This window comes from Flavobacterium branchiicola, from assembly GCF_018383905.1.
GTDB lineage: Bacteria > Bacteroidota > Bacteroidia > Flavobacteriales > Flavobacteriaceae > Flavobacterium > Flavobacterium branchiicola.
The window spans coordinates 57672-115342 of record NZ_JAGYWA010000011.1; the positions used below are offsets into that span (position 1 = coordinate 57672).

Genomic DNA, 57671 nt, shown 5'->3' on the forward strand with positions numbered 1-57671 from the left:
GCAAAGTTTTTTTTAAGTTCTTTTCTTTGTGACTTTGTGTCTTTGCGAGAAATTTATTTAGGGAGTTTAACCACAAAGATTTGTCCTTCTGAGCGAAGTCGAAGGATCCGCAAAGTGAGACGTACTGTATGGATTCAGCATGCGATCCTTCGACTTCGCTCAGGAAGACAGAAAATGAGGATAAAAGCTTTACGGTTATTGTAAGAGTCCTTCTTCCTAAGTTTCGGGACGCTTAGGAGGACATAAAACGAGAATAAAATCCGTATACATCCGCGCTTTCGCAAGGCGAATCAGTGTCATCCGCGTACCAAAGACAACAAAAAAGCAAAAAACGCCATGAAACTAAAAGTCTCACAGCGTTTTCATCTCAAAAAATAAATAATTAACGGGTACGGGTATTATCTCCAGCCGCCTCCAAGAGCACGGTACAACTCGGTATTGGCTGTTAATTGTTGTCTTTTTATATCTGCAAGTTCAAGTTCGCTTTGCAATAAATTTGCCTGAGCAGTTAAAACTTCAAGATATTCTGCCATTCCGTTTTTGAAAAGCAAATTGGCATTTTTAATAGCTTGTTGCAATGTTTTTACTTTTTCCTGTAAAAAAGATTCCTGTTGTTGTAATTTTTCTGCTACAACCAAAGCACTAGAAACTTCGCTTACGGCAATTAAAACCGATTGTCTGAAATTTAAAACTGCTTTTTCTCTTTCTACAACAGCAATATTATATTGTGTTCTTACTTTTTTATTGTTCAGTAAAGGTTGTGTTAAACCTCCGGCAACAGTACCAAATAAGGAAGCCGGAATATTAAACCAGCTACTGGTTTCAAAAGAGTTTACACCGCCTTGTGCTGTTATTCTAAGCGCTGGATATAAATCGGCTTTTGTGATTCCGACATTTGCATTGGCAATTTTCAATTCAAGTTCGGCACTTTTTACATCAGGTCTTCTGCTTACTAATGAAGATGGAATTCCTATCGTATTATTGTTTTTAATTGCGATTGCGTTCAAAACTGTTGTTCTTTGTTTTGAAGTCGGGAAAGAACCTGTCAAAACGCTTAACGCATTTTCCTGAATTGCAATGTTTTGCTCTAATAACGGAATTAATTGTGCAGAGTTTAATTTCTGCGCTTCAGATTGCTGAATTGCCAATGAAGTTGCTTGTCCGGCGTCATATTTTAGTTTGATAATATTTGTTGTGCTATCATTTAACTGAAGGTTTTGTTTGGCAATATCCAACTGGGCATCCAGCATCAAAAGGTTGTAATAACCGCTTGAAACGTTGGCTACAATATTGGTTTGTAAAGCCTTTTTAACTTCAGCAGACTGCAGATATTCCGCATACGCCCCTTTTTTCTGATTTTTGATTTTTCCCCAGATATCAGCTTCCCACGAAAGTGTTGCTCCGGCTGAATAATCATCAATGTGTTTTTGACCCAAAGCCTGATTAAGATTCATTCCCGTAAAACTATTGTCTGACGGATTGCTGCTGCTTGCATTAACAAAAAGATTAACCTGTGGTATATTTCCCCATTTTGATTGTGTAAATCGGTACTGCGCAATCTCGATGTTTTTGGCAGCAATCTGTAAATCATTATTGCGGGCAATGGCACTGTCTATTAACTGTACAACACCTTTTTCGGTATAATAATTTTTCCATTCCAGATCGCCAATACTGGTTGTGTCTTTTGAAAGAGCTGCATTCCTGAAATTCTCAGGAAATGCATCTTTTGGTGTTTCAATATCCTTTGATACCTTACAGGATATTAAGGTCGTGATCAAAATGGCGATCATCACGATTTTGGTTATATAATTTTTCATTGTCTTTTTATTAGATTTCTTTATCCGTTGGGTTTGATTTTTTTAACACATAGGAACATAGTTTTTACAAGCCTTAAAGAAGACATAGCTATGTGTTGAAACTAGTTTCTTTTATTCTCTTTTTTTAAGCTAAAATCTATGTTTCTATGTGTTTAAATATTTTTTTAATCTCTCCAAAAGATTATATCTCTGTACAAATATCTTTTTTGGTTTCAAGATCTTTTGAGATTCTGTATGATATATATCCGATGCCAAATAGGATGGCAACAAGAATTGTCGTTATATAATTTTCCATATTTTTATTTTTCTTCGTTATGAACTGCAGCGATTGGTTTACCGCTGACTTTTTCCTGTAAATATTGAAATACGACGAATAAAACCGGAATAATGAATAATCCTAAAATTACTCCCGAGATCATTCCGCCCGCCGCTCCAATACTAATAGAGTGATTTCCCTGAGCCGATGGTCCTTTAGCGCTCATCATTGGTACAAGACCAACAATAAAAGCAAGTGACGTCATGATAATTGGTCTTAGACGTAATTTTGCAGCATCGATAGAAGCTCTTACTAACGCCATACCAGATTTTCGTTTTTGAACAGCAAACTCGACAATCAAAATGGCATTTTTGGCCAGAAGTCCTATCAGCATGACAAGTGCAACCTGAACATAAATGTTGTTTTCAATTCCTGTTAAGCCAATGGCAACAAATACTCCAAAAATACCTGCAGGGATTGATAAGATTACAGCCAAAGGAAGGATATAACTCTCATACTGTGCAGCAAGTAGGAAATAAACGAATATCAAACACAGTAAGAAAATTGTAGCCGATTGCCCTCCGGAAGAAATCTCCTCACGAGTCTGGCCCGAGAATTCAAACCCGTAACCTGCAGGTAATTGTTGTGCTGCTACTTCTTCAATTGCTTTAATGGCATCTCCGGAACTAAATCCTGGTTTCGGAATTGCATTAATCGAAATTGAGTTAAACAAATTATATCTTGAAGCGGTTTCAGAACCATAAATACGGGTTAGTTTTACTAAAGTATTTATTGGCACCATTTCGCCTGTTTTGTTTTTTACGAATACACGATCAATAGCTGTTGGATCTGCTCTGTCGGCAATATCAGCCTGAACAACCACACGGTAATATTTACCAAATCGGTTAAAGTCTGATGCCTGCGCACTACCAAAATAAGCCTGCATAGTCTGTAAAATGTCTTTTACATTTACACCTAACTGATTTGCTTTTTCGTCGTTGATATCCAATTGTAATTGAGGATAATCGGCTTTGAAACTGGTAAAGGCAACCGCAATTTCCGGACGTTTCATTAATTCGCCAATGAAATTTTGAGAAATACCACTAAACTTATCCAGTTTTCCTCCGGTTTTATCCTGAAGTACTAAATCTAAAGCCTCAACATTACTAAATCCAGGAACAGTTGGGAAACTGAAGACGAAGAAACTTCCGCCAGAAATAGCGCCCAGTTTACCACGAACCTGATTCATAATTTCGTCGATATTCTTAATATCGCCACGTTCTTCGTTTGGTTTCAACAATACGAAAACAACCGCAGAAGATGGACTCGTAGAATTCGTCAATAAGTTGAAACCTGAAATCGCTGTTACAAATCTTGAAGCGTCTAATGCTTTTAAAGTATTTTCAGCCTCAGTCATTACTTTTTGAGTTCCGTCTAATGATGTTCCGGACGGAGTATTAACTGCAATTGCAATAAACCCTTGATCTTCTGTTGGAATAAATCCTGCAGGAGTAGTTTTTACTAATAAAATAGTTGCTACTGTAATTAAAGCCAATCCGCCTAAACTCAACCATTTTCTTCTGATTAAGAATTTCAATCCGCCTACATAACGATTGGTTAGCGATTCGAAACTGCTGTTAAAAGCGGTAAAGAATTTTTCTTTAAATCCTTTTTTCTCATGAGGCGCATTTGCATCATGTGCTCCATGATTATCTTTTAAGAATAATGCTGCAAGAGCTGGACTCAATGTTAAGGCATTTACTGCCGAAATTACAATTGCAATTGCCATCGTGAAGGCAAACTGACGATAGAAAACTCCTGTTGAGCCTTCCATAAAACCAACCGGCAGGAATACAGCAGCCATTACCAGCGTAATCGAGATAATAGCACCCGTTATTTCGTGCATTGCTTCATGTGTGGCGATTTTTGGAGACAAGCGTTTGTGCTCCATTTTCGCATGAACGGCTTCTACGACGACAATCGCGTCATCGACCACAATACCAATCGCCAGAATTAATGCGAAAAGCGTAAGTAGGTTAATCGAGAATCCGAATAACTGCATGAAGAAGAACGTTCCTAAAATTGCTACAGGTACAGCAATAGCCGGGATTAATGTTGATCTGAAATCCTGTAAGAAGATAAACACCACAATAAATACCAATATAAATGCCTCTAGTAAAGTGTGTTCAACCTGTTCGATAGATTGATCCAGAGAAACTTTTGTACTGTAGAAAATATTATGTTTTATCCCTTTTGGGAAATCTTTAGAAGCTTTTTCCATCATTTTATTGATGGCAATCTGAATATCATTAGAATTGGATCCTGCTAACTGAATAACCCCGATTACAACTCCTTTTTTACCATTTAAACGTGTTAAACTGTTATAAGAATAAGCACCAAGTTCTACTCTTGCAACATCTTTAAGATGAAGTACAGAACCATCAGGATTAGAGCGAATTGCAATGTTTTGATAATCTTCTGGTTTGGTAAGTTTACCTTTGTATTTAATTACGTATTCAAAAACCTCTTTACTTCTTTCACCAAATTTACCTGGCGCAGCTTCCAGACTTTTGTCCTGAATTGCCGCCATAACTTCATTGGGAGTTACTTTATAAGTAGACATTTGTGTTGGGTTTAACCAAACACGCATAGAGTAATCTTTTACACCACCAAAAATGCTGGCAGAACCCACACCCGGAATACGTTTAAGCTCCGGAATAATATTAATTTGAGCATAATTGGCAACAAAAGTCTGATCGTATTTCGATTCATCATCGGTGTACATACCAATTGCCATGATGAAACTGTTTTGTTGTTTCGCCGTAGTAATACCTTGTTGTACAACCTCTGCTGGTAATTGACTTGTTGCCTGAGCAACTCTGTTTTGTACGTTTACTGCAGCCTGATCAGCGTTTGTTCCTAATTTAAAGAAAACGGTAATCGCCAAACTACCATCGTTACTGGCCGTAGAACTCATGTAAGTCATGTTTTCTACACCATTTATAGACTCTTCGATAGAAGGTGCAACAGAACGTAAAACCGTTTCTGCATTTGCTCCCGGATATACCGCCGTTACCAAAACCGATGGAGGCGCAATATCAGGAAACTGTTGTAAAGGCAGTTTCGTTAAACCAAGTACACCCAGGATCACCAATAAAATGGAGATTACAGTTGCCAGTACTGGTCTTTGTATAAATATTTTGAACATTTTTTGTAGAATTATTTTTTATTAGTTACTTCGACAACGTTAGCTGATTTTTGAGGCTGAATTGCTTGTCCATCCTGAAGTTTATCAATACCGCTTATTACGATTTGGTCACCAGATTTTACACCTTCTTTTATTAAATAATTTGTACCGCTTTTACCCACAATTGTAATAGGCATTTTGGTTACTTTGTTGTCTTTACCTACGGTGAAAACAAATACTTTGTCCTGCATTTCAACTGTCGCAGCCTGCGGAACCAGAATCGCATCGTCGTGGTTTAATCCTAAGCGAATTTTTCCCGTGTTTCCAGAACGTAAAGTTCCGTTTGCATTTGGGAAAGTCGCTCTAATCGTGATTGCTCCGGTTGTTTTATCAAACTGTCCGTCAACCATATCGATTTTTCCGGTTTGAGGATAAGCATTATTATCTGCAAGGATTAAAGTAACAGGAGGTAATTTTTTGATTTTATCACCAAGAGAACTTCCTGCGTATTGTGCTTTAAAGTTGATGAAATCAGTTTCACCCAAAGAGAAATAAGCAAATACTTCATGAACATCAGATAAAGTCGTTAAAGCCTCAACATCAGTAGCCGAAACTAAACTTCCTTGTTTTTTAGGTAATCTTCCGATATAACCACTCACCGGAGCCGTTACATTTGTATATCCTAAATTAATTTTGGCAGAACCTACCATTGCTTTTGCCTGCTCGATATTGGCAGCAGCAATTTTTTGAGAAGCTTTAGCCGTTTTTAGCTGATAATCAGAAACTACTTTGTTTTGTACTAAAGGAGTCAATTTATCCACTTCTAATTGAGCGTTGATTAAAGCTGCTTCGGCAGCGTGAAGATTAGCCAAAGCATTGTTTAATTGCTCACGAAACGGACGCTCATTGATTTTAAATAACGTTTGTCCTTTGCTTACATAAGCACCTTCGTCTACATAAACTCTTTCAAGGTTTCCACTTACTTGCGGACGAATTTCAACGTCTACAGTTCCTTGTATTGCAGCAGGATATTCAGCGTCTGTGGTTGTATTTGCACTTGTTATTGCCAACACTGGTAAAACCGGTGGAGCAGGAGCAGCAGGCGCCTGATTTTTATCGGCACAGCTGCTTAATACTAATGCCAGAATAAAACTGGTTATAATTACATTTTTCATTTTCATTATGGTTTTAATTGGTTGAACATTCTCTCGGGTTAAATTTTGTGGTATTCTGGAATTCTCGGGATTCATATTTAATTAAATTAAATTATCTAACGTTGTTAAGTAAAAGTGCACAAATCTTCAAAGTTTAATCATTTTCAATTCTGTTCTTAAGCAGTATTAAATTATCTAACGTCGTTAAGTAAAAGTCTAAAAAAAGAGCTTTTATTACTCTATTAAATTTTCTAACAGTGTTAAGTGAATGTTATAAAAAAAAGGATTTTACATTATCCAATTAAATTATTTTACACTGTTAAGTAAAAAATGAAAAAAATATTATTGTATTGATTTGATGATACCTCCAATGGCATCCTTCAAAATTTGGGCATTTATAGTTTCTAAAATATCACTTTTGTTAATGATGTTGATGGCGATTAAACCATGAATAACAGAAAAGAAAGTGAAATACTTTTGTTTAATGATATCCTGACTCGGATTGCTGTTTTTCATTACTTCAGCAATTACCTGAGTAAATAATTTGTAAGGTCCCTCCTGAGCCGAACATCGCTGTGCGCAGCACGTCATTTGAACACCAAACATCAGCTGATACAATTCGGTACTAGTAAAAGCGAAGTCCCAATACGTCATCCACATGGCTTCCAATTGGTCTTCGGGTTTTTCAAACTTGTCTATTGCAGTTTGCAATTGTTTAGTCAGTTTGACAAAACCTTTGCCGGTTAACTCTTCCAATATTGCTTCCTTATTCGAGAAATATTCATAAATAATAGGAGCAGTATATTCGATTCTATCGGCAATTTTACGCATACTCAAACCATTCCAGCCTTCTTCTTTTACGATATCATAAGCAGCGGCAAGAATGTTATTTCTTGTCTCTTCTTTTTGTCTTAAAATTCGATCTTTGCTAGCCATTTTATTCGAGTATTAAATCGTTTAACACTGTTAGGCAAATGTATGGCGGTTTTTCGAATTACAAAATGTTTTTATCATAATATTTTCTTATCGTACAATAAGCGGTTTCGAAAAAACGTGTTAAGTATTGAATTAATTGATGTTTAAAGTTTTTAAATATTTTTTTGAAGCAGATAATTTTAGATTTTTCAAGACGTTTTGTCCCGCTCTACACTATATCTTTTTTATCTCGTTAGAAAAAAATCGAGACAAAAAAGGATACCGTTGCGATCGGGGCTAGACTAGAAGGTATTATTTTCATAATTTTTAATTTATATTGATATGCTCCGCTGGACTGAAGTCCAGCTCTACAATATTGGTAGAGCCGTTGGCTCTTTTTGATGTTAGGTAGCGATAAGAATTCCGAAGGAATACCAATTTTGTAGGGCTGGACTTCAGTCCAGTCTACAATATTGGTAAAGCTGTTGGCTCATTTTTTTATTTCAAAATCACAACTTCCTCCGGCACGACAAACAAAAGCGTGCAGCCATTTTTTGAAAAAACAGAATGTGTACTTTCAGGTGGCATGTATAAATAATCGCCAGCTTTCAGTTCGTCTTTTGCAGATCGGACTTCCCCTTCTAAAACAAAGATTTCTTCTCCGCCCGGGTGAATATGGTTGGGATACGAAGCACCAGCTTCAAATTTTAATAAAAAAGTTTTAGGTCTGTTGGCGGTTTCGTCAAAGCGTAATACTTTATAAAAAATGCCGTCTGTATTTACACCTTCTTCAATAAGAGGTTTCCAGTTTACTTCGCTTGTTTTTGTGATTTGTTTTTCCATTATAATTGATTTTAAATTGTTTAATTTTTAGAAAGAATTTCGTCCAGACTCCATTGGTATTTTTCAACAGTTGATAAAAGAAATGCGCTCATCGAAAAAACAAATACCGAATAATCTAAAGGATCTTTTACACCAAAAGAATAGGTCATTGCTAAGGCAAAAAATAAGGTTAAAACAGATGCGGCAATTGATGCAAATCTTGTTTTGTAGCCAAAGAGAAGGAGCAAACCCAAAAGTGATTCGGTTATTGTGGCTGTAATGGCAATTGCGGGAATACAACTTTTTGGCGCGAAGGAATTTACTTTTTCGGCGTAAGCCAAGAAATTTTCCCAACCTGAAGACTGCGCTCCCCAAAATCTCAACCGACTTGAAACAGCAGAAATGAATCCGCTGGCTAATGCAATACGTAAAAGAAAAATGGCAAAATCCTGATATCTTTTCATGACTAAATTGTTAGTAATTATTATGATACAAAGATGCGTCGATAGAGGTTTTTAAAGAATAGAGAATTCCGGAAAAAGCATGTAATTACTTTTTTTATAGACCACAGATAATACGGATCGAACAGATTTACATAGATAAGTTTTTACGGTAACATAAAATAAAAAATCTGTGATAACCCGTTTAATCCGCGTCATCCGTGTGTAATATTTCTAGATGTTCTATTTAAAAAAATAAGATTTCTGGAGAAAGCATGTAATTATGTGAGCGTATTTTTTATAGACCACAGATAATACGGATCGAACGGATTTACGCGGATAAGTTTTTACGGTAGGATTAAAAAAAAATCTGTGATAATCTGCCTAATCCGCGTCATCCGCGTGCCATATTTCTAGATGTTCTATTTAAAAAAATAAGATTTCTGGAAAAAGCATGTAATTATATGAGCGTATTTTTAATAGGTCACAGATAATACAGATTGAACGGATTTACGCGGATAAGTTTTTACGGTAGGATTAAAAAAAATCTGTGATAATCTGTGATAATCTGCCTAATCCGCGGGCCATATTTCTAGATGCTCTCTTTAAAGAATTTAGAATTCTGTAAAAGGATGTAAATATGTTAGAATATTTTTAATAGACAACAGATAATGCGGATTAAACGGATTTTACGCGGATAATTTGCAATAGCACATGATAAAAAAAACAGTGATAACCCGTTTAATCCGTATCATCAGTGTGCCATTTTTCTATCCTTTTAATTATTGACTAACTAATTTTTCCTTAAAAGATTTTGGTGAAACCTGAGCGTGTTTTTTGAAGAAGTTTGAAAAATAGAAAGGATCATTAAAACCTAAAGCATAAGCCACTTCTTTTACAGAAAGTTTTTCATAAGTAAGCAATCGTTTGGCCTCAGAAACTATCAAACCGAAAATAACATTTTGTGCTGTTTTACTCGTGTGCAATCTCGAAAGTTCGTTGAGTTTAGCTTCGGTTGTGCCAATCAAACCAGCTATTTCATTTACCGAAAGATTTTTATCGAAGTTTTTTATAACTGTTTCCAGAAATTGAAGAAATAAAGCATCTGGTTTGTAGATTTCGTCTCCACGATTTATTTTGGTTCGGTTGATTTCGATTAATATCAATTCAATTCGGCTGTGAATCGAAATTAGATATTGATACGGTTTTAGGTTTATTTCGTTTGTAATTTCTTCAAGTTGACGAACTACAATTTCGGGCTGATCTACCGTAATCATTTCGTTCATTGCAAAATGGCAAAACAAACCATTGTGGAAAATAAGTTCCATGTCGCTATCGTCTTTACAGAAAAAAGCATAGGTAAATTCGAGAATAAAACCGGAAGCATTTTCAATGCCTTTAAAATATTGAATTTGCCCGGAAGTAATCGTGAGAACAGAATTTTCTGTTAATGTAAATTCATTTTCATCAACAGAAATCGTAGTTTCTCCCGAAGTACAAAACACCAAAACATATTTTAGAACACGTCTGGGAGTTTTTAATTCTGTTGCCTGTTTAAATGTTTTTATTTCAACCATTTTTATGAATTTGTTTTATCAAAAATAAGATTAATTTCTTGAACCATATAAGTTATATAAGTTGTTGAAAGTTTTTTATGAATTGCCTCCTGCTTTAGCTGGAGGAATTAAATAGGATGTAAAGGCAAGGCTTTAGCCAAATGCGCAATTTAGGCTAAAGCCATTTGTACCTTTATTTTTCGAACCTCCATCTAAAGACGGAGGCAATTGATTTTTTCATAATCAAAAAAAACACCTCCAAACCATAACAGTTCAAAGGTGCTTTCAGAATAAATAATTACAATTACAAACTACGAATCGATACTCGTATCTTTTTTGCGGTAAACCAGATAGAAAACCTGTGGTAAAACCGTTAACGATAAAATCATACAAGTTATTAATCCGCCTACGATCATGATGGCAAGAGGTTTTTGAACTTCAGAACCCATTCCTGTAGATAAAGCAGCAGGCAATAAACCTAAAGAACCCATTAAGGCAATCATAACAATTGGACGAATACGACTGTGAATTCCGTGTGAAATGGCATCTTTTAAATGCATTCCGGCGCGCATGTTTTCGCGAATCATTCCAATGAGGACAATACTATCAATTGCGCTGACACCAAATAGAATGATAAATCCAATTCCTGCCGAGATTCCGAAAACGGTTCCTGTTACCCAAAGCGATAAGAATCCACCAATAAAGGCATACGGCATGGCACTTATCGCTACCAAAGTATCTTTGAAATTACCAAAGTTGAAATACAACAGACATAAAATCAGGATCAAAACCACGGGTACAATCATCGCTAATTGTTTGGATGCTCTTTCTTTACTTTCAAATTCTCCTGCCCATTTCATGACATTTTCTTTAGGAAGTTTTACTTCGGCTGCCACTTTTTTCTGTGCTTCTTCAATTGTACTTCCCAAGTCACGTCCTTCAATACTGAATCCTACGGCAATATAACGGCTGTTTCCTTCGCGGTAAATAAACGTTGGCCCGGTTTTGTATTCTACAGTTGCAATTTCTTTTAAAGGCACTTTTTTGCCATTCATGGTCGGAATCAGAATGTCTTCAATCTTTTCTTTAGAATCACGGTATTCTTTTTCAAAACGCAACGTAATGTCAAATATCTTTTCATCGTCATAGAATTTTGTTGCAGCTTGTCCGCCAATTGTCATTCGAATCACGGCTTGCGCATCGGCAGTGGTTACGGCATAACGCGCCATTTTTTCGTCGTCAAGCTGAATTCTTAATTCTGGTAAACCAATGTTTTTATAAACGTTGATGTCTTCAATTCCTTTTACATCTTTGATCGAATTAGCCACTTTTGCTGCCATTTCTTCCATCTGGAAAAGATCGCTTCCGAAAATCTTAATCGCCAGCGGACTTTTTACTCCCGCCACATATTCTTCGACATTATCCTGAATAGGCTGACTAAAACCAAACGCAACTCCAGGATATACATCGAGTATTTTTTTAATTTCGGCGATCAGTTCTTCTTTGCTGATATCGTGTTTCCATTCGTCTTTATGTTTTAATTCGATATGGAATTCAATATTGAAAAATCCTGTTGGGTCGGTTCCGTCATTTGGTCTTCCGGTTTGCGAAAGCACAAATTTCACCTCTTCAAACTTCCTGATTTTGGCTTTCATTTCCTTAGTCAGTCGAACCGATTCATCCAAATTAATACTATTCGGAAGCGTTGCTCTCACATAAATCGCGCCTTCGTTCAGCTTCGGAATAAATTCTGATCCATAAAAAGCAAATCGTACGCAACAAACCGCCAATAAAGCTAAGAAAGCATAAATTGTAGTTTTTCTATGTTTTGTACTCCATTGAAAAAGCTTAAAAAGATTCTCTCTAAAGAAACGTGAAATCCTATTTTCTTTCTCCACAATGTTTTTCGTTAGCATCACTTTACACATGGCGGGCACGTAAGTAAGCGATAAAATCAGCGAACCTAATAAAGCGTAACCTAAAGTAAAGGCTAGGGGAGAGAACATTTTTCCTTCCACTTTCGTGAAAGAGAAAATTGGCATTAAGGCGACGATCAAAATAATCAGGGCGAAGAAAATATAGGTGGCCACGCTTCCTACGCTTTTCTTGATTAATCCCATTTTGCTCATGCTGTTAAAGCGTTCCATTCCTACTTTATGAGCTTTCTTTTCGAGAGAAACAAACACATTTTCTACGATAACCAATGTTCCTTCGAGCAGTAATCCGAAATCGAGTGCTCCCATAGAAATCAAGTTCGCAGGAAGTCCTTGAATTCGTAACATTACGATTGCAAACAAAAAAGAAAGGGGAATCACAGACGCCACAATCAACGAAGTACGCCAATTGTATAGGAAAATAAACACGATCAATGAAACTAGTAAAACGCCTTCAATTAAGTTTTTAGTAACCGTTTTTACGGTTGTATTGACCAATTCTGTACGATCAATAAACGGAACGATTTTTACATTGTCTGGTAAAACTCTATCGTTTAATTCTGCCAAACGCTCTTTTAATCTGCCAATTACTTCGCCCGGATTTTCACCACGAAGCATAATTACGATTCCTTCAACCACATCATCATCACCATCTAAACCAACTTGTCCTAATCTTGGTTTTGCCGAAATAGAAACTTCTGCAACGTGTTTTACTAGAACTGGCGCTCCGCCTTTGGTTTCAATTAAAATATTCCCTATATCTTCAACTTTGTTAACCAAACCAACACCGCGAACCACATAAGCCTGATCGCCACGCTGAATAACGTCTCCGCCCACATTGATATTACTTTTTGAAACAGCTTCATAAACATCTAATGCCGATAAATTATAATTTTCAAGTTCGGTCGGATTAATTTTGATTTCGAACATTTTTTCTTCTCCACCAAAACTTACCACGTCGGCAACTCCGGGAACGGCAACCAATTCTCTTTCGATAACCCAATCCTGAATTGCCTGAACTTCTTTAATAGGTAAATCACTTTTAATAACATATCTAAAGATTTCGCCCGTTGCCCCAGACGGCGGATCGATTTCAACATCGGCACCTTCAGGAAGATCCAAGCCGTTTAATCGGTTTGAAGCATATTGCTGTGCGTAAAAATCTTCTACACCGTCATCAAACAAAACCGTTACTACCGATAATCCGAAAAGGGAAATAGAACGAACTTCTGCCTTTTTCGGGATGGTATTCATTTGTTTCGAAATCGGAAGTGTGATGAATTTCTCGACTTCTTCGGCACTTCGTCCTGGCCATTGTGTAATAATTCTGGCCCTTGTATTGGTTACATCGGGAAATGCTTCTATGGGAGTATGAATGTAACTCACGATTCCGGCCACCAGTAAAACGGCAGTCAGGAAAAACACGATGAGTGAGTTTTTCAAGGAGAAAGCCACCAGACCTTGTACAAATTTTTTCATGTCTTGTATTTTTTATCCGTTTTTAAGGATCTTAGTTTTTTAATCTTTCGTGAATCAGCAATTGGTTTTTGGTAATCACTTTTTCGCCTTCGTTAACGCCTTTGTCAAAATAAAGCCAGCTGTTGTTTTTCAGTTTCGGATTTATTTCTCTGGTTTCAATCGTGCAATCGTCTTTGTAGATTAAGATATAATCGCGGTTATTGTCAAAAATGGCTGCTTTTGCAGGAACAGAAACCAATTCTTCGCCGCCTATGCTTTTATCGATTGTAATGTCTGCCGTCATTCCTGGTTTTAGTTTCAGGTTTCGGTTATCCATTACAATTCTAGCTTTTAAAACGTGTTCTTCGGCATCAAAAACTTTCGACATCATATTGATTTTTCCTTTAAAGATTTCTCCCGGATAAGCTGGAGTTGTTACATCAACAGCCATATTTTCGCTAATGTTTTTTAAGTTACTGGTATACACATTGACCAAAACCCAGATTTCTTTTAAATCAGAAATCGTAAATAAGGAACCGCTTTCATCTGTAATCTGCGTTCCTGTACTGATGTTTTTGTCTACAATATAACCTTCAGTTGGCGCTTTAATTTGAAAAACAGATCGATCATTGCTCGCGCTAAACATGGCCAAATTAGCTCTGACATTTTCTAATGAAGATTTTAAAACATCCAGTTCGCTTTGCGCTTGCAGCAAATCTTTTTGAGATGAAATTCCGTCCTCAAACATTGATTTTGTTGCCTGCAATTGTCTTTGAGCAACTGTAATTTGAGATTGCAATGATCTGCTTTCAGATTGCATACTGTTTAATTCTGTACTTTTAATTTCTGCCAGAATTTGTCCTTTTTTTACATAATCGCCCAGTGAGAAAGTCGTTTTGGTAATAATACCTTCAACAAGACTATTAAACTGAACTACGTGATCGCCATTGTAAGTAATATTTCCCGTAAGGTTGATCGATTCGCTTACGGCACGTTTTTGCGCTGCTTCAATCGTGATTTTTTCTTTTAAATCTTTATCAATACAGAATTTTTCATTCTCCACTTTTTTAACTTCTTCTTTCTTGCCGCATCCGTAAGCGAGCAATAACCCAAGCATTGGGACTACAATAAGTTTCTTCATTATCTTTTTATATTTTAAGTAAGTAATGTATTATTTGATTTCCTGACCTGTGATGTAGCGCAGTTCTTCCAGGTTTTTATTCAGGTCTTTTTTAGAATTCAGCAGTATTGATTTATTGTCTAAATACGCATCTACAAAATCCAGATATTCCAGCATACTGGTATTTTTTTGCAGGAAGTTTTTACGATAGGCTTCCAGAAGTTTGTCCAAATCGGCTTCATAATTAGCATCGGCACTTTCGTATAATTTTTTGGTGGTGATAAAATCCTGATACGTTTGTAAAACTTCCGATTGAATGCTTAATGTTTTTTCTTCGGTTAAAAGTTTACCTTGATCGATGGCAATTTTAGCCGCTTTTACATTTCCTTGATTTCGATTGAAGAACGGAAGATCAAGCGAAAATCCAATTCCCACAAAATCATTCATTAAACTCGCTCCACGGTCATAACTTACACCAAGCGTAACGTCTGGCGTGCGCATGGCTCTTTCGTATTTGTATTTGTTGTCGTTGTATTCGTTTCCAAGTTTCAGGACTTTCATATCAGGACGGTTCTCAATTGCCGAATCCATAAGATTAGCCAGATTGATGTCTTCGATATTTTTATTCTCTGGAACAAAACCTTCATCGGTCAGTTTGATAAAACTTGTCGCTGGCAGATTCATTAAAACTTTAAGTTCTTTCTGCAAAGAATTGTTCTCTTTCTCGAGATCATTTATTTCTTTTAAAAACTGCAATTCAGAAGCTTTTAAGCGCATGTATTCGCCTTTGCCCACATTGCCTTGCGCAACCTGATTTTTGTACGCTTTTAATAAAGTCTGCATAGCAGAAAGCTGTTTTTGGTAAACCGCAACTTGCGCCTGATTGTATTGCAAATCGGTAAGATTGTCTCTGAATTCGATTTTTAAACCGCGTAAAAAAGTCTTGAAGTATTCTTTGGCGATTTCGGCGCTTACTTTTTCCATTGCAATCAGTTTTTTACGCTTTCCGGCAGTTTGAACCAATTGTTCCAGTTCGGCAGTAACCTGAGAAGTTGTTCCGAAATTTCCCCAAAGCGGAGGCAATTGCTGAGCAGTAGCGTTGTTCCAAAGATTGATTTCGCCAATCGAAAGTGTAGGATTTGGCCACAATTTTGCCTGAATCACCTGCGCGTCGGCAATGTCGATATTCAGTTTTTCTGAAATTATAGAAATATTCTTTTCCAGAAACAGCGCTTCGGCCTGATTTCTAGAAAGAACAATTGTATCTGTAATGGCAATTTGTGCCATACTTTTGAGTGATACAATTAAAAACAGGGTAATAAATAAACGTTTCAAATTAGATAGATTTAATAAGATGCAAAGCTATTTGCGGGATATTAAACCGTAATTTGAGGTCTGTTAGAAACTGTTAAGAGTTAGATTAGAAAACGATTAGAGTTTTGGGAATGTCAGTGTTACCGTGGTTCCAACGCCTTTTTTGGACGTAATGGTAAACTCAATATTATTTTGTTTAAAGATCACATTGGCCAAAGTCAGACCAATGCCGCTGCCTTTGATATCGCTCACATTTTTACCTCTGTAAAAGGTGTGTCGTATAAATTGCAAATCTTCTTGGCTAATGCCTTTTCCGTTATCTTCAACACAAATTTTGAGCTGATTTTCTTCTTCCAAAAGACTAATTTTTATCGGATTTCCGTCTGAATATTTAACAGCATTTTCGATAATATTAAATAAAGCGATTTTGATTTCGTTAGAGTTTCCTTGTATCGAAAGCAGTTTATCATTGCCAACTTCCAATGCAATTTGAATTTGTCCTTTTAACTGATAACTGGCAGACAATTGATCGTTAATGTCCCAAACCAATTCGTCGACCCTAAAAATTTCGTTCATTTCCATATTTGTGCGAAGGCCGGAAAGCATCATCAAAGTATTCATCGTGTCCTCAATTTGATAGACATTTTCTAATACTTTCTCCGACATTTGTTTGTATTCGGAGCTGGTTCTGTCTTTTTGGGCAAAAACTTCAAGATTTCCAGAAATGGCAGTTAAAGGCGTTTTGAATTCATGCGAAACATAATTAATGAAGTTTTTCTGAATGATAAAAGTATCCGAAAGGCGTTTGAGCAGATTATTGTAGGTTTCTATCAATTCCTGAATATCGTCTTTGGTGTTTGGAGAAACAATTTGTTTGTCCAGAGAAGTAGCCTGAATTTCGTTAACCTGATCGATAATGTTTTTAATAGGCGCATAAGCCAGATTAGAAAGCACGCGGCTCACAATATAAATACTAATTAAGCCCGAGATTAAAACCAAAATCATAATCACTAATAATTGGTCGGTCATGCTTTTAAATTCGGTGTCATTTTTTTTAACGAATACAACAAAATCTCCTTGATTGTCATGGTAAAAACTCCCAAAATAGAAATGATGTTTGGACTTAAAGTTTAGTTTTCTGTTTTTTCTAATATAATCCAGCCGTTCGGGATTAATGTTGGCATCTAACGTTTTATCGCCATAAACAATTTGATTCTTTTTGTTGTAAACGCGCGTCACAATCTCCAATGAATTTTCACGGAATTGCTGTCCAATAATTAAATGCTGATTTTCTGGTAATTCATCTTTTTCCAAGTAGAAAATCCCCGTTAATAAACAGGTTTTCTGCAACTCATTGTAAACGATTTTTTCTGAATAACGGTAGAAAGAAAAATACGTGATCAGCGAAGCAATGACAAACACGACGCTGAATGTCAAAGAAGAAATTAAGGTAAAGCGATTACGGATTTTCATATTTATTCTTTTAGCATATAGCCAATTCCTTTTATGGTGTGAATGAACTTATGATTGTTCTCGATTTTGTTTCTTAAATACGAAATATACACATCGACAACATTGGTGTTATTGTCGTAATTGATTCCCCAAACCGCAGTAAGAATCTGAGTTCTTGACATGACTTTATTTCTGTTTTCTAATAAATATAAAAGCAGTTTGTATTCTCTCGGAGAAAGATCGATCAATTCGTTGTTTTCGGTTACTTTATGCTCGTCGGGATTAATGGTTAAAGTGCCACAGGTATATAAAGTTTCGGTATTGTCGTAATTGAATTTGGTTCTTCGCGTAAGCGCGTTTACTCTCGAAATCAATTCTTTAAAATGAAAAGGTTTTACCAGATAATCATCGGCACCAGAATCTAATGCGTTGACTTTATCATCGGTATCACTCAAAGCGCTCAGCATTAAAATAGGAGTATGAATCTTTTTAAAGCGCATTAATTTGGTTAGCTGAATTCCGTCAATTCCCGGAAGCATGATATCCATCAAGATAATATCCCAAGCATTTTCCTGAACAAGGTCGCGCGCCATTTCGCCTGTTTCGGCAAGATGCACGGTAAAGTTATTTTCTTCTAAACCTTTTATAATAAATTCGCTAATGCGTTTATCATCTTCAATGAGTAAAACATTCATAAATGGTATGTTAAGTGTTGCTTTTTGATTAAAATGGGGTGTTTTTAATCACGAGACGTTTTAAAAAGAGTAACAAAAATAGCATTTATTTTTTGAAAGACATCTAAATATATAGTTTGTCATTTCGACCGAAGGGAGAAATCACACTCGCATTTCGATAAAGATTGGCGATATACTTTACGGAGTTTCTAGTGTGATTTCTCCCTTCGGTCGAAATGACAAACTGGAAGCTTTCACGCAATATTGTCATTTCGACGTGAGGAGAAATCACACGCGTTAATCGACAAAGATTTGAAAAAAACTCATTCAAAATGAAAATTAAGAAATTCAAAAGTTTCATTAAAACCTCTTATCAATTCAATCTTTTTATCTCTTCGCCATTTCTTCAATTCCTTTTCTCGTGCGATTGCTTCCTGTATCCATGTAAATTTTTCGTAATAAATTAAAAACTGAATATTATATTTTGCAGCAAAACTGCTAATATTTAAATCTATATTTTCTTTATGCTTAGCAAGTCTTTTCCTTAAGTTACTAGTAACTCCAATATAAAAAGAGGTGCGATGTTCATTTGTTAGAATATAAACGTAATAAGTATGATAGCCAAGTTGAGGATTTAGCATTGTTTTTTTTGTACGAATATACATATTTTAAATCTAATTTGTCATTTCGACCAAAGGGAGAAATCACACTTGTTAATCGACAAAGATTGGTGATATACTTTACGGAGTTTCTAGTGTGATTTCTCGTTCCTCGAAATGACAAACTGAACGCATTCACACAATCTTGTCATTTCGAGGAACGAGAAATCACACTCGCAAATCGACAAAGATTGGCGACATACTGTGCGGAGTTTCTAGTGTGATTTCTCCTTACGTCGAAATGACAAGATTGTGTGATTTAGTTTGTCATTTCGAGGAACGAGAAATCACACACGTTAATCGACAAAGATTGGAAGACATACTTTGCGGAGGTTCTAGTGTGATTTCTCCTCCGTCGAAATGACAAAAAATGCAATAAATGTTCACCGAAATATAGATTTAGTATATTTTTTAAAGAACATAAAGTAGTTGTAAGAAAAAGAATATAAATAAAGAATTTTCCTATATTTGCATTTCCTAAAATCTACGACATTAAATAAGCAGTTTTATACTTAATTAAGTATCTAACAGCCGTAATTATTATTAGTACTAAAAAACAACTAGTTATAAATGTCGAATTATAGAATTTTAGGATTATGAGTACAAACACCCTTTCCAAAGAAGCCGAAACAAGGCTGATTGATTTTTTTAACCATATCATAGCTCCCGAAGATATGGCTAAAGTATTAAGACAAGTAAATTGCATTTTAGCGCTCGGCGTAATGCGACAACAAGAAACCCTCCAACTCGGACTAACAAATTTTGAAGATAATTATTATTGGCTCAATGAATTGGCGGAGATTTTGAATCCTTATTTGAGTGAGGAGTAAGGTTTGTAAAATGGAAAAACCTCGATTTTTTTAGGATCGAGGTTTTTTTATTTTATATAATCTGGTCATTACTTTGCGGGCACGGATTGCAAATCCGCGCTATCGTTGCGGTGATATATCTGCGCGATCGGTTCTTCCAAATGACAAGATTGCGTGAATGCGTCCAGTTTGTCATTTCGACCGAAGGGAGAAATCACACTCGCAAATCGACAAAGATTGGCGACATACTGTGCGGAGTTTCTAGTGTGATTTCTCCTCCGTCGAAATGACAAAAAATGCAATAAACGTTTACCGAAATATAGATTTAGTATATTTGTTAAAGAACATAAAGTAGTTGTAAGAAAAAGAATATAAATTAAAGATTTTTCCTATATTTGAAGTTCTTAAATCTTCACATTTAAATAAAGTAAAATTTGCCTTTGTTTTGGTATTTAGCTTTTTAGCAAAACATCAATTCATTATAGGCTTTTAATTCTCTAAAAAATGGAAGACAAAAACACCCTTTCCAAAGAAGCCGAAACAAGGCTGATTGATTTTTTTAACCATATCATAGCTCCCGAAGATATGGCTAAAGTATTAAGACAAGTAAATTGCATTTTAGCGCTCGGCGTAATGCGACAACAAGAAACCCTCCAACTCGGACTAACCAATTTTGAAGACAATTATTATTGGCTCAATGAATTGGCGGAGATTTTGAATCCTTATTTGAGTAGGGAGTAAGATTTATAAAATGGAAAAACCTCGATTTTTTATGGTCGAGGTTTTTATTTAATTCTCATTAACGAGATTTTCATTAGCAAGAGAATCTACTTTTTAACAACTATCGGAAATAGTTTTATTCAAATCTTTTTTTTAAGAAAGTAACTATTCTTTGAATTTGAGTATCTTTATTTTCAATTAAATAATCAACAATAAGTTCTACAATTTCATTTCTACTTTTATTTCTAGCTCTCAATTCATTATCAATTCTGATGTATAATTTTTTTCCATTATTATCATTAACATTCGCTCCATCATTTTTATATTTTTCAATTATTTCCGTTAAGCTTACTTGATGAAATACAAAATCATTAAGTAAACGAAAAAGTTTATGGTCAACTGTATCAAACAAATTAGTTTTTAAATATTTTTCTAGGCTTTCTATAGGTAAATAATTTAATGGTATATTATTACTAATTGAGTTTTTAGATAGATAAGCTTCAGCATCCGATTTAATATCGGCATCCAATATTATTGAAATATTAGATATTTTACCAACTAAATTACTATTTATTACTTCTCGTGCTAATTCAATAACATTTGTATAACCACCACAAGGAAGTACATGAACAAGTTTATTTCCTAACAATGAATACTTTCTTAATATTCTAGTGACAATTTCTTTAGCAAGATCATCCTCTACGAGAATAATGTAGTCATAACCAGAATGATCATAAAGCATTCTGGTAGCATAAGCTGGATAACAAGGATTTATGACTTCTAAAGTGTTGTCGGAGTATCTATTAAGGAAAAATATGTTTATAGGATCTATTGAACTAATTAGCTCAATAGAGTGTGTTGAAAAATATATAGCATAATTAAACTGATTTGAGATTTCTTTTAAAAATGTCACTAGACGTTTTAAAGATGATGGATGCAATGCTAATTCAATTTCATCTAAAAATAACAAACATGGTTTATTTAAACTAGCTCTATCAATATTTCTTATATTTATCGAATTCAGTACACTTACTAATAAGTTTTCACCTGTAGACATGTGAAATTGGCTAACACGATTATCTCCTTTTTGATAATAAAAAATGTCTCCCGTAAATTTTACATTCTGTCCAGAATCTTTTGCATTCAAGAAAAACAATTTTTCATAGAAATTCTTATTGTTGTGTAAAATGATACCTAAATTTTCTCTAATAAAATCAGGTGCTGGTTTAAGAACACTATCAGTAATTCTATCGAGTTTCTTTAACAATTCGTAACTTGTATTCTTAAACCTATTTCCATAAATTATGCTTCCTTCATAGAAACCTTTTATCTCCATATTTCCAGAATAATCGGCTCTCCATTTTCCTTCAATTTTTTTCCAAGACCTTGTTGCTCCGTTCAAAGTGAAATCAATACTAGCATCATCTGAAGTTTTTCCGAAGTAATCATGCATTGGAAGTCGAAAAAAGACACTAGATGCACAAGTAACCACAGTACTTTTTCCAGAGCCATTTTGACCAGTTATTGCGTAAAGTCCTTTTTTTATTGGTAAATCAATCTCTAAAGTTTCGATAGACTTTATTTTTTTGATTTTCATGTTTAGTTTCATATTGTCGGAATATTGTTTTGAAATTACATAATATCTTTGTCGCTGTGTCAGCTTGGAAATCCTTTAACAGAATTTTTAATTAGATAAATTCTTGTAAAATGTAAATTTAAAATGTTTAATCTATTAGTTTTTAATAGCGTTTGGCTAATAAATATATCTTGAATTAATTAATTTTACATAAGGTAGATTTAATTTTTTTCGTCAAAAATATCATTTTAACTATATAAATAACCACGTACTTTTACCTGATTTATTAAACAAAAAAAAACAGTCCCTCCAAAAAAGAGGAACTGTCCTAATACAAATTTTCTAATTTGCATTCCTAAAGAATGCGTACAGTACTATTGGTAATCTACTAAAAAGAAGACTTAAACGCAGGTTATTCGTTTATTGTATCGCCTTCTTTAGTTTCTTCGCTGGCAATTTTTACCAGTTTATCTTGTGGGTTTAAATCTCCGAAAATTTCGATTTTATCGTCAATTTCTCTTCCTTTTTTAATGTCAACTCTTGTTGCTTTGTGGTTTACCACTTTTACCACATAAATTCCTTCTGCAGAACTTACTACTGCCGATTTTGGAACTACATACGTGCTGTCTTTCGCGTTAAGCGGTAAAAGAACTTCGGCAACCATTCCAGGCAATAAATTTCCTTTGGTGTTGTGTACGTCCATTTCTACACGCTCAGAACGCAGTTTTAAGTCTAAAGCGCCAGACATTCTGGTAACTTTTGCAGTAAAAGTATCAGGCAAAGATTTTACATTAAAACTCATTTCTTCGCCTGTGTGTAAATATCCTGTGTACAATTCTGGAACAGAAACCGCCAAACGCAATTTAGATTGTTCCTGAATCGTTAATAAAGGCAAATCTGAACCTTTTCCTGCCGGGCCAACAAATGTTCCTAAATTGACATTTCTAGCGGCTACAACACCGTCAAAAGGAGCACGAATTTCTAAATATCCTCTCATAATCGCTACTTCTTTGTGCGCTGCAATTGCGGCTTGAAGCTGTGCGTAATCAGAATTCTTTTTACCGCTTGCCATTTCTAAATCATTTTTAGAAATTGTTCCTTCAACCTTGCTTGTTTCGTACAAACGGTTGTAAGTGCTTTTGCTGGTTGCGTAAATGGCTTCCATAGATTTCAGTCTGGATTCGGCAGCAGCCAATTGCGAACTAATTTCTGGTGCTTCTAAAACTATCAAAAGTTGTCCTTTGATTACTTTAGAACCAATATCAACTTTTAAAGTTTTTACGAAACTGCTCACTTTGGCATACAAATCAACTTGTTGAAAACCGGTTAATTCTGCCGGTAAACGCAATTCTGTCGTTAGTTTTTCTTTCGCTAAAAGGAAAGTTTCTACTTTAGGTTCGATTGCTGCTTTTGCAGTTTCTTCTTTTTTCTTTTCGCAACCGCTTAATACAACTAATGCTGTAAATAATAATGCAGATGATTTTATAATGTTTTTCATTTTTTGGTTTTATATAATGAATATGTTTTAAGCTTTAATCTAACACATAGAATCATAGTTTTTCTTTGTGTATAAAAGGCGTTTCACTCTTTTAAACAATCATAGCTATGTGTGAAAACTAGTTTTTTCTTTTACCTTTTTTTATTTAAAACTAAATCTATGTTTCTATGTGTTAAAAAAATAATTACACTCAACAGTTTAAGCTTTTCGACTTTAAGACTTTAAGACTTTATGACTTTATGACTTTAAGACTTATTAACTTTAGACTTACTAATCGATGAGATATAATGGATACTTTCTTCGTCTTCAGGATCCAGAGAAACCGATTGTGTCGATGTTTTTTCTTGTGCCCACGCAAAAATCTGCGGAAGGATCAATAATACGGCAAAAGTAGAAAATAATAATCCACCGATAACCGCTCTTCCTAAAGGAGAAACCTGATCGCCACCTTCGCCGTGACCAATTGCCATTGGCAACATTCCCGCAATCATCGCAACCGAAGTCATGATAATCGGACGAAGACGCAACGCAGCCGCTTCACGAGCTGATTCTAAGGCATTTCCGTTTATCTTACGCAACTGTTCGGCATTGGTCACCAAAAGTACGGCGTTGGCAATAGAAACCCCAACCGACATGATGATTCCCATATACGATTGTAAATTCAATGTAGAACCTGTAAGCGTCAGCATTAATAATGAGCCTAAAACTACCGCAGGAACGGTCGTTAAAATGACTAACGAAACTTTGAACGATTGGAAATTAGCGGCCAACATTAAGAAGATTACAAAAATGGCAACCAATAATCCTGTTTGCAAACTGCTTAATGTTTCGGTCAATACAGTACTTAGTCCAATTGGCGTTATGAACAAACCACGTGGCAACTCGCCAAGCGAACTAATTGTTTTGCTTACATCTTTTGTAGCCGTACCTAAATCGGTTTGGTTAATGTTTGCAGTAACGGTAATGTATGGCATGGCCCCTAAATTGTCATTTTCACCGCTTACAAAGCCGGGTGTAATTTTGGCAACGTCACTTAAAACAGGACGAAGCGAGTTCTTTAATACCGGAATTTCTCCAATATCGGTTTTGCTTTTCATTTTGTTTAACGGTACCTGAACCTGAACAGAATAGGATAATCCCGCTTTTTCATCGACCCAGTTATTTTTTTCGGTATAACGAGAAGATGAGGTAGAAGCAATCAGCGAACGCGAAATATCATTCATGTCAACTCCTAATTCGGCAGCACGCGTTCTGTCAATATCAATATTCATAGCCGGATAATGAATTGGCTGACCAATCTGTACGTCTCTGAAATACGAAATGGCTTTTAGTTTATCTACAATTTGAGTGGCAAATAATTCATTTCGTTTTTTGTCTTTTCCGGCAACTCTTATCTCAATTGGAGTAGGAGAACCTTGGCTTAAAACTTTATCCGTCAATTCGATTGGCTCAAAAGAAACTTTGGTGTCGGGCAAAACTTTTTTAATTCTTGCTCTCAAGTCATCTTTAAACTCATCCATATCGGCATGATAATCTTTCAAACTTACCTGGAAAACAGCTTCGTGAGAACCTGCCATGAACAAATAAATCGGGTTAATCGAGAATAATGATGGATGCTGACCAACGTAAACAGATGAAATTCCGATATGCTCTTTTCCGACTTTGTTCTCAATTTCCTTCAAAACAATTCTAGCTTGTTCTTCTGTTCGTTCCAAACGCGTTCCGTCAACAGCACGCATTCTCAATTGAAACTGACTTGAATTGGTTCTCGGGAAAACATCTTTTCCGATAAAATTAATAAAGACAATGGCCAAAAGTGTTGCTCCAACTAAATAAGTAATTGTCGTTATTTTTTTATGAACAAACAAACGGTCTAAAAGTCGCATGAAACGGTTTCTGAATTTTTCGAAACCAGTTACTTTTCCGTCGTTGTTAAAATCTTCTCTTTCGACCATATCCTTTTTCTGACCAATTAAATTTTGTTCAGATTCTGGCGTTAATCCGCAGGCTTTAAATTCTGCTTCATCGTCTGTAATTTCAGGAGTATGATCGTGTTTTACGTGATCTTTCATCATCCAGTTGGCCATTACGGGCACAAAAGTCTGAGACAATAAAAACGAAATAACCATTGAAAAACCAATTGCCAAAGCCAAAGGCAAGAACAACGCTCCCGGAATACCAACCATGGTAAATGCTGGTGCAAATACGGCCAGAATACAAAGTAAGATCAATAATTTAGGCAAAGCAATTTCCTGACAGGCATCCCAAATGGCGAGTGCCTTGGGTTTTCTCATGTCGAGATGCTGGTGAATATTTTCGATGGTTACGGTACTTTCATCCACCAAAATACCAATCGCAAGGGCTAGTCCTGACAATGACATTAAGTTGATGGTTTGTCCGAATAATTTCAGGAATAAAACCCCGGAAATAATCGAAATCGGAATTGTCATAATTACGATTAACGCTGCACGACGGTCGCCAAGGAAAAGCATTACCATTAATCCGGTTAAAACTGCTCCGATAATTCCCTCAGTAATCAAACTTTTAACCGAGTTGATTACATAAACCGATTGGTCAAATTCGTACGTAATGTTTACATCTTCAGGAAGTGTACTTTGAATTTTAGGCAGTTCTGATTTTAATTTCTGAACCACATCCCAAGTCGAAGCGTCTCCCGCTTTTGCAATACTAATGTAAACTGAACGTTTTCCGTTTACCAAGGCATAACCTGCAGTAATATCGGCACCGTCTTTTACAGAGGCAACATCACCTAATTTTAAGTTTTGAACACCGCCTTTGAAAATCGGAATCTGTTCAAAATCTTTAACTTCTTTAATCGTATTATTGGTTGGCGTAATATAGTTTTTGTCGCCAATACGAACGTTTCCTGATGGCGCCGTTTGGTTGTTCAAACGAATCGCCTCAACAATCTGATCTGGCGTCATATTGTGCGAACGCAATAAATCTGGATCTACGTTAACCTCAATAGTTCTTGGGCTTCCGCCAAAAGGTGCAGGAGACAATAAACCTGGAATTGCAGTAAACGAAGCACGAACGTAAACGTTGGCTAAATCCTGCAATTCGTTGTTTGATCTTATTTTAGAACTCAAAACCAATTGTCCGATTGGTAATGAAGAAGCATCAAAACGTATGATAAACGGCGGCTGTGTTCCCGGAGGAAAAACCGCTTGGATTCTGTTTGAAAGCGCACTTAACTCGGCAGCAGCCTGAGCCATATTGGTGCCTTCATAATAGGTTAATTTCATAATCATTAACCCCTGAATATTTTTGGTTTCTACCGATTTGATACCGTTCGAAAAAGGTAAAACGTTGACGTAGTTTTTGGCAAAATAAGCTTCCATTTGGTCTGGCGTATAACCTCCAAACGGATGCGCGATGTAGATAACCGGCAAATTCATTTTTGGCAGAATGTCTACCTTAATGTCTTTGATGGCACCAATTCCGAAGAAAAATAGACCCGCAACCAATACTAAAATGGAAATGGGTTTGCGGAGTGCAAAACGTATTAAATTCATTAGGATTTATAATTAAAATTCATTTATAAATAAGTCAAAATTTCCTGTTGCTGCGACTTTCAATAAGTACGACTGCCACACATTATTATTGACAATATCACGATCGATTTCGGCACGATTTAGCGTATAAATAGTTTGCGTTAAATCGGTCAAATCGGTTAAACCATTTTTGTACAAAGTCGATTTTTGAATGTAAGCTCTTTGCGCGGCATCAACTTGAATAGGCGCTTCGACATAATTTTCCAAAGTAATTTTGATTTTATCTTCGGCGAAAGCCAACTGCGATTTCAATTCTCTATCTGCCTGATTGTATTCTTCCTGCAAAGCTTGCGACACAAATTTCTGAGCGCTTACTTGTTTGCTTGATCTAAATGGCGTAGTAAGATTCCAGGTAATTCCAACTCCAACCAAATAATTGGTGCGATCTGGATTTACACCATCCCAATAATTTCGACTGAAAGCCGTTTGATCTGATGCATACGAGTTCTCAAATCCAGAAGCTCTGGTTTGCAAAACTCCAAAAGCACTCATAGTTGGATAATAAAATCTTTTGTACAATTTAACCTGCTGATTGCTGTAATCGATTTTCGTTTTATAGAATTGTAATAAAGGGTGAAGGCTGTCTGTGGCAACTTCTTTGGTAACCAATTCTTTCGGAATCTGTGTTACAAATAAAGTGTCTGTTACGAAATCTTGCGGCGCAACGCCCATTAAATCGACCAATTTGTTGTTTTGTTCCTTAACGAAGTTTCTAGCAAGGTTTAGCGCCATTTTGGCTTTAGAAACCTCTGCAGTTGCCAGTGTAGAATCGACTCCGGCCAATAAACCGTTTTTGACTCTTGCAACAGCTGTTTTCTTGAAAACTTCTGCACGAGAAAGGTTTTTTACTTGCGAAATCAGTAATCGCTGGCTCGCTAAAAGATTTAAATAAGCAGCCGAAATTTTGATTTCCTGCTGAAATTTCTCTTGTTGCAAATCTTTTTCTTTAGCCTGAACATCAATTTTAGATAAATTGATTTTTTCCTGTGTTTTTCCGAAAGTGAAAAAATCCCAGTTCATGTTGACTAAATAAAGCGCACCAAACGCCGAATTCCAGTTTTGCTCAGGAAGAGGCAAACCTGATGAAGCTACTCCAAGACCACCAAATCCGTAAAGCGGTCCGTTTTGTCCGTTTACAGTTCCGTAATCCTGCTGCGCCGATAAATTTAAGTTCGGCAGATAATCGCGGCGAGATTGCTTTAGCGTCTCTTTTGATGCATTGGTGTAATTGTTTTTTGCTCGGATAGAACCGTAGTTTTCAATACCTATCTTCAATGCTTCTTTTAAAGACAGGTTTTGAGCATAACCGATTGAGGCAAAAATCAATAAAAATAAAAAGGTAATTTTTTTGAAATACATAAACTCAAGGTGTGATAAAAATGTTTTTGATGGAACAAATTTATTTCTCTTACACTGATAAAAGTCATGTTAAGTGATGTACTGCACTAGTAAATGACGAATTGAATTGGTCATTTATTAGAAATAATAATTAAAATTTTGTGCGAACTTTGTAAACTATTTAAAATGAAAAATGAGCATAAAATTTGATAACATTCTGGATAACAAATGGTGGCAGGAAATTGCCGTTGTCGCGTTTTCCTTTACCATATATACTTTAAAAAACGATTGGATGTTGTTTAGTTCTGCGACATCGATCTTAATGGGTATTTTTTTCTACTGTATTCTTTACATGCATGCGCAGTTTAATCGTTTTTTTCTTCTTCCGATATTATTTAAAACCCGCCGACCAATAACGTATATATTACTTACCATTTTTGGAGTTTTAGTATTCTCTATAGTTTTATTTGAGATAACTAAACTGGACATGTTTAGTAATTGTCGGTTATATCAAAACTCGCATCAAAGAAGTTATGTGTATCATCTGGCTAGTGTTTTAGGAACTTTGGTTTGTATTCTGAGTCCCATTATTGTTTTTAAATTCTACAGAATTCACAGAAGACGTACAGAAGAAACGTTACTTTTCAACCAAATGCAACTGAATTCATTGAAAGGGCAGTTAAATCCGCACTTTTTATTCAATACGTTTAATACATTGTATGGTATTAGTTTGGAATTTCCGGAAAGAACACCAGATTTAATTATGAAAGTTTCGCAGTTAATGCGTTATCAGTTAGAGAGTAACAATAAACAATGTGTATCTTTAGAAGACGAACTGGAATTTATAAATAGTTATGTACAGCTTGAAAAAGAGCGTGTAGGATATCGTTGTGATATTACATTCGACTCTAAAGTTGATAATGAAAATGCCTATAAAATTTCGCCGATGCTTTTAATTGCTTTTATCGAAAATGCTTTTAAACACGGAACTTGCGCTATAGAAAAGTGTTTCGTTAGAATTTTTATTACGGCCGAAGAGGGAAATCTTCATTTGCATGTTGTAAATTCAATTCCGACGAAAAAAACAGATGTAGTTTCGACTAAAATTGGTTTAAAAAATACAATTGAAAGACTGAATTTAATTTATGGTAAAAACTATAAACTGGATATTCAGGACGAAAAAAACACCTATATCGTTGACCTTAAACTGCAACTGAAAAAGTTTGTATAATGAAAGAGCCAAAAAAATGTATAATTGTCGATGATGAACCCGCTGCGCATTATGTGCTGGCGAATTATATCAAACAAAATCCGCAGTTAGAATTGGTTTTTCAGGGTTACAACGGTATAGAAGCAATGGATTATCTGCGTGAAAACAAGGTTGATTTAATGTTTTTGGATATCAATATGCCGGAAATATCAGGAATGGAATTATTAAAGATTATTCCCAATCATCCTAAAACGATCTTGACAACGGCTTATTCTGAATTTGCTTTGGAAAGTTATGATTATGGGGTAATTGATTATTTACTGAAACCTATTTATTTTCCGAGATTTCTTAAAGCGGTTGATCGTTTTTTTTCAATGGAAAATATAAAAAGTAAAGAAGAGGAAGCAATTATAAATAGTGTTAGTGTAAAAGTTGATGGTTATTTTATTGATATAGAACTGGATCAGCTTTTGTTTGCACAAAGCTTTGGAAACTATGTAAAACTGCATACTGTAAAGCGTACTTATCTCGCATCGATTACGACAACTGAACTTGAAAAATGCTTGCCGGAAAAGCATTTTATGCGAATTCATAAATCGTACATTGTAGCTTTGGATAAAATAGAAGCAGCTGATAAAGACTTTGTTACTATTAAAAATGAAAAACTTCCAATTGGAATTACTTATAAAAGAGAACTTACAGACAGAATAAAGAAATTTGATATTTAGAATTTGTTTATATAACAAAAAAAGAGTTGAAAAAGATTCGTGCTTAATTAAAAAGTAGTAATTTTAATACATTGCTAAATTTAATTAAAAGTAGAATCATGAAAAATGTATTGTTGATAGCGACTTTTTTATGCAGTAGTTTTTTAATTGCACAAGAGGGTACTAATATGAAAAAAGTAGTTACGCCACCAGAAAAGGTGAAATTTGCTTTTGAAAGAGAATATCCGGGAAAAGTATCAGTTTGGTCTGAAGAATATGTTGGTGACGACAATGATGAAATTAGGTATGAAGCCAAATTTAAAACAGATAAAAATACAGAAGCCGTAGCGGTTTATGATAATCTGGGTGTTTTAAAAGCGTATGAATTGCAAATTCCATTGAGTCAGTTGCCAAAAAAAGCACAAAATTATTTAAAGAAAAACTATGCGGCAAAGGCAATTAAAGAAATTGCTGTTGTTGTAGATGATAAAACTAAAACTACTTATGAAGTTGGAGTACAAAAAGACTCCAAATTTTATGATGTTGTTTTCGATAAAAATGGTGGTTTTGATGTTAGTATTGAGAAAAATTAGCAGCTTTTAACGGATATCAAAAAATATATGTAAAAACTTACATTTTTTAAAAAGTAAGATCTTTATTATGTTATATTTGAACTCTAAAATTTTAATAATAACATATAAATGAAAAACGTTCTTTTATTTGGTGCCTTTCTGTACTGTAGTTTGACAATGTGTCAAAACGGAGTTTTGGTGCCGCCCGATAATGTAATAATGGCTTTTGAAAAACAATACCCTAATAATAAACAGAGAACCTGGACAATAGAGTACGGTACAGATGATGAAACAAGATTTGAAGCAAAATTTAAAACAGCAGCAAAAACAACGGGGTATGCACTTTATGATCAATATGGTGTTTTTAAATCTTATAAAGAGCAAGTAACAAATACTAAACTTCCTAAAAATGCACAGCTTTATCTGGATAGTAATTTTTCTGTAAAAACTAAGTCAAAAAGAAAGTCTAAGATAATAGCAAAACCGATTGCAAGAGAGACGTTTAGTGTTATAGATGCAAAGAACAAATTATTATATGAAGTTGGCGTAAAAAAGGAAGGAAAGAATTATCATTTATTCTTTGACGAGCAGGGAAATTACATAAGAACAGTTCAGATTAAATAACAAAAAACACTTACTAATTCAATTATAATTAATGGACAAACCCGACAAGTTTTAAAACTTGTCGGGTTTTGTTTTTATGCGTTTTTTGTTTCAAGTTTGAAGTTGATATTCTTTGTGTGTTTATAGCTGCAAGGGGGCAAGTTTTTTAAACTATAAGTATAGAAATGCAAAGTTCGTAAAGCTTTATGTAAAAAACTTTGCGAACCTTGCGTAAAACTTAGCGTTCTCTGCGGTTAAACTTGAAACCTGAAACTTTTAAAGCATCATTCCTCCTGACACTTCAATGCGCTGCGCGTTAACCCAACGTGCATCTTCTGTACATAAAAATGCAACCACACCTCCAATGTCATCTGGTAAACCAACTCTTCCTAAAGCTGTTAACGAGGCAATATGTTGATTTAGTTGTTCATTATCTCTTACTGCACCATGACCAAAATCTGTTTCTATTGCGCCCGGAGCAACAATATTTACTTTGATTTTTCTTGCGCCTAATTCTTTAGCCTGGTATTTTGTAAGTGTTTCCATTGCACCTTTCATAGAAGCATAAGCCGCATATCCGGGAAAAGAAAAACGAGCCAAACCTGTTGAAATATTTACGATTCCGCCGCCATCATTCATAACATTCAATGATTTTTGAGTTAAAAAGAAAGGCCCTTTAAATTGAATATTACTTAATTCGTCAAAATCAGTTTCTGTAGTTTCGATAAAAGGTTTGTGAATTCCGATTCCGGCATTATTAACCAGAAAATCAAATTTATCAGTATTAAAAATGTTTTTTAAAGTTGCTTTTACTTCTCCTAAAAAAGCATCAAAAGTATCTGATTTAGCTACATTCAACTGTAGAGAAGCGGCTCTTTGACCTAAGCTTTCAATTTCTTTGACAACCATATCAGCTTCTTCCTTTTTACTATTGTAGGTTATTATTACGTCGATTCCTTTTTTTGCAATTGCAATTGCCATGTTTTTTCCTAAGCCTCTGCTTCCTCCGGTTACCAAAGCTATTTTTGTATTTACTGCCATTTTTTTAATTGTTAATTGTGAGTTTGTAAAATGTGAAATGTTGCTTGTGAAAATTATCATTTAATTTTCTGATTTAATAAGACAAAGGTAGGAGTGAAGTAGAGTTGGGGAATTGTAAATATCAAACTGATGTTTGCGAAATTCAAATCATGTAGTAAATTTCAATTTTTTTAAATCCCAAATTCCAATTGCACAACTTTGTCAAAGTTTTAAACTTTGACAAAGTTCTACTGAAACCTGAAACCTGAAACCTGAAACCTGAAACCTGAAACCTGAAACCTGAAACCTGAACCTGAAACCTGAACCTGAAAAACCTGAAACCTGAAACAAAAACTAACTCCTAAAAGCTAGTGGCGTTAATGAAGTTTGTTTTTTAAAGAAATTAGAAAAATGTGCTAATTCTTCAAAACCAAGCGAAAAGGCAATTTCAGAAATGTTCCAATCTGTTTGTTTTAAAAGGATTTTAGCTTCGTTTGTTAATCTGGAACTAATTAATTCTGTGGTGGTTTTTCCGGTATTTTCCTTTAAAACCTTATTTAAATGATTGACGTGAACGGATAATCTGGAAGCAAAATCTTTAGCGGTTCTCAATTCCAGTTTTTGATGTGGTGATTCAATTGGGAATTGTCGTTCTAATAATTCCGCAAATAAAGAGGATACTCTCGCAGCTGAATTATGTTTAGAATATAAAGCAGTTATCGGTTGTAATTTTTGTCCGAAGTGAATTAATTCCGCGACATAATTTCGAATTAAATCATACTTATAAATATAATCGGAATTGATTTCTTTTTGTATTTTGTTGAAAATCAATTCAACTTCTGAAACTTCTTCGTCTGAAAGTTGAAAAATAGGATAACCGTTTGAAGCAAAAATAGGAAGACCGTCTAAATCAATTCCGCTTTTGTTTTTGGATAAAAATTCACTTGTAAAAACACAAAATTGTCCCGATTGATTGGTGTCTTGTGGTAGATAATTATACGGAATTTTGGGAGTTGCAAATAACAATCCCTGTTTTTTGATTTCGATTATTTTGTCGGCATATTCCGCTTTGTTTTTACCTTTTATCAAACTTATTTTATAATAAGCTCTTCTGTCATAAGGCATCACTGATTTTCCCTGCATGCGCTCAAGAAGTTCTTTAATATCAAAAACATTAAAATGACCAATTTCTTTTTGAATATCATTTGGAAGCAAAGAGTTCGGATCGACTGTTGAGCCTTCTGTAATGTCCTGGTAAAAAGAATCAAGGGATTTCATATTGCAGAGAATTGTAAAATTCAAATATACGAAAAAAATAAAGACTGGTTTTTGGTTGTTTAAAGTTTCAGGTTTCAAGTTGGGTTTGACTGCAAACAAAGAGCGCAAAAAAAAATATTGGAGACGAATTGGCTCGCAAAGGCGCGAAGGCGCTAAGGCACAAAGTTTTTTTAATGTTGTTGTGGATATGTCTCGCAAAGGCGCAAAAACGCAAAGTTTTTTCAAAGCTTATTCAAATATAACCCAAGGTTTCAACCTTGGGTACGTATGGTAAATAAATGCGCTCCCAATATTGAAACCTTAAGCCTTAGCGCCTTCGTGGCGAAAAAAAAATCAAAACAAACTCCTCTGCACAAATTCAGGCTCTGGATTACTTCCAAATTTATAAGTATCAATTATAAAAAACTGTTTTTTGATGGGATCAAGTTCTCTCAGAACAATTTCCTGACAGAGGAAATCAATATTAATTTTAGTAAAAAGCTGAGATGCAATTTTAAGATTTTCGGGAGTTAATCTTCGCCCGATTGACATGTGCGGGTCGTCACTTTTTTTAAGCTTTAAAGATTTTAAAGTTTCCTGAGTCTTTTTCATGACTGGTTTAAGATTGTTTTTAGAATCTTCATTTGGCGCAGCAAAAAAGGCTCCGCTATTCTCATAAGAATCAAAATGATCTAAATGAACAGGAAAAGGTGTAAAAGTATCACAGATTTTAAAAATCTTTTGTTTGTGTTTTTCTATTTCTGAATCGTCAATTGTAAATTCACAAATCGTAATATGTGCAATAGAATTAGAACTGCTATACCAGCCGATTTTGCTTTTTAAATCTTCTTTCATTGTTTTGAAAGAATTAATTACTTCAAGAGAAGGATAAATTGCGACTGAATACTTTTTTTCCATTTTTAGGGCTTTGAATTGCAAATTTAAAGCTTTCCTTTCAAATGTAATCGGTGTAAAATCTCAGATTTCAATAAACCGCTTCCGCCGCCAAAATGCTCGATGACTTCTACATCTGGTTGGTTTTTTAAGCAGAAAGAGGTAAATTCTTTTTCGACATGATCTTCAATTCCGGAACTCAAAAGAACAATGTCTATTTTGTGATTTTGAAAATACTCCTGAGCTTCATTTTCGTTGTTGAAAGCAATCGCATTCCAGTTCTCATCGGCATTTACCAATCGAAGTAAAATAGCCAGAATGGCTTCATTTTTTCCCAGTAATAAAAATTCAAGAGTTTTCATGGTCTTTAGATTTATAAAGCAAATTTATCAGTATAAAGTTTATTCTGGACTTAATCTAGGATAAGAAATGAACTAAAAACTATTAAAATTTTCATAAAACTCAATATTATATTGATTGTTGATTAAAATTAAATCAGCCTCATATTTCAGAGGTTCAGTATTTTATAAATTTAACTAATTGTTGTGAACTTTAAAAAAATGTAAAGATTTTGTTAGAATGAGGAAAGCCGTAATGTTTTATGTAATGAGGCTTGTAAATTTGCCCTGTGAAAGTCGAGGTTTTAGATGTTTTTTTTACCTTTTTAATATCGCAGGCTTTTACAAAACTGTTTTTGGAGAAACAATTTAATTAATTAAAATTTGACGCATTCATTTGATCGTGGGTACCTTTGTATAAGTTTGCAAGAATACAATAAAGTCTAATTTTACGGGGTTTTTAGATTTGGTTTAACAGACTAAATTTAAAGGCCCTTTTTTTATTTTCAAAATTAAAGATTGTGACTCTTTAACCATTCCTGACAATCTGTTGTCCAGTTTTTACTTGTGTCTTTTACACCTAATCCAAAACCATGACCTCCATTTTGATATAAATGTAACTCGCAGGTAACTTCATGTTTTTTGAGTGCCAGATAATAGTTAATACTGTTTTCGGGAATTACAACGGTATCATCTGTTGCATGAACTAAAAAAGTTATTGGAGTCTGAACGGTAACATTCTTCTCGCCAGAGTACGAATCTATTAATTTTTGTGAAGGATTGTTTCCAAGTAAATTGGTCTGAGATCCTTTGTGTGTTATTTCGTTTTGCATTGAAATAACCGGATAAATTAAAATAGAAAAATCAGGTCTGGCACTTGTTTTTGATGCCGTTTCGTATGTTTTATCATTATAATGTGTTGCCAGTGTTGCTGCCAAATGACCTCCGGCAGAAAACCCAATTGTACCAATTTTATTAGTATCGATATTCCATTTTGCTGCATTTTCTCTCACATAGCGTACAGCTTCCTGAGCATCCTGAAGCGGTCCTATAGTTTTGTTTTTCATTATAGCATCATTGGGCAATCGATATTTTAAAACAAAGGCAACAATACCCAGATTATTGAACCATTGTGCCACTTTAGTTCCTTCTTTATCTATGGCAAGATGAGAATATCCTCCTCCCGGAAAAATAATTACAGCAGTTTGATTGGGCTTGGAAACAGCTGGAAGAAAAACAGTCAAAGTGGGTACAGTAACCAGACTGGTGCTTTGAAGCACTCCGTCTTTACTACTTTGATTTTCTTTATAAGTCGAGGATTGTATTTCGTCAGGGATTTTACTCCACAGCGGAATTATTTGGTTTTGTGCACTTACGGTATTAATGAATACAAAAAATAGAAAGGCATTTATACAGGTCTTTGTTAATAATATTGATTTTAAGTTTTTCACGGGTACGAGGTTTATAGATTTAAGTTTATTTCTGTAAAGTTTGAGGAGGTCATTTTTGATGCGTTTATTGAAAATCCAAATATGATTTTGCAACAATAAATTCAAGTACAATTTTACCCCTTGAAACGGACTATTTTTACATATTAGGTTTTAACAAATATATTGTTTAATCTGTAAATTTGTATTATATTTTTTAAATCATGCGTTTATTTGCTATGATAAAATAATTTTTTATGTAATTTATTTGGTTTATAAAGATTTAAAACTATATTTGTGCAATCGATTACATTATTTGATTTTGTTTAGTTTAAATCATTAGTTTTTAATGTTTTTAAATTTAGTTCAAAGATGAAATCTAATAATTAAAAAACAAAAAACTAAGACTATCTAAACCATGAACCAATCAGAAACCATTATTGCGAATCAAGCTGTAAAATCTACAGGAAAATATCGTTGGAGTATCTGTGCATTACTCTTTTTTGCAACCACAATTAATTATCTTGACAGACAAGTTCTTTCGTTAACATGGAGCGATTTTATAGCCCCGGAATTTCACTGGACCAATAACGATTACGGAAACATCACCGCTTTGTTTTCTATTTTTTATGCTGTATCACTTTTGTTTGCAGGTAGATTTGTAGATTGGTTAGATACAAAAAAAGGATTTCTTTGGGCAATTGGTATCTGGTCTGTAGGAGCTTGTTTGCATGCATTTTGCGGAATTGCAACTTCAGGAATTATTACCGGTAACTGGTTAGTAGGATTTCATGGTTCAAAAGAAATAATCAGTACGGTGAGTGATACTGCATTGGTAATCAATGTAAGTGTGTCATTATTTATTTTTGCCCGTTTTGTTTTGGCAGTTGGTGAAGCCGGGAACTTTCCTGCGGCTATTAAAACTACAGCCGAATATTTTCCTAAAAAAGATCGAGCATTTGCAACTAGTATTTTCAATGCCGGTGCAACTGTTGGAGCTTTAGCTGCTCCAATTACAATTCCTTTTATTGCGGAATCTTTTGGTTGGGAAATGTCTTTTATTATTATTGGAGCTTTAGGATTTATCTGGATGGGTTTCTGGATGTTTATGTATGATAAACCTGAAAAACATTCAAGAGTAACGACAGAGGAACTAGCTTATATTCAGCAAGATGATATTGCAGATCGTAAACTAGAAGGATATGTTCCGGAAACCTCTTCAAAAGTTTCTTTAATGGAATGTTTTAAATACAAACAAACGTGGGCTTTTGCGTTCGGAAAGTTTATGACTGATGGAGTTTGGTGGTTCTTTTTATTCTGGACTCCGGCTTATTTAAGTTCTGTTTACGGAATGGATTCTACAGAAGCAGCTTTGCCATTGTTTGTACTTTATATGATTACATTATTATCGATTATAGGAGGCTGGTTGCCAACTTATTTTGTGGAGAAAAAGGGAATGAATCCGTACGAAGGAAGAATGAGAGCCATGTTGATCTTTGCATTTTTTCCTTTATTAGCATTAATCGCGCAGCCTTTGGGTTATATAAGTTACTGGATTCCAATAATCATTATCGGAATTGCAGGAGCAGCACACCAATCCTGGTCGGCAAATATTTTTACTACTGTAGGGGATATGTTTCCTAAAAAAGCAATTGCAACCATTACAGGAATTGGAGGATTAGCGGGAGGAGTTGGTTCTACAATTATTAATAAAGGTTCTGGATTATTATTTGATCACGCCAAAGAAACTAATATGGTTTTTATGGGCTTTAAAGGTATTGAGGCTGGTTATTTTATTATTTTCTCTATTTGTGCTGTTTGTTACTTAACAGGTTGGATTGTAATGAAGTCATTAGTTCCTAAATACAGCCCGATTACAAATTTATAATATAGAAACAGTTTTTTTTCGTCTTTAATGATGCTTTTTAAATATAAAAATATAATTTTGTGCAATCGATTACATTAAATTAAAAATTATGACAAAATACAGTTCAAGATACGCGTCAAGCCCCGAAGCAGTAAAAAAATACGATACACAACAATTGAGAGAAGAATTCTTAATTGATGACTTAATGCAGGAAGATGAAGTGGTTTTGGTTTATTCTCATTACGACAGATATATTGCTGGATCTGCAGTTCCTGTAAAAGGAGATTTAGCGTTAGAAACGATTGATCCGCTTAAAGCATCTTATTTTTTAGAGCGAAGAGAGTTAGGAATTATCAATGTTGGAGGAAGTGGTTCTGTTGTAGTTGAAGGAAAAACTTTTGAGTTAGGTTTTAAAGATGCTTTGTATATCGGTAGCGGAAATAAAGAAGTTATTTTTAAAAGTAACGACAGTAAAAATCCAGCTAAATATTATATCAATTCTGCACCGGCGCATATAACTTACCCAACGGTAAAAGTAAGTCTGGAAGAAGCAAATAAATTACAATTGGGAACGATGGAAACGGCAAATCATCGTACGGTAAACCAAATGATTATTGGCAGCGTGGTAACTACTTGCCAATTGCAAATGGGAATGACGGAATTAAGACCTGGAAGTGTTTGGAATACAATGCCGGCACACGTTCATGATCGCAGAATGGAAGTTTATTTTTATTTGGATATTCCGGAGAATCAGGCTGTTTGTCACTTTATGGGACAACCACAGGAAACCAGACATATCTGGATGAACAATCATCAGGCAGTAATTTCTCCGCCTTGGTCTATTCACTCCGGTTCAGGAACAAGTAATTATACTTTTATCTGGGGAATGGCTGGTGAGAATCTGGATTACGGAGATATGGATGTTTGTAAAATCACCGACTTAAGATAAAAATTATGACAAATTTATTTGATATAAAAGGAAAAGTTGCCCTTATCACAGGAAGTACACACGGACTTGGTATGGCAATGGCAAAAGGATTAGGTCAGGCAGGAGCAACGATAGTTGTAAATGGTAATTCTTCTCAGCAAAAAATAGATGATGCCGTAAAGGAGCTTAAAAGCGAAGGAATCAATGCAGTTGGATATAAGTTTAATGTAACAGAAGAAAAAGAAGTTATTGAGGCTGTTCAGAAAATTCAAAGCGAAGTCGGACCAATTGATATTCTGATTAACAACGCAGGGATTATCAAAAGAATTCCTTTGCTTGAAATGGAAGTTGCTGATTTTAGAGAAGTGATTGATATTGATTTGGTTAGTCCGTTTATTGTTTCAAAACATGTTGCAAAAGGAATGATCGAAAGAAAGCAGGGTAAAATTATCAATATCTGCTCTATGATGAGTGAATTGGGGCGCAGTACGGTAAGTGCTTACGCAGCTGCCAAAGGCGGTTTGAAAATGCTGACCAAAAACATGGCAACAGAATGGGCAAAACACAATATTCAGATTAACGGAATTGGTCCTGGTTATTTCGCAACCGAACAAACAAAACCAATCAGAGTTGACGGACATCCTTTTAATGATTTCATTATAAGCAGAACGCCGGCAGCAAAATGGGGAGATCCGGGTGATTTGGCCGGAGCAGCTATATTTTTATCTTCTAAAGCAAGTGATTTTGTCAACGGACATATTTTATACGTTGATGGTGGAATTCTTGCAACTATTGGTAAACCATCAAACGAATAACGATTCAATTTTATAAAAAAGACATGAGTTCAAATAACACTTTTATAAACGATAATTTTCTGCTTGAAAATAAATATGCTGAAGAGTTATATCATAATTATTCTAAAAATCAGCCTATAATAGATTACCACAATCATTTGAATCCTCAGTTTATTGCTGAAGATAAAATTTTTGATAACATAACAAATGTCTGGATTAACGGAGATCACTACAAATGGCGTGCAATGCGTACTTTGGGGATCAACGAGCAGTTTGTAACAGGAAAGGGTTCAGATAAAGATAAGTTCTTAAACTGGGCAAAAACAGTTCCGTACACGATGCGTAATCCATTGTATCACTGGACGCATTTAGAATTGGCACGTTATTTTGATATCTATGATCTTCTGAATGAAAAAACAGCAGAGAAAATCTATATCGAAACTTCTGAGAAAATAAATTCTCAGGCATATAGCACACAAAATCTGCTTAAAAAAGTAAATGCTGAATTAGTTTGTACTACCGAAGACCCGATTGACAGTTTAGAGTTTCATCAAAAACTGACTCAAAATCCAATTGGAACTAAAATGAGTACAGCTTTCAGACCTGATAAAGCGATCCTTATTTCTAATGAGGGTTATAATGCATATCTGGACACATTAGGGGATGTGTCCGGAATTGCAATTCAGTCTTATTCTGATTTAAGAAGCGCATTAAAAAAGAGAATTGAATTTTTTGCTGCAAATGGTTGTAAATTAAGTGATCACGGATTAGATCAGATTTATTTTGAAGAATTTACAGAAAATGAAGTAGCTGCAATTTTCAAAAAGAAAAGAGAAAACCGAGTTATTACGCCAGAAGAAGCGTTGAAATTTCAAAGTGCCATTTTGTTATTCTTATCAGAGACTTATCATGAGTTTGGCTGGGTACAACAATTTCACTTAGGTGCACTTCGTAATAATAATGCGCGTATGCACAGGATTTTAGGCCCGGATACAGGATGGGATTCTATTGGAGATTATCCTCAGGCGCAAAAATTATCCTCTTTCCTGAATGCTTTAGACAGTAAAGACAAATTGACTAAAACAATTATTTACAATCTGAATCCTGCAGATAATGAAGTGATGGCAACCATGATTGGAAATTTCAACGATGGTAGCGTTCGCGGAAAAGTACAATTTGGGTCTGGATGGTGGTTTTTGGATCAGAAAGACGGAATGACAAAGCAATTAAATGCACTTTCAAATATGGGCTTAATTAGCTGTTTTGTTGGAATGTTGACAGATTCAAGAAGCTTTTTATCGTTCCCAAGACACGAATATTTCAGACGTATTTTATGTAATCTTTTAGGAGATGAAATAAAACGCGGAGAATTGCCAAACGATATGGAATGGATCGGAAAATTAGTTTCTGATATTTCATATAACAACGCAAAAGAATATTTCAAATTTTAATAGATATAATTTAACTATTAAGGCATTAAGAGAAAGAAGTAGTAATACTTAATAAACTTAAAGTTTTAAGTGCAGAATTTTAAAAAAAGTAAAGCTTAATTTTCTTAATGGTAAAATAAAAAAAAATATGAGTAGAGTAGTTGCATTTGGAGAAATCATGCTTCGTCTTTCGACGGAGAGACATTTACGTTTTTCACAAGCAAAAGCCTTTGGTGCTTCCTATGGCGGCGGCGAGTTTAATGTTTGTGTATCTCTGGCAAATTATGGTATAAATGCTGAATTTGTTACCAGATTACCTGAAAATGAAATTGGATTATCGGCCTTAAAGGAAATGCGAAAAATGAACGTTGAGTCCAAAAACATTCTGTATGGAGGAGAACGTTTAGGAATCTATTTTCTGGAAACCGGTGCCGGAACCCGCGGAAGTAATGTTGTTTATGATCGTGCTCACAGTGCAATGTCAACTATTGGAAAAGGTCAGATTGATTGGGAAAAAGTTCTTGATGGTGCTGAATGGTTTCATTGGAGCGGTATTACTCCGGCAATTTCTCAAAGTGCCGCAGAGGCTTGTTTAGAAGCGATTCAAACGGCTCATAAATTAGGGATTAAAATTTCATGCGATTTAAATTACAGATCAAAACTTTGGCAATACGGTAAAACACCAAGTGAAGTTATGCCGGAAATGCTGCAATACAGCAATGTAATTTTAGGAGATATTGATACAGCCTATTTTATGCTCGGAATTCCTAAGGTAAACCCAAATTATCAGGATGAGAAATCACTTCCGGTTTTATATACTAAACTGTTTGATTTGATTCCGAATCTACAAATAGCCGCAACTACGCTTCGTTATTCTGTTAGTGCTTCACATCAAAGAATTGGAGGAATTCTATTTGATGGAAAAGCCATTCACAGTGCAGCAGTTAAAGAAGTTACTCCGGTTGTAGACCGCGTAGGAAGTGGCGACGCCTTTATGGGCGGATTAATTTACGGTTTATTGGAATATCAGAAAAATAATCAAAGAGCATTAGATTTTGCAGTTGCAGCATGTTGCTTAAAACATACCATTGCAGGAGATTACAATCTGGTTACATTAAAAGAAGTTGAAAATATGATTGATGGTGATGGTTCTGCATTAGTATCAAGATAAAAAATATAAAAAATGGCAAAATATTCAAGAATTGAAGTTGCTTCGACAATGAAAGAGAACGGTATGGTTCCGTTGTTTTTTCATTCTGACATCGAATTAAGTAAAAAAGTTTTAAAAGCATGTTACGACGGAGGTTCCAGATTAATGGAGTTTACCAGCAGAGGTGATTTTGCGCATGAAGTTTTTGGAGCTTTAAACAAATACGCATTGGCAGAATTGCCAGGAATGATGTTAGGAGTTGGCTCTATTACAGATGCGGCTTCAGCTTCATTATACATGAGCTTAGGAGCAAATTTTATTGTAACTCCGGTTTTTAGAGAAGACATTGCAATTGTCTGCAACAGACGTAAAGTATTGTGGTCGCCAGGCTGCGGAACTCTTACGGAAATTGCAAGAGCCGAAGAATTAGGCTGTGAAATTGTAAAATTATTTCCCGGTGATATCTATGGACCGGAATTTATAAAAGCAATAAAAGGACCATGCCCGTGGACAAGCATAATGCCAACTGGAGGTGTTTTGCCAACTGTTGAAAGTTTGACTTCCTGGTTTAATGCAGGTGCATTTTGTGTGGGTATCGGTTCGCAATTAATTTCGAAAGATATACTTGATAATAAAGACTTTGACGGACTTCAAAAAAAGGTAAGTCAGGTTTTGGATATCATAAAAAATATTAAAAAATAAATAGGGAATAATCATACCAATTCCTTATTTAGATTGCGTTTTTTTTAGAGTTTTAGATGTTGTAATTGAGCATTACGCTTGCATAAATAGATCTTGTCACTCCTCACAGCAGGCTTTATTTTACTCTTTCAGGTGTAATGCTTCTTTTACAATGTAAATTCCCAAAAACAATAGGTAAGGTATTTAAATGTGGTTATTTATAACACTTTAAAGAGATTTATAATGGAAAAAATAAATAGATCAAATACAGGGCTTTCAGAAAAACTTCCGATAAAAATTGTACAATTTGGAGAAGGTAATTTTTTAAGAGCTTTTGTAGAATATGCTATTCAGAAATTAAATAATGAAGCTGATTTTAATGCCGGAATTGCTGTTGTACAGCCTATTGATAAAGGATTGGTGAAAATGATCAACGATCAGGATGGTTTGTATACTTTGTTCATGAAAGGCGTTAAAAAAGGAGAAGAAATTCAGGAAAAAGAATTGATTACCAATATTGTAAAAGCAGTTGATCCTTATGCTTCTTTTCAGGAGTTTTTAGCTTTGGCTAAAGAAGAAGAACTGGCTTTTATCATTTCAAATACAACAGAAGCGGGTATCGAGTATATTCAATCTGATTTGCCAACGATGCAGCCTCCGGTTTCTTTTCCTGCAAAATTAACGGTACTTTTGCATGAAAGATTTAAGCATTTTAAAGGTGATAAATCTAAGGCTCTAACAATTATTCCTTGCGAGTTAATTAATTATAACTCTGATACTTTAAAGGAAATTGTTTTGAAATATTGTGCAGATTGGAATCTGGAACCAGCATTTAAAAATTGGTTAATAGAGGATTGTTCTTTCCATAATACTTTGGTTGACAGAATTGTTCCCGGATATCCAAGAGATCAGATAGAAGAATACAATAGTCAGCTTACTTATAAAGATGATTTAATCGTAAGTGCCGAAAGTTTCTTTTTATGGGTAATTGAAGGAGATGATAAACTAAAAGCAAAACTTCCTTTTGACAAAACAGATTTAGATGTAAAAATCGTGGCAGATATGCAGCCATATCGTACACGTAAAGTTAGAATTCTAAATGGTGCACACACTGCAATGGTACCTTTTTCTTTGCTTTACGGAAATGAAACTGTAAAAGAAACCGTTGATAATGTATTCACAGGAGAATTCGTGAATAAAGTAGTTTTTGACGAAATCAATGAAACTTTAAACATGGACAGAGCTGAACTTACCAGTTTTGCTGAAGAAATATTAGATCGTTTCAGAAATCCGTTTATCAAACACTTATTGTCTTCTATTGCTTTAAATTCAATTTCGAAATTTAAAGTACGTGTTTTGCCAAGTTTAACAGGTTATGTTGCTGTTCACAAAAAACTTCCAGTGCATTTGACTTTTGCTTTTGCCTGTTTAATTCGTTTCTATAAAGGAACATGGAAAGGAGAAAGTTTACCGGTTAATGATAGCGAAGATATTACTTCTTTCTTTGACGGACTTTGGACATCAGATGATTATAATAAAATAGCACGACTTACTTTGCAGAATAAGAGTTTCTGGGAGGAAGATTTAACTACAATTCCTTCGCTGACAGATGCAATTACAAAAGCATTGGAAGAAATTGATGCAAATGGCGTAGAGCAAGGTTTCGTCAACTTTCAAAAATATTTAAATTAAAGAATTTACATACTATAGTTATGGCAACGCAAAAAAAATTAATAAAAGTTCATCCTACTGATAATGTAGCGGTTGCTTTAGTAAATCTTTCTGCCGGAGAAGTAATCAACTTCGAAGGTTCGGATATTACTGTTGAAACTGATGTGAAAATGAAACATAAAATCGCAATGGTTCCTTTTAATGTAGGAGACAGGATTATTATGTATGGGGTTTTGGTGGGAAAAGCAAGCGCCAGAATTGAAGTAGGAGGATTACTTTCTACAGGAAATGTAAAACACGAAAGTGATAAAGTTACAGGGAAAACGGAGACTATTGGCTGGACTGCACCAAATATTGATAAATGGAAAGATAGAACTTTCCTGGGCTATCACAGAGAAGACGGACAAGTTGGAACTGAAAATGTATGGTTGTTTTTTCCTTTAGTTTTCTGTGAAAATAGAAATATCGAAATCCTGAAAGATATTTTCGAAAAGGAATTGATGAAGCCAAAAGAGAATGATTATCAATTACTTCTTCGTTCTTTAGTTAGTAAAGAAAACGGATCTGAAGGAACTGAGGTAAAATCGAATGAAGACGATTTATTTAAAAATATTGAAGTAAAATTCATTACGCACCAAGGTGGTTGCGGCGGAATTCGTCAGGATTCTCATAGTCTGGCGAAGTTATTGGCAGGTTATGTAAATAATCCAAATGTTGCCGGAGCTACCGTTTTGAGTTTAGGATGTCAGAATCTTCAGATTCAGATTTTTAAAGATGCATTAGATGAGATTAATCCAAATAGTAAAAAGCCAGTTTTGATTTACGATCAGCAACAAATTGGTACTATTGAAGCAATGTTAAGCAGCGTTGTAAAAGATACTTTTGAAGCTATTAAAAAAGCAAACGAACTGGAAAGAACTCCAGCACCTTTATCTAAACTTAAAATTGGTTTAGAGTGTGGTGGATCTGATGGGTTTTCAGGAATTTCTGCAAACCCGACACTAGGTGTGACTTCAGATTTATTAGCGGCTTTAGGAGGGACTACGATACTTTCTGAATTCCCGGAATTATGTGGAGTAGAGCAGGAATTAGTAAACCGTTGTGTTGAGGATGAAGGCGGAGAACGTTTTCTGGAATTAATGAAATGGTACGAGAAAACGGTTGTAGATGCAGGTTCAGGATTTGATATGAATCCTTCTCCGGGAAACATTAAAGACGGCTTAATTACAGATGCAATGAAATCTGCAGGAGCAGCAAAAAAAGGAGGAACTTCTCCAATTGTTGGTGTTTCAGATTATGGAGAATACATTACAAAACCGGGATTGAACTTGCTTTGCACACCAGGAAACGATGTAGAATGTACAACGGCAATGGTAGGTTCCGGAGCAAACATGGTTTTGTTTACCACAGGATTAGGAACTCCAACCGGAAATCCGATTGCGCCGGTTGTTAAAATCTCATCCAATTCTGATTTAGCAGCTAAAATGTCTGATATTATCGACATCGATACAGGAGGAATTATTACCGGTGAAAAATCAATTGATGAAATGGCAGATGAAATGCTTGAATTTATTATTGATGTTGCCAGCGGTACTATCAAAACAAAAGCAGCGATATTAAATCAAAACGATTTTATTCCTTGGAAAAGAGGAGTTTCGCTTTAATTTTTTTACCTATAAGTTAAAATACGGAGACGCACAGTAGTGCGTCTTTTTTTTTACCATATAAGTTATATAAGTCCATTTGAAAAAGTTTTTATATAGACTTATTTGTAAAAGAAAAGTATATAGGTCAATGTGTAGAGACGTACAGTAGTGCATCTTTTTTTTTTACCATATAAGTTATATAAGTCCATTTGAAAAAGTTTTTATATAGACTTATTTGTAAAAGAAAAGCATATAAGTCAATGTGTGGAGAAGTACAGTAGTGCGTCTTTTTTTTTACCTTATAAGTTGGGTAAGTTCATTTAAAAGGTCTTGTTTGAATAGACGTTTATGTAAAAAAAAGAAACCATATAAATCATATTTATAGACAAAGCTTAAATTGTCTTATATTACTTATATGGTTTAATATTTTGAAAAAAAGCTACTAAGAGTTTGTTCTCGAAGATGATTTACGGATGTGTAATTCAGGTGCAAGCACTACCTTTTTTTCGATTTTTATCGTGTGGGTTTTGTCTACTTGTTCTAAGAAAACACGGGCAGACATTTTTCCCATTTCCAAAGAAGACTGATCTACAGAAGTTATAGATAATTCCATAAATTTAGTGAAAGGTTCGTTACTGAAACCGGCCACACAAAAGTCCTTTGGAATACTAATATTTCTTTCTTTTAGTTCCTGAATAGCGCCTAATGCTGCAAAATCACTCGAAGAAAAAATAGCATCAGGAGGAGTAGAAAGCTGAAGTAATTTATCTACAGCTGCTTTGCCGGCATCCAGACTACTTTTGGTCTGAATAACATATTCCTCATTAAATTCCATTCCGTTATCCAGTAAAGCTTGTTTGTAACCTAAAAACCTGTTTTTGAAAATCTCAAAAGACTGATCTCCGGAAAAATGGGCAATGGCACGACAACCCTCATCAATAAGATGTTTAGTAGCAATGTAACCACCTTTAAAGTCGTTTATTGTTACAGAACTTACACCTTCTATATGTTTACTTCTGTCAAAAAAGATCAGAGGTACATTTTTTTCTAATACATAACGAAAGGCCGGATCATTCTCGCTGGTCACATCAGTAACCGACATGATGATCCCATCTACCTGAGCATCAATTAAAGTATAGAGATTTTCATTTTCTCTTTTGGCACTTTCGTGTGTTTGACAAATAATTACCTGATAACCGTGTGGTTGAAGTTCTTCTTCAATACCTCTAATAACAGAAGCGAAAAAGTTACTGTCAATACGAGGAACAATAACACCAATGTTATTGCTTCGTCCGCTTTTTAATGCCAGCGCCAATTTATTTTGCTTGTAGTTCATAGAAGCAGCGGTTTTAATAACCAGGTCGCGGGTGCTTTCTTTTATTTTCGGATTGTTGTTTAACGCTCTGGAAACAGTTGCAGCAGTGATATTCAATTTCTTGGCAATATCATAAATGGTTATTTTTTCGCTCATTCTAAAAGGTTTTCAGATTTAATTCTAGACAAAAATACATTTTTTTTATATAATTCAATATTTATTGTTATCGATTACCATAATTTATAATTAAAACGTTTTCGGTTTTATAATGATAACAAATTGTGCGTTTTTTTATATTAAGTGTAAATATAATTTAAAATAAAAATTAAATATATAAATTTTTTCTAAATTAATTTGCTGTGTTGAAACAATTTTTATACTTTCGTGTAATCGATTACAATAATTCGACATTTTGCTTGTCAAAACATTAATTTCAACGTAAATGATTGCAAATAAGTTTATAGTGTTAAAATCAATTGCTTCTTTAATTGTCTTTTCGATGGTAGTTCTATCATGCGGAAAACAAGTTTCGGGCGTTTCTGAGACTAATCCCTGGAAAAAGATGGAATTGATCATAAAAAGTATTCCAGAAACCCGCTTTTTAGACAAAACCTATAACATAAATGATTTTGGAGCTGTAGCAGATGGAAAAACGATGAATACGTTAGCTTTTGAGAAAGCAATTCAAAAATGTGCAGCAAATGGCGGAGGAAAAGTTGTAGTTCCAGACGGAAAATACTTAACAGGACCGATTCATTTAGAAAGTAATGTGAATTTACATTTAGAAGATCAGGCTGAAATTCTTTTCAGTACCAATTCAAAAGATTATCCAATTGTACATACTTCTTTTGAAGGGACTGAATTAATGAATTATTCACCTCTTATATATGCAAGGAATAAAACGAATGTGGCGATAACCGGAAAAGGAATCTTAAACGGACAAGCGAATAATGCAAACTGGTGGTCCTGGTGCGGACATAAAAAATACGGTTGGGAAAAAGGACAGCCTTCCCAGATGGATCCGCTTAATCGCGACAATTTGGTAGAAATGGCCGAAAAAGGAATTCCGGTTTCGGAACGCATTTTTGGAGAAGGTCATTATTTGCGTCCGAATTTTATTGAATTCTTTGAATGTAATACTGTATTAGTGAAAGATATTACGGTTATAAATGCGCCATTTTGGATTCTTCATCCTTTAAAATCAAATAATGTAATTATCGACGGAGTCACAGTTAACAGCCACGGACCAAACAATGATGGTTGTGATCCTGAATATTCTCAAAATGTAATTATCAGAAACTGCACTTTTAATACAGGAGACGATTGTATTGCCATAAAATCGGGCAGAGACGGAGACGGAAGACGAGTTGGAATTCCGAGTAAAAATATCATCGTTCAAAACTGCAAAATGATTGATGGTCATGGCGGAGTTGTGATGGGAAGTGAAATTACAGCAGGCGTGAATAATGTGTATGTAGAAAACTGTGTAATGGATAGTCCAGAGCTGGATCGCGCCATCAGAATCAAAACAAATTCAAAACGCGGCGGAACAACCGAAGATATTTTTGTTAGAAATATAGAAGTAGGAACCGTTAAAGAATGTGTCTTGAGAGTGACCATGTTTTATGATGTATATGGGAGTCAGTCCGGAAATTTTATCCCTACAATCAGGAATATAAATCTTGAAAATATTAAAGTGAAAAACGGGGGCAAATATGGAATTTTTGCTGATGGTTATGCAACATCACCAATAGAAAACATCACATTTAAAAATGTTACGATTGCAAAAGTAGATTCGGTCTTTTCTCTTAAAAACGTCAAAAATGTAAATTTTATAAACACTTATATAAATGGAAAGAAAATAGAATCGCTTAAAAACTAAATACTACTTAAATTAACATTTAACCAAACCAAAAACCAATTATGAACATTGAACAATTATCAAAGAAAAAAATAAAATACAATCTTGTATTTTTATTTTTCCTGAATTTCTTTTTGATGAATGCCGTGAGCGCACAATCGACCATTGTTGAAGGGAAAATTACAGATGCTAAAGGATTATCCCTGCCAGGGGTAAATGTCCAGGAAAAAGGAACTAAAAATGGTACTTCGACAGATTTTGAAGGAAGTTTTAAAATTAATGTTACCAATAATAAAGCTACATTAATAATAAGTTATTTAGGTTTTCAGACACAGGAAGTTAATATTGCCGGAAAATCTAAAGTAAATGTGAGCCTTTCAGAACAATCAAATGCACTTACAGAAGTTGTGGTTGTAGGATATGGCTCAGTAAAGAAAACAGATGTAACAGGAGCGGTAAATACTTTATCTGCAGCTAAAATTACAGAACGAAATGTGACAAACCCAATGGAAGCAATCCAGGGGGGAATTGCCGGGGTACAGATAACCTCAAATTCAGGTCGTATTGGTGATGGTTTTAATGTTGTTATCAGAGGATCAAATTCAATCAATAAAGACGGTTCTAAACCTCTTTTTGTAGTAGATGGTGTTCCAACAGATAATATCGACTTTTTGAATCCACAGGATATTGCCAGAATGGACGTACTTAAAGATGCATCTTCTGCGGCTATTTATGGTTCAAGAGGAGGAAGTGGTGTAATCATTGTAACAACAAAAAGTGGCGCAAATGCTAAATCTGGGGTTGTAGTTTCTTTTGATACTTCTTACGGAAATAAAGAAGCAGTGAGATTACCAAAATTAATGAGCCCTGAAAAATGGTGGTATTACCATCAATCTGCATTTTTGGCTACGAGTATTTCTGCTACAAATCCAACTTATATGGATATTGATGCAACAGAATTAAATACTGCAGTTGGTCAGGCGGGTACAAATCCGGTTTTGTTTCAAAGAGTAGCCAATAATAAAAGTTTTAATTGGCAGGATGCAGTTCTAAAAGGTGGTATGATGTCAAACAATTATCTAAACGTTAGTGGTCGTGCAGATAATGGACTTTCTTATAACTTAGGTTTAGGCGCACAAAAAGAAACCGGAGTTATTGATAATGAAGGAATCCACAAATACAATTTCAAAGCAGGTTTAAACCATAAAGTAAATGATAAGATTTCATTTGGAGCAAACCTTACAATCTCTAAAACGGAAGAACAATTAGGTAGTGCAACTGCTATGCAGGAAGCTTTCAGACAAAATCCATATACGTCGCCATGGGCAATTGATGCCGCAGGTAATGAGATTGTTGGAACTTATGCACAACAACCAGGTACATTAAGATATCCTAATGGTAACCTTGCAATTAATAAAACAGGTTCTTACAATCCGCTTTTAGAAATTAGAAACTCCAGCGACGAGATCAACAGATGGATCACACTTGGAAATATTTTTGCAGAATACAAAGCAACAAGCTGGTTATCATTTAAAACTACATTTTCTGCTGGAAAAGAGGATGCAAGAGAAGGTAGATCTTTAGGTGCTCAAACCGATTTTGGTCTTAAAAATAAAAGTTTGACTTCTGGGGACGTAACCAATATTTCAAATTTCAATTATACTTGGGACAATCAGTTTAATATCAATTATACATTAAAGGAAAACCATGTATTTAGTTTCTTAGGACTTCAGAGTTTTTATTCTAATACCACAGAAATGTATTTTCAATCTTCAAGAGAAAATCCATTCGATACAGGTTTCTATAATTTAGCTTCAGGGCCTCAGTCAACCTATTCTTTAACGCCATCAGGAACAATTGCTTTGATTCCGTCAGGAGTATTTTTGCCATATTCTAAAAACACATTAGAATCTTATGCAGCTCGTCTTAATTATGCTTTCAAGGGACGTTATTTATTGACAGCTTCTGTGAGATATGACGGTTCTTCTGTTTTGGCTGAAGGAAATAAATGGACAGCATTCCCATCTGTAGCTTTAGGATGGAATATTCATCAGGAAAATTTCATGAAAAATGCTTCTGCTGTATCTAATCTTAAATTGAGAGGAAGTTTTGGTTATACAGGAAATGATAATGTGAGCCCATACTCAAGTTTAAATGTCTTAAAAGTGCCAACCTATTATGATTTTAATGGTACAGTTGCAAACGGGTATACATCTGCAAGTTTAGGAAACCCAGGATTAAGCTGGGAAAAAACCAGAGAGGTGAATTTAGGTTTAGACTTTGGATTTGTGAAAAACAGAATTTCGGGTAGTGTTGATGTTTACGACAGATTATCTAAAGATTTATTATTCCAACAAGCATTACCTTTAGAAATAGGAGTTCCTACGATGACTTCAAACGTTGGTTCGGTGAGTAATAAAGGTATTGAGGTTGCATTGGTAACTAAAAACATTCAGACTAAAAATGTGTCTTGGGAAACTAGTTTTACATTCACAAAAAATGTAAACAAATTAGAATCTATCTACGGACAAGATAAGGTTGATGATGTTGGAAACAACTTATTTATTGGAGAAAATATTCATTCGTACTACAACTACGTTTTTGATGGAGTTTGGCAGGAAAGTGAAGCTGCAAAAGCTTTAAGCTATGGTCAGAAACCAGGTGAGGCAAAAGTAAAAGATTTAAACAACGACGGAAAAATTGATGCTAATAATGACCGTGCAATTTTAGGAAATTACGATCCTAAATGGTCTGGAAGTTTTTCTACTACTTTAAGAGTTAAACAATTCGATTTGTCATTGTCTTTAATCACAAATCAGGGAATGACAGTATTTAGTGGTTTCCACGATAATTTTGCTGACGTTACAGACAGAGGTCGTCAAAAATTAGATTTAGGAGACTGGTATATTCCTGCTAATGGAGCTGGTATTGCACAACAATATTCAAACACAAACCCGTTACCACGTGGCGCAGGTGTTTATTATGATACAAACAATGTTGCTTTTTACAAAGATGCATCATTCGTAAAAGTGCAAAATATAGCAGTAGGCTATAGTCTTGATAATGATTTGCTTAATAAACTGAAACTTAAAAGCATGCGTTTTTATGTGAATGTATTGAATCCGTTTGTATTTACCGATTATGAAGGGTATGATCCGGAGTGGGCAACAGCAGCACTAGCGGTTAACCGTGTGTCTACAATGACGGTACAAATGGGATTAAGTTTAAAATTTTAAATTAAAGAAAATGAAAAAAGTTATCATACTTATAGGAATTCTAACCCTTAGTTTAAATTCCTGCTCCAATTATATAGAAGAAGAAAACCGTTCTTACGGTTCAGCAGACCAGTATTTTATCACAGGTCCGGGATTTGAATCCTTAATAAACACTAATTATTCGACACTAAAAGATATTTACGGTGGTGACCCATGGTTATTTGAAGCAGGTACAGATATGTATTCTGAGGGAAGAAATCAGGAACCGGAAGGATTAAGTAAATATCTGACTTTATCTTCATCATCTGCAGGAGTTGATCAATTGTACAGAACTTGTTATACTGGTATTCAGCAAGCCAACAAAGGATTGTATTATTCGACAATAACTGAAAAAACCAGCACATTGGAAACCAGAATTGGAGAATTGAAATTTTTAAGAGCAAACGCTTACTTTTTATTAGTTCAAACCTATGGAGGAGTTCCGATTGTATTAGACAATATCAGTACAGAGGTGACATCCTTTGATAGAAATACAGCAGAAGAAGTTTACACACAAATCTTAAAAGATCTTAATGAAGCGCTGCCGGCAGTAAGTACAGCAGCTTATGGAGGAAGAGTAAATAAAAGAGCCGTTCAGCATTTATTGGCAAAAGTATACCTGACAAGAGGATACGAAGCATTTGGAACTTCGGCAGATTTTACAACAGCAGCTACAATTGCAGATCAGGCTATTAACGGTCAGGCATTAAATGTATCTTTTGATAATGTAGTAAAGCCAGGAAACGAAATGAATCTTGAAACTATATTTTCTGTACAGTTTTCAGTTGCTTCAAACGCAACAGGTGTAACAGGTTTGGGAAGTTCTCAAAACTACTGGTTTAGTTCTTATTTAGGGCCTGCAAACTCGGGCGTGTACCCAAATAGAAGTTATACACTTTGTCCTACTGCTTATGCATTGTCTTTATTTGAAAAAGGAGACAAACGTTGGGAAGGCAGTTTTATGAACGAAATCTACAGCAAATACTATGATTTTTATAATGTTGCAGATAAATCGGCCTTGAAAATCACCGATTTTTATGAGCCAAGCTGGTTTACGGCAACTGACAGAACAAATTGGAATACGGCCAATGCAGCAAGAAAAGTGGCAACAGGTTTTAGATACCATAACTGGGGAACCTATTCATCGGCAGCAGCGTCTGGAGGAGATTACAATTTGATTCCGGTTCGTAAATTTGATGATCCGCTTTCTCCTTACAGTGGAGCAACAAGTGCAAACTACAATACAACTCCAGTTACTCCTGCAACCAACAGAAGCAGTACACGTGACTTTATTATTTCACGACTTGGAGAAACGTATTTAATTGCAGCAGAAGCTTATTTTAAAGCAGGTGAATCTACAACAGCTTTAGCTCGTTTAAATGAAGTAAGAAGAAGAGCCGGAGGCGGAGTAGCAGGCACAATTCCTGTTCTTACGTCAATCGACATCAATACAATATTAGATGAAAGAGGAAGAGAATTATTAGGAGAATATCACCGTTGGTTTGATTTAAAACGTACAGGAACATTAGTACAAAGAACTGTTTTATACAATCCGAAAATTACTAATGCAAGTGTTTTTAACGGACAAAACGGAAATCTTAAAATCCTGAGACCAATTCCTCAGTCAGCATTAGATTTAAACAGAAATAAAAATTTCCCTCAAAACCCTGCCTATTAATTGTGTGTGATTATTAATAGTAATTTAATTTTTTTGAGAAAATTGTTTTTTTGAAGTAGTTAAAAAGGAGTTTGATCCCGTATCAGACTCCTTTCTTAACTAAAATAGAAGCTCAGAATGAAGCCATTTGTATTATTTTTATTGTTATTTTTAAAAAGCATTTCGGCGCAATGCCAATATAGTATTGATACATCGTACACAGTAAAAAGTACTTACATTAAACTCATAAAACAATATCCTTTTATCACAATAGTAAAGGAAAAAAAGAATAAAAATGTTGATCAGATCAACGATGTTGTTTACGATCAAAAAGAAAACAGAGCATTACATTTAGATGCTTATTTTTATAAAAAGAAAAAAGGAAACCCTGCCGTAATCATGATTCATGGTGGCGGATGGCGATCAGGAAATAAAAACCAAATGCAGGTTTTAGCACAGGAAATCGCCTCAAAAGGCTATTCGTGTTTTGCAGTTGAATACAAATTATCATTAGAAGCAAAATATCCGGAAGGGATTTATGATATTAAAAACGCGATTAAATTTATAAAAGATAATGCTAAGAAATTTCATGTTGATCCAGACAAAATAGCTGTTTTAGGATGTTCCTCAGGAGGTCAGATGGCTGCTTTGATTGGTACAACAAATGAAAATACAGCTTTTGAAGATTCGGTTTTTAAAAGTAAATCTTCTTCAAAAGTAAATGCAATTATTGATGTAGACGGAATTTTAGCTTTTAAACATCCCGAATCAAAAGAAGGAGAAATGGCATCGTTTTGGTTAAAAGGTTCTTACGAAGAAGACCCTGATAATTGGAAAAACGCATCGGCTTTAAGCCACACCGATAAAAATACACCTCCAATATTGTTTATCAACAGTAGTTTTGAGAGGTTTCATGCCGGAAGAGATGATATGATAGCAATTCTGAATCAGAATAAAATATACAATGAAGTACAGACCATTGAAAATTCACCACATTCATTTTGGTTTTTTCAACCCTGGTTTGATGAAATGAATAAGTACATAATACATTTTTTGGATAAAATATTTAAATAATACAAAACGAATGAAAGCAAAAATCACCGCAGCAATCTTATTTTTAGCAGGAATTACAGCCGTAAATGCTCAAAAATATGACATCAAAAAGAATAAAACATATGCTGAAATATCGGCAAAGACAGATGGAAAATGGGAAGCGCGAAAATATATTGGTGGTACAGTTTTTAAAAATGTAGACAGATTAAAACTGGCTCCGGAACATACAGATCATTCTTTTGATATTCGTTATGAAGGTCCGGGTTGGGAAAACAACCGAATTGGATACCGCTTATATTTAGACTGGAGAAATGCGATTGATATTTTCGGAAAGAAAACTTCAGAAAATATTCTGCCAAAAGTAGGACAGGATAATTTTGATTCGTATCATGAAATGAGCGATTGGGGAGCTGATATTCTGAAAGCCGGAAAAGGAATCGGAATAGGATCGATAGATCGTTATTTAAACAATGAAAAATTGCATTTTAGAGAAGTAGATTCGACAATTGCAACCGTATTTAATAATGAAAAAGAATCTGTAGTAAAAGTAAATTATTACGGATGGAAAACAGCTTCAGACAAAATTGATTTCACTTCAGTTTTAACCATTAAGCCAGACGAACTTTATACAAAACATACCATTCAGGCTTCCAAAGAAATTAAAGGAATCTGTACCGGAATTGTAAAGCAAAAGAACACGGAATTGCTTAAAAAAGAAAGTAAAAATAAAAAATGGGCTTATCTGGCAACTTACGGCACACAATCTTTGGTTCCGGATAAATTAGGAATGGCCATTTTTTATGAAGTGAATACAATCGAAAGTACTCAGGATACAGATCTGGATTATTTATTAGTATTTAAACCTACAACAAAATCGACTTCGTTTTATCTTTTAGGCGCGTGGGAGCAAGAGGTAAACGGAATTAAATCTAAAGAAGATTTTGTAAAATACTTAGATCAAAAATTAGAAATTTTAAACAAAAAAGGTAAAATGTAACCGTATGTATAAATTAGTTTCTGCTAAGATCACTTTTATAAATTGTGCGATCGTTTTACTGCTGTTTTTTGGTAGTAAAACAATGGCGCAAAACCAGAACGTTTCAGATACAACTCCAATTTCGTATGACTTAAAATGGTCAGAAAGAACAGCACTTTCTATTTTGAGCAAATACCCAAATGCATGGCAGCTTGATGGAAATGAGAAACCGAAATGGGATTATAAAATGGGTTTTGTATTGTCTGGTTTCGAGAAATTATACCAAAAAACGAACAATAAAAAATACCTGAATTATATCAAAGAGTATGTTGATATAATGATCGACAGCACGGGACATATTAAAAAATACGAACAAAAAGAATACAACATCGATTGCTTAAATCCGGGAAAACTGTTGTTTAATTTATATGATGAAACAAAAGATTCGCGTTATTTTAATCTTGTTGGCGAATTAAGAAATCAGTTGGAAACGCAGCCAAGAACACCAAGCGGAGGATTTTGGCACAAGCAAATTTATCCCAACCAAATGTGGATTGATGGTTTGTATATGGCTGAGCCTTTCTATACCCAATTTACAATTAAGTACGAAAAGGGCAGAAGTTTAGACGATATTGCAAAACAATTTGAGCTGGCGCAAAATCATTTGGTAGATCAAAAAACAGGTTTGGTTTATCAATGTTGGGATGAAAGCAAAGAAATCGCCTGGGCAAACAAACAAACGGGAACTTCACCAACAATATGGGGTAGAGGAATTGGCTGGTACATGATGGCTTTGGTAGAGACTTTAGATTATTTTCCAAAATCACATCCAAAGTATAAAGTTTTGGTTGGTTATCTGAACCAAATTTCTAAGAATGTAAATCAATACAAAAGCGAATCAGGTTTATGGTATCAAATTGCAGATAAACCGGAATTGTACGGAAATTATGTTGAACCTTCGGCATCGGCAATGATTATTTACGCTTTTGCAAAGGGAGCAGACAAAGGATATTTAGGAGCGAGTTATAAATCGACCGCAAAAAAATCATTCGACAGCTTTATAAAAGAGTTTGTAAAAATTGATAA

43 protein-coding genes (1 of these 43 only partly in view) are annotated in these 57671 nt (G+C 34.7%); 20 read left to right on the forward strand and 23 right to left on the reverse strand.

Going from position 1 to position 57671, the window contains the following annotated elements:
• Positions 1–398: 398 nt before the first annotated feature.
• The 13 genes from KHA98_RS21515 to KHA98_RS21575 all read right to left on the reverse strand — a co-directional run bounded on the left by KHA98_RS21515 (position 399) and on the right by KHA98_RS21575 (position 18740).
• Complete coding sequence (locus KHA98_RS21515) at positions 399–1817, reverse strand: TolC family protein (RefSeq protein ID WP_213260048.1); 1419 nt, start codon at positions 1815–1817, stop codon at positions 399–401.
• A 299-nt stretch (positions 1818–2116) separates the two neighbouring features.
• Positions 2117–5281, reverse strand: coding sequence for an efflux RND transporter permease subunit (locus tag KHA98_RS21520; RefSeq protein ID WP_213260049.1), 3165 nt, complete (start codon positions 5279–5281; stop codon positions 2117–2119).
• An 11-nt stretch (positions 5282–5292) separates the two neighbouring features.
• Complete coding sequence (locus tag KHA98_RS21525) at positions 5293–6510, reverse strand: efflux RND transporter periplasmic adaptor subunit (RefSeq protein WP_213260050.1); 1218 nt, start codon at positions 6508–6510, stop codon at positions 5293–5295.
• 246 nt (positions 6511–6756) lie between these two features.
• Positions 6757–7350 carry a TetR/AcrR family transcriptional regulator gene (locus KHA98_RS21530; RefSeq protein WP_213260051.1) on the reverse strand — a complete coding sequence of 198 codons (594 nt, stop codon included), beginning with the start codon at positions 7348–7350 and terminating at the stop codon, positions 6757–6759.
• Between the two features lie 477 nt (positions 7351–7827).
• Complete coding sequence (locus KHA98_RS21535) at positions 7828–8172, reverse strand: cupin domain-containing protein (RefSeq protein WP_213260052.1); 345 nt, start codon at positions 8170–8172, stop codon at positions 7828–7830.
• 20 nt (positions 8173–8192) lie between these two features.
• Positions 8193–8615 (reverse strand): DoxX family membrane protein, encoded by a 423-nt coding sequence (locus tag KHA98_RS21540; RefSeq protein ID WP_213260053.1) that lies wholly within the window; start codon positions 8613–8615, stop codon positions 8193–8195.
• 758 nt (positions 8616–9373) lie between these two features.
• Positions 9374–10168: a helix-turn-helix domain-containing protein gene (locus tag KHA98_RS21545; protein ID WP_213260054.1), complete on the reverse strand. Its 795-nt coding sequence runs from the start codon at positions 10166–10168 to the stop codon at positions 9374–9376.
• 290 nt (positions 10169–10458) lie between these two features.
• A complete protein-coding gene (locus KHA98_RS21550) occupies positions 10459–13560 on the reverse strand; it encodes an efflux RND transporter permease subunit (RefSeq protein WP_213260055.1) in 3102 nt (1033 codons plus the stop codon).
• A gap of 31 nt (positions 13561–13591) precedes the next feature.
• Complete coding sequence (locus KHA98_RS21555) at positions 13592–14680, reverse strand: efflux RND transporter periplasmic adaptor subunit (protein ID WP_213260056.1); 1089 nt, start codon at positions 14678–14680, stop codon at positions 13592–13594.
• Positions 14681–14710: 30 nt separating this feature from the next.
• On the reverse strand, positions 14711–15946 hold the full coding sequence (locus KHA98_RS21560; RefSeq protein ID WP_213260057.1) for a TolC family protein: 1236 nt from the start codon (positions 15944–15946) through the stop codon (positions 14711–14713).
• 144 nt (positions 15947–16090) lie between these two features.
• A complete protein-coding gene (locus KHA98_RS21565) occupies positions 16091–17446 on the reverse strand; it encodes a sensor histidine kinase (protein WP_213260058.1) in 1356 nt (451 codons plus the stop codon).
• Between the two features lie 2 nt (positions 17447–17448).
• Positions 17449–18120 carry a response regulator transcription factor gene (locus tag KHA98_RS21570; protein ID WP_213260059.1) on the reverse strand — a complete coding sequence of 224 codons (672 nt, stop codon included), beginning with the start codon at positions 18118–18120 and terminating at the stop codon, positions 17449–17451.
• 302 nt (positions 18121–18422) lie between these two features.
• Complete coding sequence (locus KHA98_RS21575; RefSeq protein WP_213260101.1) at positions 18423–18740, reverse strand: GIY-YIG nuclease family protein; 318 nt, start codon at positions 18738–18740, stop codon at positions 18423–18425.
• A 614-nt stretch (positions 18741–19354) separates the two neighbouring features.
• On the opposite strand from KHA98_RS21575, the gene KHA98_RS21580 reads away from it, so the two are divergent.
• Complete coding sequence (locus KHA98_RS21580) at positions 19355–19588, forward strand: hypothetical protein (RefSeq protein WP_213260060.1); 234 nt, start codon at positions 19355–19357, stop codon at positions 19586–19588.
• Between the two features lie 483 nt (positions 19589–20071).
• Positions 20072–20308: a hypothetical protein gene (locus tag KHA98_RS21585; RefSeq protein WP_213260061.1), complete on the forward strand. Its 237-nt coding sequence runs from the start codon at positions 20072–20074 to the stop codon at positions 20306–20308.
• A gap of 115 nt (positions 20309–20423) precedes the next feature.
• Here the strand turns inward: KHA98_RS21585 and KHA98_RS21590 are convergent, their stop codons facing one another.
• The 4 genes from KHA98_RS21590 to KHA98_RS21605 all read right to left on the reverse strand — a co-directional run bounded on the left by KHA98_RS21590 (position 20424) and on the right by KHA98_RS21605 (position 28295).
• Positions 20424–21884, reverse strand: a complete 1461-nt coding sequence (locus KHA98_RS21590) for an ATP-dependent nuclease (protein ID WP_213260062.1) — start codon at positions 21882–21884, stop codon at positions 20424–20426.
• Between the two features lie 391 nt (positions 21885–22275).
• A complete protein-coding gene (locus KHA98_RS21595) occupies positions 22276–23361 on the reverse strand; it encodes an efflux RND transporter periplasmic adaptor subunit (RefSeq protein WP_213260063.1) in 1086 nt (361 codons plus the stop codon).
• Positions 23362–23606: 245 nt separating this feature from the next.
• Complete coding sequence (locus KHA98_RS21600) at positions 23607–26897, reverse strand: efflux RND transporter permease subunit (RefSeq protein WP_213260064.1); 3291 nt, start codon at positions 26895–26897, stop codon at positions 23607–23609.
• Positions 26898–26909: 12 nt separating this feature from the next.
• A complete protein-coding gene (locus tag KHA98_RS21605; RefSeq protein WP_213260065.1) occupies positions 26910–28295 on the reverse strand; it encodes a TolC family protein in 1386 nt (461 codons plus the stop codon).
• Between the two features lie 172 nt (positions 28296–28467).
• On the opposite strand from KHA98_RS21605, the gene KHA98_RS21610 reads away from it, so the two are divergent.
• The 4 genes from KHA98_RS21610 to KHA98_RS21625 all read left to right on the forward strand — a co-directional run bounded on the left by KHA98_RS21610 (position 28468) and on the right by KHA98_RS21625 (position 31387).
• Entirely contained in the window at positions 28468–29505 is a 1038-nt protein-coding gene (locus KHA98_RS21610) for a sensor histidine kinase (protein WP_213260066.1), read from the forward strand.
• The gene (locus tag KHA98_RS21615; protein WP_213260067.1) at positions 29505–30212 is read left to right on the forward strand and encodes a LytR/AlgR family response regulator transcription factor; all 708 of its coding nucleotides are present in this window, start codon (positions 29505–29507) and stop codon (positions 30210–30212) included. The genes KHA98_RS21610 and KHA98_RS21615 overlap by 1 nt, the downstream gene beginning before the upstream one ends.
• A gap of 98 nt (positions 30213–30310) precedes the next feature.
• Positions 30311–30784, forward strand: a complete 474-nt coding sequence (locus tag KHA98_RS21620; protein ID WP_213260068.1) for a hypothetical protein — start codon at positions 30311–30313, stop codon at positions 30782–30784.
• A 108-nt stretch (positions 30785–30892) separates the two neighbouring features.
• Positions 30893–31387, forward strand: coding sequence for a hypothetical protein (locus KHA98_RS21625; protein ID WP_213260069.1), 495 nt, complete (start codon positions 30893–30895; stop codon positions 31385–31387).
• 255 nt (positions 31388–31642) lie between these two features.
• On the opposite strand, the gene KHA98_RS21630 is transcribed toward KHA98_RS21625, so the two are convergent.
• The 5 genes from KHA98_RS21630 to KHA98_RS21650 form a co-directional block, all read right to left on the reverse strand.
• On the reverse strand, positions 31643–32407 hold the full coding sequence (locus KHA98_RS21630) for an SDR family oxidoreductase (protein ID WP_213260070.1): 765 nt from the start codon (positions 32405–32407) through the stop codon (positions 31643–31645).
• 333 nt (positions 32408–32740) lie between these two features.
• Positions 32741–33664, reverse strand: a complete 924-nt coding sequence (locus tag KHA98_RS21635; protein ID WP_213260071.1) for a helix-turn-helix domain-containing protein — start codon at positions 33662–33664, stop codon at positions 32741–32743.
• Positions 33665–33997: 333 nt separating this feature from the next.
• Positions 33998–34561, reverse strand: coding sequence for a 2'-5' RNA ligase family protein (locus tag KHA98_RS21640; RefSeq protein WP_213260072.1), 564 nt, complete (start codon positions 34559–34561; stop codon positions 33998–34000).
• Positions 34562–34584: 23 nt separating this feature from the next.
• Positions 34585–34899 (reverse strand): hypothetical protein, encoded by a 315-nt coding sequence (locus tag KHA98_RS21645; RefSeq protein ID WP_213260073.1) that lies wholly within the window; start codon positions 34897–34899, stop codon positions 34585–34587.
• A gap of 488 nt (positions 34900–35387) precedes the next feature.
• A complete protein-coding gene (locus KHA98_RS21650; protein ID WP_213260074.1) occupies positions 35388–36326 on the reverse strand; it encodes an alpha/beta hydrolase in 939 nt (312 codons plus the stop codon).
• 394 nt (positions 36327–36720) lie between these two features.
• On the opposite strand from KHA98_RS21650, the gene KHA98_RS21655 reads away from it, so the two are divergent.
• From KHA98_RS21655 to KHA98_RS21690, 8 genes are all read left to right on the forward strand, one after another.
• Positions 36721–38190, forward strand: coding sequence for an MFS transporter (locus KHA98_RS21655; protein ID WP_213260075.1), 1470 nt, complete (start codon positions 36721–36723; stop codon positions 38188–38190).
• Positions 38191–38278: 88 nt separating this feature from the next.
• Positions 38279–39118 (forward strand): 5-dehydro-4-deoxy-D-glucuronate isomerase, encoded by an 840-nt coding sequence (gene kduI, locus KHA98_RS21660; protein WP_213260076.1) that lies wholly within the window; start codon positions 38279–38281, stop codon positions 39116–39118.
• 5 nt (positions 39119–39123) lie between these two features.
• Complete coding sequence (locus tag KHA98_RS21665) at positions 39124–39912, forward strand: gluconate 5-dehydrogenase (RefSeq protein ID WP_213260077.1); 789 nt, start codon at positions 39124–39126, stop codon at positions 39910–39912.
• A gap of 23 nt (positions 39913–39935) precedes the next feature.
• Positions 39936–41342, forward strand: coding sequence for a glucuronate isomerase (uxaC, locus tag KHA98_RS21670; RefSeq protein WP_213260078.1), 1407 nt, complete (start codon positions 39936–39938; stop codon positions 41340–41342).
• Between the two features lie 127 nt (positions 41343–41469).
• The gene (locus KHA98_RS21675; RefSeq protein WP_213260079.1) at positions 41470–42492 is read left to right on the forward strand and encodes a sugar kinase; all 1023 of its coding nucleotides are present in this window, start codon (positions 41470–41472) and stop codon (positions 42490–42492) included.
• Positions 42493–42504: 12 nt separating this feature from the next.
• Positions 42505–43173, forward strand: a complete 669-nt coding sequence (locus KHA98_RS21680) for a bifunctional 4-hydroxy-2-oxoglutarate aldolase/2-dehydro-3-deoxy-phosphogluconate aldolase (RefSeq protein ID WP_213260080.1) — start codon at positions 42505–42507, stop codon at positions 43171–43173.
• A gap of 222 nt (positions 43174–43395) precedes the next feature.
• Positions 43396–44844, forward strand: a complete 1449-nt coding sequence (locus KHA98_RS21685; protein WP_213260081.1) for a tagaturonate reductase — start codon at positions 43396–43398, stop codon at positions 44842–44844.
• 20 nt (positions 44845–44864) lie between these two features.
• Positions 44865–46487 (forward strand): UxaA family hydrolase, encoded by a 1623-nt coding sequence (locus tag KHA98_RS21690; RefSeq protein ID WP_213260082.1) that lies wholly within the window; start codon positions 44865–44867, stop codon positions 46485–46487.
• A 424-nt stretch (positions 46488–46911) separates the two neighbouring features.
• On the opposite strand, the gene KHA98_RS21695 is transcribed toward KHA98_RS21690, so the two are convergent.
• Positions 46912–47940 (reverse strand): LacI family DNA-binding transcriptional regulator, encoded by a 1029-nt coding sequence (locus tag KHA98_RS21695; protein ID WP_213260083.1) that lies wholly within the window; start codon positions 47938–47940, stop codon positions 46912–46914.
• Between the two features lie 343 nt (positions 47941–48283).
• Between KHA98_RS21695 and KHA98_RS21700 the strand changes: the two genes are divergently transcribed.
• The 6 genes from KHA98_RS21700 to KHA98_RS21725 form a co-directional block, all read left to right on the forward strand.
• Positions 48284–49666 carry a glycoside hydrolase family 28 protein gene (locus KHA98_RS21700; protein ID WP_246522478.1) on the forward strand — a complete coding sequence of 461 codons (1383 nt, stop codon included), beginning with the start codon at positions 48284–48286 and terminating at the stop codon, positions 49664–49666.
• Positions 49667–49707: 41 nt separating this feature from the next.
• Positions 49708–52881: a SusC/RagA family TonB-linked outer membrane protein gene (locus tag KHA98_RS21705; RefSeq protein WP_213260085.1), complete on the forward strand. Its 3174-nt coding sequence runs from the start codon at positions 49708–49710 to the stop codon at positions 52879–52881.
• Between the two features lie 10 nt (positions 52882–52891).
• Positions 52892–54577: a RagB/SusD family nutrient uptake outer membrane protein gene (locus KHA98_RS21710; RefSeq protein ID WP_213260086.1), complete on the forward strand. Its 1686-nt coding sequence runs from the start codon at positions 52892–52894 to the stop codon at positions 54575–54577.
• Positions 54578–54694: 117 nt separating this feature from the next.
• A complete protein-coding gene (locus KHA98_RS21715) occupies positions 54695–55630 on the forward strand; it encodes an alpha/beta hydrolase (RefSeq protein ID WP_213260087.1) in 936 nt (311 codons plus the stop codon).
• Positions 55631–55640: 10 nt separating this feature from the next.
• Positions 55641–56606 (forward strand): DUF4861 family protein, encoded by a 966-nt coding sequence (locus KHA98_RS21720; protein ID WP_213260088.1) that lies wholly within the window; start codon positions 55641–55643, stop codon positions 56604–56606.
• A gap of 4 nt (positions 56607–56610) precedes the next feature.
• A protein-coding gene (locus KHA98_RS21725) for a glycoside hydrolase family 88/105 protein (RefSeq protein WP_213260089.1) crosses the window boundary here: on the forward strand, positions 56611–57671 show its 5' portion. 163 nt of this gene lie beyond the right edge of the window; 1061 of the gene's 1224 nt are visible here — the first part of the coding sequence; its start codon is at positions 56611–56613; its stop codon lies beyond the right edge, outside the window.

What these genes read in the sequence shown, in the direction of transcription:
- KHA98_RS21515 (WP_213260048.1), bottom strand. Translation starts at nt 1,817, where the DNA reads ATGAAAAATTATATAACCAAAATCGTGATGATCGCCATTTTGATCACG.
- KHA98_RS21520 (WP_213260049.1), bottom strand. Translation starts at nt 5,281, where the DNA reads ATGTTCAAAATATTTATACAAAGACCAGTACTGGCAACTGTAATCTCC.
- KHA98_RS21525 (WP_213260050.1), bottom strand. Translation starts at nt 6,510, where the DNA reads ATGAATCCCGAGAATTCCAGAATACCACAAAATTTAACCCGAGAGAAT.
- KHA98_RS21530 (WP_213260051.1), bottom strand. Translation starts at nt 7,350, where the DNA reads ATGGCTAGCAAAGATCGAATTTTAAGACAAAAAGAAGAGACAAGAAAT.
- KHA98_RS21535 (WP_213260052.1), bottom strand. Translation starts at nt 8,172, where the DNA reads ATGGAAAAACAAATCACAAAAACAAGCGAAGTAAACTGGAAACCTCTT.
- KHA98_RS21540 (WP_213260053.1), bottom strand. Translation starts at nt 8,615, where the DNA reads ATGAAAAGATATCAGGATTTTGCCATTTTTCTTTTACGTATTGCATTA.
- KHA98_RS21545 (WP_213260054.1), bottom strand. Translation starts at nt 10,168, where the DNA reads ATGGTTGAAATAAAAACATTTAAACAGGCAACAGAATTAAAAACTCCC.
- KHA98_RS21550 (WP_213260055.1), bottom strand. Translation starts at nt 13,560, where the DNA reads ATGAAAAAATTTGTACAAGGTCTGGTGGCTTTCTCCTTGAAAAACTCA.
- KHA98_RS21555 (WP_213260056.1), bottom strand. Translation starts at nt 14,680, where the DNA reads ATGAAGAAACTTATTGTAGTCCCAATGCTTGGGTTATTGCTCGCTTAC.
- KHA98_RS21560 (WP_213260057.1), bottom strand. Translation starts at nt 15,946, where the DNA reads ATGGCACAAATTGCCATTACAGATACAATTGTTCTTTCTAGAAATCAG.
- KHA98_RS21565 (WP_213260058.1), bottom strand. Translation starts at nt 17,446, where the DNA reads ATGAAAATCCGTAATCGCTTTACCTTAATTTCTTCTTTGACATTCAGC.
- KHA98_RS21570 (WP_213260059.1), bottom strand. Translation starts at nt 18,120, where the DNA reads ATGAATGTTTTACTCATTGAAGATGATAAACGCATTAGCGAATTTATT.
- KHA98_RS21575 (WP_213260101.1), bottom strand. Translation starts at nt 18,740, where the DNA reads ATGCTAAATCCTCAACTTGGCTATCATACTTATTACGTTTATATTCTA.
- KHA98_RS21580 (WP_213260060.1), top strand. Translation starts at nt 19,355, where the DNA reads ATGAGTACAAACACCCTTTCCAAAGAAGCCGAAACAAGGCTGATTGAT.
- KHA98_RS21585 (WP_213260061.1), top strand. Translation starts at nt 20,072, where the DNA reads ATGGAAGACAAAAACACCCTTTCCAAAGAAGCCGAAACAAGGCTGATT.
- KHA98_RS21590 (WP_213260062.1), bottom strand. Translation starts at nt 21,884, where the DNA reads ATGAAAATCAAAAAAATAAAGTCTATCGAAACTTTAGAGATTGATTTA.
- KHA98_RS21595 (WP_213260063.1), bottom strand. Translation starts at nt 23,361, where the DNA reads ATGAAAAACATTATAAAATCATCTGCATTATTATTTACAGCATTAGTT.
- KHA98_RS21600 (WP_213260064.1), bottom strand. Translation starts at nt 26,897, where the DNA reads ATGAATTTAATACGTTTTGCACTCCGCAAACCCATTTCCATTTTAGTA.
- KHA98_RS21605 (WP_213260065.1), bottom strand. Translation starts at nt 28,295, where the DNA reads ATGTATTTCAAAAAAATTACCTTTTTATTTTTATTGATTTTTGCCTCA.
- KHA98_RS21610 (WP_213260066.1), top strand. Translation starts at nt 28,468, where the DNA reads ATGAGCATAAAATTTGATAACATTCTGGATAACAAATGGTGGCAGGAA.
- KHA98_RS21615 (WP_213260067.1), top strand. Translation starts at nt 29,505, where the DNA reads ATGAAAGAGCCAAAAAAATGTATAATTGTCGATGATGAACCCGCTGCG.
- KHA98_RS21620 (WP_213260068.1), top strand. Translation starts at nt 30,311, where the DNA reads ATGAAAAATGTATTGTTGATAGCGACTTTTTTATGCAGTAGTTTTTTA.
- KHA98_RS21625 (WP_213260069.1), top strand. Translation starts at nt 30,893, where the DNA reads ATGAAAAACGTTCTTTTATTTGGTGCCTTTCTGTACTGTAGTTTGACA.
- KHA98_RS21630 (WP_213260070.1), bottom strand. Translation starts at nt 32,407, where the DNA reads ATGGCAGTAAATACAAAAATAGCTTTGGTAACCGGAGGAAGCAGAGGC.
- KHA98_RS21635 (WP_213260071.1), bottom strand. Translation starts at nt 33,664, where the DNA reads ATGAAATCCCTTGATTCTTTTTACCAGGACATTACAGAAGGCTCAACA.
- KHA98_RS21640 (WP_213260072.1), bottom strand. Translation starts at nt 34,561, where the DNA reads ATGGAAAAAAAGTATTCAGTCGCAATTTATCCTTCTCTTGAAGTAATT.
- KHA98_RS21645 (WP_213260073.1), bottom strand. Translation starts at nt 34,899, where the DNA reads ATGAAAACTCTTGAATTTTTATTACTGGGAAAAAATGAAGCCATTCTG.
- KHA98_RS21655 (WP_213260075.1), top strand. Translation starts at nt 36,721, where the DNA reads ATGAACCAATCAGAAACCATTATTGCGAATCAAGCTGTAAAATCTACA.
- kduI (WP_213260076.1), top strand. Translation starts at nt 38,279, where the DNA reads ATGACAAAATACAGTTCAAGATACGCGTCAAGCCCCGAAGCAGTAAAA.
- KHA98_RS21665 (WP_213260077.1), top strand. Translation starts at nt 39,124, where the DNA reads ATGACAAATTTATTTGATATAAAAGGAAAAGTTGCCCTTATCACAGGA.
- uxaC (WP_213260078.1), top strand. Translation starts at nt 39,936, where the DNA reads ATGAGTTCAAATAACACTTTTATAAACGATAATTTTCTGCTTGAAAAT.
- KHA98_RS21675 (WP_213260079.1), top strand. Translation starts at nt 41,470, where the DNA reads ATGAGTAGAGTAGTTGCATTTGGAGAAATCATGCTTCGTCTTTCGACG.
- KHA98_RS21680 (WP_213260080.1), top strand. Translation starts at nt 42,505, where the DNA reads ATGGCAAAATATTCAAGAATTGAAGTTGCTTCGACAATGAAAGAGAAC.
- KHA98_RS21685 (WP_213260081.1), top strand. Translation starts at nt 43,396, where the DNA reads ATGGAAAAAATAAATAGATCAAATACAGGGCTTTCAGAAAAACTTCCG.
- KHA98_RS21690 (WP_213260082.1), top strand. Translation starts at nt 44,865, where the DNA reads ATGGCAACGCAAAAAAAATTAATAAAAGTTCATCCTACTGATAATGTA.
- KHA98_RS21695 (WP_213260083.1), bottom strand. Translation starts at nt 47,940, where the DNA reads ATGAGCGAAAAAATAACCATTTATGATATTGCCAAGAAATTGAATATC.
- KHA98_RS21700 (WP_246522478.1), top strand. Translation starts at nt 48,284, where the DNA reads ATGGTAGTTCTATCATGCGGAAAACAAGTTTCGGGCGTTTCTGAGACT.
- KHA98_RS21705 (WP_213260085.1), top strand. Translation starts at nt 49,708, where the DNA reads ATGAACATTGAACAATTATCAAAGAAAAAAATAAAATACAATCTTGTA.
- KHA98_RS21710 (WP_213260086.1), top strand. Translation starts at nt 52,892, where the DNA reads ATGAAAAAAGTTATCATACTTATAGGAATTCTAACCCTTAGTTTAAAT.
- KHA98_RS21715 (WP_213260087.1), top strand. Translation starts at nt 54,695, where the DNA reads ATGAAGCCATTTGTATTATTTTTATTGTTATTTTTAAAAAGCATTTCG.
- KHA98_RS21720 (WP_213260088.1), top strand. Translation starts at nt 55,641, where the DNA reads ATGAAAGCAAAAATCACCGCAGCAATCTTATTTTTAGCAGGAATTACA.